Here is a 57,671-nt window from a genome sequence, read left to right as displayed (position 1 = left end):
TACCTAGAGAAATAGAAGAAGCTGCGGTCATGGATGGCTTGAAGGCACCGGGTATCTTTGCTAGAATTATTGTACCTCTAACGGTTCCGGCTATGGTTACTGTATTCATTGTTAATTTCCTGGGAAATTGGAACGAGTTCTTGCTAGCTAACTACTTCCTGTCAAATGACGAGCTGCGAACGCTTCCAGTAGGTATGGTCCAATTCCGTGATCAATACCAGATGAACTATGCACAAATGTCAGCCGGTATCGTCTTCAGCGTCCTGCCGGTAATTATCATTTATGCTATTCTGCAGGAGAAGATTATTGAAGGTGTAACAGCGGGCGGCGTAAAAGGATAACTTTATTCTCAGTCAGGAGCACTAGCCGATGAATTTGCGCTATAAATTATTTACGGCATTTTTGGGCCTGATTATCATTCCTTTATTTATTCTAGGCATGCTTATGTTTTTTGTGACTTATAATTCAATTGAGAAAAAGTACAGCCAGCAGTCGGAATACTCACTTAAAGCGATTAGTTACAGTATTTCTAATGTACTAAAAGATATGGATAACGTTACAGACAACGGAATTGCTACCTCGGTATTTCATATGGCCCTTAGTGCAGATGATCCTACCAATCAGGATTTGACTGATGCTGAGCAACTGAATCTGAATGCGAGCCAGCGCAATTTCCGTAGTCTGTTGTTTAATCATCCATCGATCAGTTATGCGTTTTTGTACAATTTTAACGGTAGAGGTAACTCTGAAATCGTGTCGCTTTTTAACAAGGAAAATTTCCGAACGCTACCCTATGATACATTCAAAAAAAGTGATCTGTACCAGGAAGTTATGGACTTGAATGGTGTGCCGAAATGGCTGGCTCCTCACGAGTATCCCGAGCTTACGGGTACTGAACCTGTGTTTACACAAATTCGCTTAGTGAAGGAATTGAGCTTCTTTCAGAACATAGGTATCCTAGTTGTGCAGATCAAGAATTGGGAGTTCGAATCCATATTTCGCAATCTAAAAATTGGGGATAGCAATCAGGATGTTTCCTTTATGCTTGTAAATGATGATGGAATGATTCTTTTTGACCCAGATCAAAAGCTGGATGGACAGGACTTCCAGTCTTTCGCGGATAAAGAGATTACCTTTAAAAAAGGGTTTCAGAGTTTCAAAACAGAGTACAACGGGGAGAAAAGCATTCTTTCCATGTATCACTTGAAGGACTATCCATGGAGTCTGGTATCTGTGACTTCTTGGAATACGTTGTCTCACGAAGTTACAGTATTTGCTCGCTGGTTCGTCGCTGTGATTTTCCTTTGCTTATTGGCAGCTGTGATCTTCAATTTATTTTTTATGAACCGGATTACCGGCGGCATCGCCGTCATTGTTCGTTTTATGCGCCGGGTTGAAGACGGAGATCTGACCACTAGGGTAGAAGTTAAAGGAAATGATGAGTTAACGCTGCTTGCTAAGGGATTTAATGATCTTATGGATAAAATTAATGGGTTATTTAACAGAATTCATGTGGAGCAGCGTCGCAAGAATCAAGCTGAGATGCGTGTTCTGCAGGCACAGATTAAACCACATTTTTTATTCAATACATTAGAATCAATCAATGTTCTCGCTATACAGAATGAAGGTAAAAAAGTTAGTGAGATGGTCTACAGGCTGGCCAGTATTTTGCGAATTAGCATTCAGGATCGGGAAGAGATTACACTGGATGAAGAAGTTAAACATTTACGCAATTATTTGGATATACAAAAATTCCGCTTTGAAGATTTGTTCGAATACGAGATCGATATTCCGAATGAATTGATGAGTTGCGGTATCCTTAAACTCACTTTACAACCGCTTGTAGAGAACAGTATTCAACATGGATTTGAGGGCATTGATTACAAAGGTCATGTTTCTGTGAAAGTTTGGGAGAAGCAGGGGGATTTGATTTTACGTATTGAAGATAATGGTATTGGTATTACACCGTCTCAGTTAGCTATTTTTCAATATATTGTGAATGATCCTGTGGAGCAAGAAGTTAAGGTTGAACGGGATAACCGGATGAATCTTGAACGCAGAGGTCTTGGTATTCGCAGTGTAGCAGATCGCATCCGCATTGAATACGGTGACAGGTACGGAATATTTATCTGTTCTAGTCCAGGTCATGGTACTATTATCCAATGTGTCATACCTAAATACGAGCAGGGGGAAGATCATTATGCTAAAAGTATTATTGGTTGATGACGAAGCCCCAATTCTGAATAATCTGAACAGGGTATTGCCTTGGCAGGAGATGGGGATGGAGGTTGTCGGTATGGCGCGAAGTGGAATGGATGCTTTGCGTATTGCCGAGGAGAAACAGCCTGATCTTGTGTTATGTGACATCCGTATGCCAGTGATGGACGGGTTAACTTTTATCGGTAAGTTGCGGGAGATGGGATTGGATAGCGAGGTGCTGCTTCTTACCGGATATCAGGAGTTTGATTATGCACGGGAAGCGATTCGGCTAGGTGTTAAAGAGTATATTTGTAAGCCGATACATTATGAAGAGCTTGGCAATAAGGTACGGGAGATTGGGGCTAAGATCCGTAGTAAGCAGTTTAAGAATAAACTGTATAATAGCATTCCAATTTTTCAGGAAATCCCTGAAGGTGAAGATGATTCTGGCAAAAAAACACCGGATCAGCTGATGAACCAAGCAGCTAAGTACATCACAGAACATCTCCATTCTGATATTGGGATTGAGGAAGTGGCGAATAAGATCGGGATTAGTGGCAGTTATTTCTGTCTCTTATTTAAGAATCGTTTTGCTATGACTTTCGTGGAATACGTGACCCTACAACGAATTGAAGCTGCGAAGTTTATGCTAACTAACAGCGATAAGAGTATTACGATGATTGGCTCGGGAGTTGGCTATCAGGAGCGGCGTTATTTTACCAAGGTATTTCAGAAGCAGACGGGGATGTCGCCTAAGGAGTATCGCGACCGATGCCGGACCGAAGTGCAGTGAGGTTAGCGTCGCTCTGAGGAATGTTTGTTGCTGAGTGGTGAGGTTAGCGTCGCTCCAAGGAATGTTTGTTGCTGAGTGGCGAGGTTAGTGTCGCTACAAGGAATGTTTGGACTTCCGGTCGCTGTTATCCTCAGATTTCTTGATTAGAAACCGCTATTAGCGGTTGAAATCCGAGGATAAAGGCGAACGCTACGCTCCTACAGTTCCAAACTTCCTCTCCGTTCCTTCTCCCTCACCCCTCTTCGTAGTAGTATAGGGGCCGTCCCACACCTACGGATGTGGGCCTTTCTGAGAACACAAGGGCTGATTGCCTAGTTAATTTAAGACAGGAAGTATCGACCATAAAGTACGAAGATTATCAACCAGCCTTAGCTGTGATGAAGAGAAAAGATTATCGACCAGCCCTTGGCTGTGATGAAGTACAAAGATTATCAACCAGCCCTTGGCTGTGATAAAGTACGAAGATTATCAACCAGCCTTTGGCTGTGATAAAGAGCAAAGATTATCGATCAGTTCTTGGCTGTGATAAATGCGATTAAGGTACATAAGCTATGATTAATTAAATTTTTTGCCTCTATTTAGAGGCTGAAGAGATGGTTTTCCTTGATTTTCGAGGATAATCGTCTCTTTTTTTATAGAAATATAATATGTTCCCTATACTCCCATAAATTATCATATGTTTTAATTAGAGTGTAAGGAGGATACGCAAAACGTTAGGCAAGCAAGAGTATTTGGGACTTAAGAATGGGATGATGGAGAATGGGGGAACCAAAAATGAGTGTGACGAATCCTTCCGTCAGCTTGTCAGAAGTAAAGAAACCAGGCAGGGGAAGAACGCCGAATTTTCTTAGAGTAATGAAGAAATACTGGGTGTTCTATTTGATGATGGTACCTGCGATAGTGATTTTAATCATCAATAACTACATACCGATGTTAGGAACGGTAATTGCATTTAAGGATATCAATTACCAAAAAGGGATTCTGGGTAGTGATTGGGTCGGGTTAGCAAACTTCAAATATTTAATCTCGACGGAGACGGCCTGGATCATTACGAGGAATACGTTATTGTATAATACAGCGTTTATTATACTGACGCTATTTTTTTCGCTAGCTTTCGCAATTATGTTTAACGAAATGCGCAGCAGATGGCTATCGAAATTCCATCAAAGCGCTATGTTTCTCCCTTATTTTCTCTCTTGGGTCGTCGTAAGTTACTTAGTATACGGCTTTCTGAGTGCAGAGCATGGGTTCATGAACAAGACATTACTCCCGTTCTTTGGGGTAGATCCTATCGAATGGTATTCACAGTCTAAATATTGGCCTGGGATTCTTGTAATTGTGAAGATATGGAAAGAGATTGGGTATACAACGGTTATTTATATGGCCGCTATCATTGGAATAGATAATGAATATTATGAGGCGGCACTTATTGATGGTGCTTCTAAATGGAAGCAGATTCGAAAAATCACGCTGCCCCTGATCAGTCCAGTTATTATAGTAATGACGCTGCTGCAGATAGGTAGGATTTTTAACGCAGACTTCGGATTATTCTTTCAGGTTACGAGAAATGCAGGAGCGTTATACTCGACGACGCAGGTTATCGACACTTATGTATATCAGACCTTCCTTGCAATCGGTGATATAGGAATGTCTTCAGCCGCGGGTCTCGTTCAATCTGTTGTAGGATTTCTATTGATTTTCTTGGCGAATCTAGCAGTGCGACGAATCAGTAAAGATGATGCTTTATTTTAAAGGGAGGTGGGAGTGTTGAGCCAGACAGAAACAGCAATAGGGTCGTCACGGCGTACAGGAAAGCGCACAAAACGGCAAAGACAACCCAATGAAATATCTAATATATCTAATTTGCTAATTAATATATTCTTTTGGATATACACAGCGATTTGTGTGGTGCCGCTGATCCTCGTAGTTATTGTATCGTTTTCGGACGAGAATTCCGTTATTCAGAACGGGTACAGCTTTTTTCCTAACAAGTGGGATATTTCTTCTTATGAATTTCTGTTAAAAGATTATTGGCAAATTATCGATGCAGCTTCCGTTTCGTTATTTGTGACTGTGGTGGGCACGATTCTGAGTCTTATCATTATGGCTATGTACGCTTACCCTATCTCACGTGGAGATTTTCCACATCGTAATTTCTTCTCATTTTTTATGTTTTTTACAATGTTGTTTAATGGTGGCCTTGTGCCTTGGTATCTGGTCTACACGCGAATGATGCATATGAAGGATACGTTATGGATTCTAATTATGCCGCTGCTGGTTTCTGCTTTCTTTGTTATCATCTTACGGACCTTTTTTGCCAATACCATACCACCAGCTTTAATCGAATCTGCTAAGATCGATGGGGCACCAGAATTCCGGATCTTCGTTCAAATTATTTTGCCTTTGTCTATGCCAGTGTTAGCTACAGTAGGTTTGTTTCAGACCCTGGCCTATTGGAATGATTGGTACCTTAGTTTGATCTTTATCTCACCCGAAGGTCATGTCAATTTACAATACCTAATGTATAAGACGATGCTGAATGTTCAGTTCCTGACTGCAAGTCCTCAGGCGATGGCTGCCTTAGCTGCACAAGGTGTAGAGATCAATATTCCGACAGAAACGGTAAGAATGGCGATGGCTGTTATTGGTATTGGACCTATCGTGTTTGTATATTCCTTCTTCCAGAAGTATTTTATTAAAGGGCTTACCGTGGGTGCTGTCAAAGGTTAAGGACGATTGTCATGGCTTAATTCGGCCGCTTTATGCTAAGGTGTGAACGGCCGATTCAGCATATATAAATATTTTGAGGGAGGTTATGGTGTATATGAAAGCTGTTAGAAAAAGCGCACTAATGACACTATTGCTAACGATGGTACTGAGTCTTAGTTTAGCAGGCTGCGGTGGGAATAACGGGAATAATGAAGCAGCTTCACCTGCTCCAAGTGAAAATGCAACCGCTACCAATGCTGCTGCTACGGATGAGCCGGCTGCAGATCCTACTGCCGAACCGGCAAAAGAATTGGAGCCTTATACCGTCAAGTTAATCTATGTCGGTGCAGTGCAAAAGGATGAAAAAGCAGTAGAAGATGAAATCAATAAGTTATTGGAACCTAAAATCAACGCCAAATTGGATATCGCACCGATCGATTGGGGTCCATGGGACAATGATGTCAATCTGAAAATTGCGAGTCAGGAAAAATTCGATATCATCTTTACAGCTCAATGGAAGAACTACGTAACGAATGCAGCTAAAGGCGCTTATCTCCCGATTAATGACGATAGCGGTAAATATGGTAATCTCCTAAATGAATACGGCCAAGGGATTCTAAAAAATCTGGATCCACAATTCTTAAAAGGTTCAGCGATCAATGGTGTGAATTATGCTGTTCCTACAAACAAGGAGCTGGCTGCACAAGGTGGGGTTGTCTATCGCTCCGATATTGCGGATGAACTGGGCATCGATATGTCGAATGTGAAATCCATTCAAGATCTGGATGCAGTTCTCAAAGTAGTGAAGGAGAAAAGACCTGACCTGACTCCATTGTATTTCAAACAAGGTGAGACCTTTAACTCACAGTACATGGCACAATACGATACCCTTGGTGATGCTGCCATTCCTGGTGTTCTGCTTAAAGATTCCTCAGATACTAAGATTCAATCGATGATTGAGATGGATCGTTATAAAGAAATCATTAAACTTACTCGTGAGTATATGAAAAAGGGTTACATTAACAAAGACGCCGCAGTTGCTACGAATTCGACTCAGGATGCAATGAAGGCTGGCAATGTCTTTATGACAGTGCAATCGCTTAAACCAGGTAAAGATAGTGAGCTGGCGAATGCTACCGGCTTGGTTGGCAAGCTGAAACAAATTGCATTCAATGATCCAACGATTTCTACAAGTGATGCTGCTGGATCTATGCTTGCGATCTCTGCTTCCTCTGGTGATCCGGCCCGGGCTATGATGGTGCTAGATATTCTGCACACAGATAAAGATATCAACAATCTGCTTGTTTTCGGTATAAAAGGTGTGCACTATGAAGTCGTAAGTGGTGATACGATCAAAGCTACAGATAAAACAGCTGATTATAATACGGCTGCAGCTTGGATGCTTGGAAGTCAATTCCTGAACCCCGTGTGGGAAAGTGAAGCTCCAGACAAATGGGAACAATTCAAAGCCTTTAACTCTAAAGGTAAAGCTTCTGTAGCGCTTGGTTTCAACTTCGACGCCTCCGCGATGAAGACTGAAATGGCTGCTTGTAAAGCTGTAATGGATGAATACGACATCAGTTTGGATACGGGTTCTGTTGATCCTGATACCGTACTGACTAAGTATGCTGATAAGCTGAAAAAGGCAGGGCTCGATAAGATTATTGCAGAGAAACAAAAACAGCTGGATGCTTTCCTGGCTGCGCAAAAATAAAGCGAAAATGATTTAAAAAAAGGCTCTCCCCAGCAGGCTAATTTAGCCGGGGAGAGCCTTTTTTATGATATTACTTAGCGGAAGGAGCTGTCTATTTGCTTTGCGGCTTGAACAGCAAGGGTCCAAGCCAGTTCAGGAGCTAGCTCGCCTTTTTCAGCTTTGGTCAAGTATTCGAGCATGCTTGTCTCCACGTCAGCGTGATGAGGGCCGTAATAGGTCGGAATTACTGCTTTTGCTGCTGACGAAAGGGTCAGACCAAGCTCTGAATTAGGAAAATAAGGATCATGCAGATCGTGGATCTCTGGGTCATCATAGATTTCGGGGGTGGAAGGGAAAGCCCCTTGTACCTTGAAAGAAACCAATTGCTGCGTTGGTTCGGTTAGCCATTTAATAAGAGCAAAGGATTCATCAGGATGATTACCTGTCTTTGGTAAGGTCAGAACGGAGCCTCCGCGATTAGCGCTGTTTTCTGGGATTTGTGTTACATTCCATAAACCGCTGGCAGTTGGAGCACTGCTCTTGATATGACCAATCATCCAAGCCGGACAGAGCATGACTGCAAAATCTCCGTTGAGCAGGCCTGCACCCCAGCGTTGCGTATCCACTGCAATACTGGCGGACAGATTTAGCTTAAGGGCTTGAATTGAGAAGTCCCAGGCTCGTTTGACCGCTGGATTATTGTCGAGGATCAATTCTTGCGTTGTGGGACTGTAATATTGAAGCTTGGACTGACGTAGAAGGGTGAGATAGAGGTTCTCCAAGTCATTTACAAAAGCTTTTCCTGTTCTCTCCTGTACTTTGGTGCCCGCTTCAAGGAATTGCTCCCAAGTTTGGATTTCTTTAGCCACTTCCTCTGGTTTAGTAGGGAGACCTGATAATGCGAATATATCCGTTCGATATAACATGGCATAGGGTCCAATTTCCGTTGGTAATCCGAAAATAAAATCATTACCCAGCACCTCCTGCCACTTCCAATTCAGAAATTGGTCCTTCAGATTGTCAGCTTCAAAAGTTTTTAGGTTATAAAAATAATCAGGGAACTGTTTGAAGCGATCCAAATAGCTAATATCAATGGCAGCCACGTCCGGGGAACTATAACCTGCTGCGAATGAAGTCTGTAGCTTGGCTGGAAGCTGCGTGGAGGTGGAGGTTTGAATATGAATCTCTAGCTCGGGATGTTGAGATTGATATTGGTCAATGAGCGACTCAAGACCTGATCCGGCAGTGAGCCAGATGTTCAGCTGTATCGGGTCTTGTAAAGCGGTATCTTCCTTGGAAGGGGAGAGCTGACAACCACTTGTATTAAGTAATAAGCCAAATGTTAATAGGACAGTAATCAACTTACCATTTACATTCAAGAGAAACACACCTCTACTTTATTTGTTGTGCTTCTGAAATTCCTGAGGAGTCATCCCCATGTATTTCTTAAAAATAAGGCTGAAATACGCAGGATCCTTAAAGCCTACTAATTCGCTAACCTCATACACCTTGAGAGTAACATTCTCTAATAATTCAGTAGCTTTTTGAATACGAAGTTTGGTAAGGAAGCTAGAGAAAGGTTCCCCTACATCATCTTTAAACAATCGGCCGAGATAGGTAGGATTCATATACAGTTCATCTGCGATCATTTTGAGGGAGAGATTCTCTTGGAGCCGGGAATTCATAACCTCAATCATCATAGAGATTACCCTGCGCGTTGCCTTTACTTGTAATTGTTCAGCGAGCTGTGGAGAAGCCGAATGTATGGTGAGGTCTCTGAAAAAGATAACGGATGGCGTACTCTCTTTTTTGACCTGCTGACAAGCTTCCAGACTCTCGTGATAGGCGGTCGCGAGTGCCCCCAATTGATAGTGAGGATTGGAGACCCCTGCACAGAATGGCGATTTCAGAATACCCGATAGCTTATGCAACAGCTCTTGTGTCAATACCTCATCCACGCCGTTAGGCTGCTCAAGAGGATAGAATAATAGCATGATGGCTTCCTGCTCCTCTTGAATACCAACAACATTGGCGTACAGCGCAAAACATTCTTCTAATATATTAACGACCGCTGCATACATGGCTTGTTCCGACCAGTTCTGCGGCATGCCTACTCCAAGATGGTTTACGGTTATGACTACAAAGGAATGAAAAGGAGGAATAAGTTGTTCTTCAAAATAGGGTAACGGGATGCCGTAAAGAAGATCAGATAAGCGTTTCTCCCGAAGGTTTTTTTCTCTCAGCTGCGTTAATTGCCTCTGCTGTTTCTTCAATTGAAGACGTTCATATACGCCTGTTGCGACTTCAAGAATATGTTCTACTGAATTTGGTTTAACCAAATATTCCTTTACACCATAACGGATGGCTTGACTAGCATAGGTGAAATCCTGATAACCTGTGAGCAGCACGGTTTCAGTGTCTGGATAACATTCATGGATATGCTTTGCAAGTTCCAGTCCATCCATGCCGGGCATTCGTATATCGGATATCACCAGATCAACCATATGCTCTTTTAACAGTTGCACAGCTTCTAAACCGTTCTCTGCCGAGCCAATAATGCTAAAGTTATGATTCGCACTTCCCAGCATTTCTGACAGAGAACGGCGAACAAAACTTTCGTCGTCCACGATTAACACATTCATCGTTGTGCCTCCTTAACTTTGATCATACTGTAATGGAACAGTGACTTTCACAAATAAGCCACCAAGCTCGCTTGTTGATAGCTGTAGACCAAATTCCTGTCCGTAGATCAGCTCTATGCGATGATTTAGATTGGATAGTCCAATTCCGGTATGAAGCAGCTTCTCCGGATTAACCTCACCGCCGACTAATGCGTCTGCCATACTTTCCTCGCTCATGCCGTCCCCGTTGTCTTCTACAGTTAACACCAGAGATGTTCCTTCACTATAGGCACGTATGCGAATTAGCCATACTTCCCGAAGTGTGGGTTCAAGTCCATGAGTAATGGCATTTTCGACAAGTGGCTGAAGGGTTAATTTCATAAGCTGGCCATTCATAACTTCAGGATTTACAAAAAGATCAATCTGCAATTTGTCCTCGTAGCGCAGCTTTTGGAGAAAAATGAATCGTTCTAATTGCTTTAAGTCCTCCTCAACTGTAACGAATTCGGATCCGCGGTCAATACTATAGCGGAGCAGGTCACTTAGAGCGAGTACCATTTGGGACTCTTCCTGCATGCGTTTGTTGGCGAGCGACCAATAGATTGTATTCAAAGTGTTATAAAGGAAATGCGGGCGGAATTGCGCTTTGAGTGCTACGATCTGAGCTTGCTTTTCACTGATCTGCTTGCTGGATAGGTCAGCGATAGTATGATCCAAGTTTTGGAGCATCGAATTATAGCTTGAATAAAGGATAGCCATTTCTTTGTTCATGGTTGTTTTTACAAAAGGTAAAGTAGTTCCCCGTTCGACATTGCTCAGCTTGGTTGCCAGATTACGAAGGGGCTTGGATAGGGTCCAAGAGAAAAAGAAAGTGAATAGTAGGGCAGCACCCATCCCCAGCAGGCCAATTAAAATAATATTCCGGCGAATCGTATTTAAATCTTTGACAGCGTCTTTAGAATCAATGTAAGCAAAAACGCTCCACTCGCTATAGTCGGAATAGGCATAGGATACGAATAGATTGCGTGAGTTTATTTTTTGTGGAATGATTCTGGCTTTATGATTGCTGAATTGTTTTAGAAGCCCGTCGTTCATATAGAGTCCAATTTCTTTTGGATCTGTGGAATAGACAATGGTATTAAATGAATCAACAACTTGGATTTTCTCATTTTTGCCGAGGTGAAATTGGCTGACAGCGTTATGGATAACCTCGACAGGGAGGACAAGAAATAGGGTTCCTAACCGGTTTAGATCATTCCAATCATTAATTTGTCTGGCTCCCATCACCACAGGGATATTACCGTTCTGCCATACATCTACACCGAACCAGACCATTCGGCCTTTATTCTGTGCTATAGCCGGAAACCAATAAGCATCACGGATTTCCTTTTCGCTGTCCCAGATGACCTTTAAGGAACTGCTGTTGGTATACACCTGATCATCGGACAGCCCGAGCAGCTTGAACTGGATGTCAGAGTTTATGGAACGTGTCTGTTGATCTATGTAACGAGTAATTTCCATGGCGTCTGTACGAGGTGAACGTGACAACGCTAAGTCTCCCAAGGTTTCTTGAATCAAGGGACTGAACATGATCGTAGAAGAAAGCTTATCGTTATCCTGAAGAATTGCGTCCATTTTACCTTGAAGTTGCTTGACGGATTCCAGGATATATTGGTTGGAGCGGTTTAAAACAGCTTGAGAGGAAGAGCGGTAGGACAAAAAAATGGTGAATCCTACGATGGTGAAGATGATTAGAGAGAAGCCCATGATTAATTGAACGAGGATGGAGATTTTTTTGGACATGTTATCCCTCGCATGTAAAAGATATTCTTCCATACATTGTAACAAAAGCAAATGAAAGCGAATATAGTCAGACGAAAAATAAACATATTTATAGAAAAAATCTCATTTTTTTCAGGGGAAACAGGGTGGTTGTCCAACTTTATTTAATACAGCGTTAATCTTTCTTTACTTAATAATGAAACTTTTTATGGTGGCATGCGTCTAATACTATGTTTGTTATGACGATCGTGGCAAAAGCTTTTTGCCGCCCTATCGTGGGTGGTAGCATTTTGCGGGGAATATAAGAGGAGTATGAAAAAGACAGAGTCCTACTTATATTTACAAATAGGAGCAGAGGAGTTATATCATGGATTTGAAAAAGTTAACGTTAGTTGCTGTTTTGGCTGTATCTCAGGCCGCCTCGGCAGTGCCGGCTTTTGCTGAAGCTGTCAATAATACCCCAAGTAATACTACTGTAATAGGGACAGTTGTTTCAGCTGCGCCGGAGGTAATGCCAGAATCTACCGATCCATTGCCGCCATTGCCGACGGAGACGCCAGGAGGAGTAGTGTCACCAACACCAACTCCTATTCCTGCAGAGACAGTTGATCCTACGACTACTGTTGAACCTACAGCAACAATTGAACCTACTGCAACACCGCTTCCAACTGCAACACCTGGAGTTACTACAGAACCTACTACAACAACAGATGGTGCTCGTGCTGCGGCTAGCAATCAGCTTATCCTTATGATGAACAGCAACAAAATGTATCAGAACGGCCAGGAATATTTAGCTAATCAGCCTATGGCAGTGAAAAACGGCGTGTCCTACGTTTCGATCCGGGCTATGGTAGAACGTGTAGGCGTGAAATACGTTTATGATTATAAAACGAAAGAAACCATTGTTACCAAGGGAAGCGACGTTATGCGCTTTAAGACCGACAGCAAGGTCTATACAGTTAATGGTGAAAAGAAGACAATGAAAGGTCCAGCTTACCAATACAAGGGTACTTTCATGGTTCCATTGACATCCATAACTGGGGCACTGGGCATTCCTTACACCGTTGATAATGTACAAAAGCGGGTAATCCTTACATTAAACAACAAACCTAAAGCTTCTTTCACAGTGCCAACTGAAATTTACGCCGGCGAACCAGTGACCTTCGTTACCTCCAGCTCGTCACCAAATGGTGTAGCTATTGTGGATGAAAGCTGGGGAGGTAATAAGCAGGATATCTATGATCAACCAGGATATTATGTAGTAACCTATTCCGTAATGGATGCGAATCAACAGTGGAGTGATCCTTACTCCATGACCATCACAGTGCTTAAACCTAATACACCTCCAGTTGCTAATTTCACTACAGACAAGGATTCATATAAGATGGGTGAAATGATTACTTATACCGATCTAAGTAACGATCCTGATGGTGATGAAATTACCGTAACTTGGACGAACAAAGCAGAAGCTTTCTTTACTCCGGGTCCAGCGACAATTGCTGTCCAAGTAAAAGATTCACATGGCGCGATCAGTACCTTTGAGAAAACCGTTAATATTTCGGATGAAATCTTGTACAGTAAAGAAGATTTCAACAGATTATTTGCATCTCCGGGCAGTGTGTTTAGCATCGATGGATCGATGGTTCCTACTTGGCAGCAAGTAGCTTATAATCTTTCTTCCGAGCCTTATAAACTAATTCGCAGCAACAGCCCAGAAACGGTGTATACAGAAGGTGTTACTTACCGTGAGACTTCATTAGGTAAAACCCGCTTCTTGATTCACCATAAGAATAACCTGAATATTAAAGCTAAAGTGTATGTGATTGCTACGAATAACAATCTTTACCCAACTACGCTTACAACAGAATATGTTGGCTTTGCAGGCCCAAGCACATATCCTGAAGGTACAGGTAAAATGTCTGTAGAACGTTATTGGAAATCTATGCTTACAAATGAGCATTATAAAACGATTGTTCTGCAACCCGGGGAAAGCGTCTCAATTCTGACGGATCTAAACCAAATTGCGATGAAACCAAGTGAAATTGTTTCACTGCAAGCGGACTTATTTAGTGATTATCCAATCGATTATAATGTCATGTTAATTGATGCGAATAAAGATCCACTGACTACACTTCCAACACTTCCAGTTCTGGATCGAGACGGAGTGCATAATCGGGGAACTTACGAAGATTCTACTCGTATTATCACGGTTACCGATGAGGTAGGAAAAACCCCTGCAAAACTTCTGCTAGGCGATAATTCCAGTGATAAGAACCTGGCTGGCGTAGACCCAATGGCAGGTACGGAAGCATCCAATGCCGGTAATTTCGGGGTATTATACAAGATCAGATTCGAAAATGTTGCACCAAACTCCTTGATTACGTTTAATCCACGTGGCGGTAACTATATGGGGCCGGTTATGGTTAATAATCAAATCGTGCATATGCCAAGCGTGGGAAGTCTTGCTAATGCTGATATGAACAGTGTGGTTTATCGTAGTGGTGAGTATGGCGGCAGTGTGGAGATTTTGTTCACAGCAGCTTCAGGCAGTAACTTGCCGGTCAATTTCCTCATCACTCCACTTCCAGCAAAGAAATAACAAATAGGAATATCCCTATAAGCTCTATTGGGGAATTATCTACAATAAAGGCCCGGCTGAATATTCCGTAAAGGAATACGCAGCCGGGCTTTTGTTTAAATATAATAATTCATTGGTTATGTAGGGGTGCTTCATTGTGCTTCATTGACGGGGCATTTATTTTGGGGCATTATTAAGAGAGTGAAATATAAATGAACTGATCTTATGGGAGATGAGCGTATGCTGTCGACAGAACAAATATTAGAAGTCATGTCGGGGCAAGGACTGCGAATCACCGACCAACGCAAAACGCTTGCCCAGTTATTCGGCGAGAATAAGGGATATTTGTCAGCGAAGGATGTATATGAGCATATGGGCCGCAAGTATAGCGGGCTTAGCTTTGATACGGTGTACCGCAATCTTCGTGTAATGGAAGAGCTTGGTGTGCTGGAACAGATTGTCTTTGAAGACGGAGTGAAGTTCAAGGGAAGCTGCAATCATCAGGATCATCACCATCATATGATCTGCCTTCAATGCCAAAAGACCTACCCGATTAATTTCTGCCCGATGAATTTAACGGATACACCCGATCAATTCCGGGTAGTCAAGCATAAATTTGAGGTGTTCGGTTATTGCAAAGAATGTGAAGAGAACCGGGAAGAAGAACTAGTTGCAGCATCAGATAAACAAAAGGGACTTTAGAAATGGTGACCCTACGCAGAACGATTCAGGCGCCTATACGGGTGTACCGCAGGTACATTTCCCCTATTAAACCAGCAACCTGTCGCTTCTATCCAACCTGCTCTGCCTATGCCTTGGAAGCCATTGAAGTCCATGGTCCACTGAAAGGCTCATGGCTTGCAGCTAAGCGGATTGCCAGATGTCATCCCTTTCATCCTGGAGGACTTGATCCTGTGCCGCCTCTTCAAGATGAATCTGCTGAGAAGGATTCTGCCCCTGCGACTTGACATGGGGCCTTACCTTTGGGTATATTCACAAGTAATAGTATGAATTCCGAAGAACGGATAAGTAAATCGTTACGTCCATTACAGAGAGCCGGAATGTGCTGAAAGCCGGTATGGAGCGTTAGATTGAATATGGTCCGGGAGGAACTGTGTTCGAGCGGGGACTGCAATTGAGGTTCACGTAAGATAACAGCGTGATCCAGCGTTAATGGACAGTTCCCGCGAGGGAACTGGCGAAGCCTGTGCTCTGTGAAGAGACAGGAAATTTGGGTGGTATCGCGTGAGTTATACTCTCGCCCCATTATGGGGACGGGAGTTTTTTGTTTTTTAATAAGAAAGGATGATTACCGAATGAGTGAGAAAAAAACGTTTTACCTAACGACACCAATTTATTATCCGAGTGACAAGCTACATATCGGACATGCTTATTCAACCGTGGCAGGAGACGCAATGGCCCGTTACAAACGTCTGCGCGGCTACGAAGTGCGTTATCTAACCGGTACAGACGAACATGGACAAAAGATTGAGCGGAAGGCAGAGGAAGCAGGAAAGACCCCTCAGCAGTTCGTAGACGACATTGTTGTTGGTATTAAGGAGCTATGGCGCAAGCTGGACATTTCGAACGATGACTTCATCCGTACTACGGAAGAGCGTCATAAAAAAGTGGTACAGGATATTTTTGATCGGTTGCTGCAGCAAGGAGATATCTATAAAGGTGAATATGAGGGCTGGTATAGTATCCCAGATGAAACCTTTTACACAGAAACGCAATTAGTTGATATTGTGCGTGATGATAACGGTGTGATTACTGGTGCAAAAAGCCCAGATAGCGGCCACCCGGTTGAGCTGGTGAAGGAAGCAAGTTATTTCTTCCGGATGAGTAAATATGCGGATCGGTTACTGCAATTTTACGAGGAGAATCCAGAGTTTATTTTGCCGGAATCCCGTAAGAACGAAATGATTAACAATTTCATCAAGCCCGGACTGGAAGACCTGGCAGTTTCCCGCACAACCTTTGATTGGGGTGTGAAAGTTAAGGGCGACGAGAAGCATGTCGTGTACGTGTGGATTGATGCTTTGACTAACTATATTACTGCTCTAGGTTATGGTTCCGAGGATCGCACCTTGTATGACAAGTTCTGGCCCGCGGATGTACACATCGTTGGTAAAGAAATTGTTCGTTTCCATACAATTTACTGGCCGATCATTCTGATGGCGCTTGGTGAACCCCTTCCGAAAAAGGTATTTGCCCATGGCTGGTTGCTCATGAAAGATGGAAAAATGTCGAAATCTAAAGGTAACGTAGTTGATCCTGTGACACTGATTGATCGTTATGGCTTGGATGCATTACGATATTACCTGCTGCGCGAAGTACCGTTTGGTTCTGATGGCACGTTCACACCGGAAAGTTTTGTAGACCGGGTTAACTATGACCTTGCCAACGACCTTGGTAACCTGTTGAACCGTACAGGGGCTATGGTTGAAAAGTATTTTGCAGGCGAGATTCCGGCATATGACGGGAATGTAACAGCATTTGATGGTGAGCTTCAAGCTGCGGCTGAGAATACTTATGCCAAAGTAGAAGAAGCTATGGAAAAAATGGAGTTTTCCGTGGCGCTAACAGCTATCGGAACATTCATTAGCCGCACCAACAAATATATCGATGAGACCCAACCTTGGGTACTTGCCAAAGATGAAAATAGAACTGCCGAGTTGGCTTCTGTGATGAGACATCTGGTGGAAGGTCTGCGTACTGCTTCAATCCTGTTGCAGCCGTTCTTGACACAAACACCAGCGAAGATCTGGGAACAGCTGGGTATTGAGCCTGGTGAGTTAACGACTTGGGATAGCGGTAAGACTTTTGGCATGATTCCGGCGGGAACAAAGCTGGTGAAAGGCAATCCAATCTTCCCGCGTCTGGATGTGGAGCAAGAGGTAGCTTATATTGCCGAGGCAATGGGCGCTGGCAAAGCGGCTGCTGAAGTGGCGGAAGCGGCTGCTCCTGCGGCTGCGGACTCCGAGCCAGTGGAAGAGCATAAAGGGGAAATCGGCATTGACGATTTCGCTAAAGCAGAGCTGCGTGTTGCTCAAGTTATTGCTGCAGAGCCAGTGAAAAAAGCTGACAAGCTGCTGAAGCTGCAACTGGATCTGGGTTATGAACAACGTCAAGTGGTTTCTGGTATCGCGAAATTCTATACACCAGAAGAGCTGGTGGGACGTAAAGTGATTTGTATCGTAAACCTTAAACCGGTGAAGCTGCGTGGGGAGTTGTCCCAAGGGATGATTTTGGCGGCTTCTAAAGGTGACCAGCTAACGATCGCTACCGTGCCGGACAGCATGCCAAACGGAGCAGTAGTGAAATAAGACAATACTGTTGTAGAAATTTTTTAATGAGGTTGTTTGATCAAGGGAATGCTCCTTCAGCCGGGTTGGCTGAAGGAACATTCCTTTTTTATTAAAGGCGATATTGCCGTTTCTTTTTGGATACTTTGTTGACTTATCGTAACGATTACTATTATACTACTAATAGTAAAATTTACGATTTGAGGGGTAGATCAATATAATGGCAGCAATGAAATCGCGTATAAGTTTGCTCGTCCTTGCACTGGTACTGGTATTTACACTAAGTGCATGCGGACCTAAGAGCAGTGGAAGTATAGTTGAAGGGAAAGTAAATGTAGTTACAACCTTTTATCCTATTTACGAGTTTGCTAAGGAGATTGGCGGGGAAGATATCAATGCTATTAACCTGCTTCCAGTGGGTGTGGAGCCACATGATTGGACACCGCGCAGTCAAGACATTATCAACACTTCTAAGGCACAGCTATTTCTATATAACGGTGCAGGCTTAGAAGGCTGGGTTCCTAACTTTTTAAAAGGTCTTGATAGCAGCAGTAAAGTTAAGGCGGTTGAAGTAAGCCAAGGTATTGATTATATCATGACCGATGAAGATGACGGGCATGATCATGGGGCAAGTGAGGAAGAGTCTCATCAAAATGAGGATACGGATCATAACAGTAATGCCTCAGGAGACAGCCTGCATACGGACCCGCATACTTGGGTAAGTCCAAAATCAGCCATTACTATGGCTCAGAATATTAAAGAAAGCCTTCAGTCCGTGGATCCTGAGCATAAAGAAGGTTATGAAGAGCGTTACAATAAGCTTGCTGAACGTCTGCAGGCATTAGATAGTAAATTCAAAGAGGAGCTTGCTAAGCTGCCCAACCATAAGATCGTAGTATCACATCAGGCTTTCTCTTACCTTGCCCGTGATTATGGATTGGATCAGCATGCGATTATGGGACTTTCGCCGGACGCCGAGCCGCGCGGACAGGATTTAGTGAAGCTTGCGAAAATGGTAAAAGATGAAGGGATCAAGTATATCTTTTTTGAAGAGCTTGTCTCCGATAAACTGGCTAAGACACTTGCAGCCGAAGCGGGCGTTTCCACTATGGTGCTTAATCCGGTAGAGGGACTTACTGCGGAGCAAGAGAAGAACGGAGATAATTACTTCACTCTGATGGAGAAAAATTTGCAAAATCTGATTATGGCCTTACAATAATAAGGAAAGTATAAGGGAAAGGCGGTACTTAAGCATGCAATCGGTATCCTTGGACTGCCATCAGCATATCATCGATATACAGGATCTTTCTTTTTCATATGGGGAACAGAAGGTGATATCGAATCTTAACTATAGTGTAAGAGAACGAGATTTCCTTGGTATCATTGGTTCTAATGGTGCTGGTAAAACAACATTGATGAAAATGATCGTCGGCTTGCTTCCGGCGAGCAGTGGTGAAATTAAATTATTCGGAACGCCTGTCCGCAAGTTTAAAGACTGGGAACGGATCGGATATGTTCCGCAAAAAAATGCCTTCAACCCATTGTTTCCAGCAACGGTGCGTGAAGTAGTTCTGTCAGGTCTATATAATAACAAGAATCTGATCCGCAGAGTATCTAAGGCTCAGCATCGTCAATGTGAGGATGCACTTGAAGTCATGCGGATACAAGATATTGCGGAGAAAAGAGTAGGCCAGCTGTCAGGCGGTCAGCAGCAGCGTGTTTTTCTGGCTCGGGCGCTGATTAACCATCCTGACCTGCTGATTTTGGACGAACCTACGGTGGGTATTGATGCCGAATCACAAGCGGGATTCTTTGAATTAATTACGCATATGCATGCTCATCATCATATGACCTTCCTGATGGTGTCGCATGATATCGACATGATTAAAAATTATTTAGGTCATGAGCCCGTGCAGACAAATGGTAAAATCAACTTTTACTCCCGCCACTCACATGATCTCCAGAATTGCACAGAAGAGAACCTGCAGCACACGCTCTCTTAAGTCATAATTGAACTCTGAACAGGGGTGCCTCTGTTCTCAGGGCATACATAACTTGCGTGTGGAAGTTAGTCAGTAGACATGGTTTTATTAAGAGGTATTTTAACCTTGTTCCTATTTCTTATTTTCTCTTACCTAAGCACCACCAAAGTACAAGCGTGTCCCTTTAGGGACGAAAGCGATCTTTCCCCGACCTATCTATGTTCAGTAACACTAACTCCTACGCTAGTTGCACTTAACGGGTGTCCAGAGGGCAGAGCCCTTGGGGCCCTCCCTTGGAAGGGAGGGTTTGGGAGGGATCGAAAAAGGTTTGAAAAAGGTTTTAAAATGGTTTTAAAATGGTTTGAGTTTGTATGAAGGAGAGTTTAAGTTGGAAATACTATTTAGCGATTTTTTTCAGCGGGCGCTTGCGGGCGGACTGCTGATTGGTATAACGGCGCCGCTTATAGGCGTTTTTCTTGTGCTTAGACGATTATCCATGATTGGTGATACGCTGGCTCATGTTACTATAGCGGGGGTAGCACTCGGTTTTCTAACAGGATTTTATCCGCTGGGCGCAGGCCTTATCTTTGCAGTGGTAGCGTCCTTCGCGATTGAAAAGCTTCGCAAGGCTTATAAGAGTTATGCGGAGCTGTCGATTGCCATTATAATGTCGGGCGGAGTGGCGTTGGCTTCACTTTTTTTCACCTTAGGAAAAGGTTATAATGCTGACGTAATGAGTTATTTGTTCGGCAGCATTTATACGCTCGATAATACTGATTTGATCGTGGTAGGCATAGTGACTATAGCTGTTGTAGTAGTAGTATCGATGTTCTTTAAAGAGTTCTTTTTGCTTAGCTTTGAAGAGGATGCAGCAAGTGTAAGTGGGCTGCCGGTGAAGCTGCTTAACATGCTGATCACCATCCTGACAGCACTTGTGATTAGCACAGCGATCAAGATTGTGGGCTCGCTATTAGTATCTGCTTTGTTGACTATTCCGGTCGCAATCAGCTTATTGCTATCTCGTAGCTTTAAATCCTCGGTCATCCTGGCGGTTATCATTTCGGAGATTGCCGTTGTAGGAGGACTAGTAGTAGCTGGAGTGTGGAATTTGGCTCCCGGTGCAACTATTGTGCTTTTGCTCATATCATTATTGGTATTAACCTTGATCGGTAAAAAGGGATTGCCAGCATAAACAGCGAATTAAGTAATCGGTATCGCATTAGGCAAGCGTAAACGCCTTCGGTGTCCTTGTAAGGACGATAAGCGTTTAGGTGTGAAATATAAGAAAAGTAATAATGAGAAATTAATCCTTTCTTATATTAAAAAAAGGAGCCATAAGCAGCTCCATGAAGTGACTCGAATGCCGGAAGGAGAGCCGCTATTTTGTCTAATATCAATGCAGGAATTGCTTTAGCTGCAGGGGTGGCATCGTTTATATCGCCATGCTGCTTACCGCTGTACCCCTCTTATTTATCGTATATTACCGGGTTATCCGTTCAACAATTAAAATCAGGCAGCAACTCTAAAGAGGTTCGTATACGCACCCTGACTCATACATTGGCATTTATATTAGGTTTTTCTGCTGTTTTTTACACACTTGGTTTTGGGGCTGGGTTATTCGGGCAATTCTTTAATGGACAGCGTGATCTGATCCGGCAATTGTCGGCGATTCTAATTATTGTAATGGGTTTATTTTTGCTTGGGATTTTTCAGCCCCAGTTTCTACTTCGCGAACGGAAGCTTGATTTAAAATGGAAACCGGCGGGTTATGTGGGCTCCTTTATTTTCGGGATTGGTTTTTCTGCTGGTTGGTCACCTTGTATCGGACCGATTTTGACGGCAATTATTGCACTGTCGGCAAGCGATCCAGGCACTTGGTTTACATTGATTACCGCATATAGCATCGGATTTGCTTTGCCATTTTTTCTTTTAGCCTTTTTCCTTGGCGGAGTGAAGCGTATCCTCAAGTATTCGAATCTGCTGATGAAGATTGGCGGCGTCCTAATGGTATTTATGGGTGTTTTGCTGTTCACGGATCAAATGTTCCGGATAACAGTGTGGCTACAAGGAATAACGCCGGATTGGCTAATTTTTTAAAATACAAGAATTTTTAGAGCTTAGGTGAAGTAATCAATACCTGCTTCAGGAAAATGCTCGAAAATCCGCTCTGTGATAAATTCTCGCAGGGCGGTTTGCTGTTCATCCGGATAGACATATTTGTTCTGTCCCCAGCGGCCCCATTTCTTTTTACGTTTCTCCATGTCCATTTCTAGTTTAGATTTCGGGTAACGTTTCTCAATTACAGTCTTGGCTGTTTTGGTGAATCGATGCTGAATCATTTCAAAGGTTAGACCTTTTCCTATTTCCGGCGGGAGGGTCTTGGCTAATTTGGCCAGCAGCTCCGCGTAGCCTTCCTGCCAGCCGTCATACCAAATAATTGGGGCAATGATGAAGCCCAGTGGATAGCCGGCACGTGCGACCTTTCCAGCCGCTTCAATTCGCTCTTCAAACCGCGAGGTAGCAGGCTCGAAATTTTTGATCACATAGTCAGCATTTACGCTAAAACGAATTCTGGTATGTCCGTTATGCTGCAAATCGAGTAGAGGTTCAACATGTTGGTATTTGGTCACAAAGCGCAGGCGGCCAAGGGGCTCCGCTGCCATGAATGTGATGAGTTCTGACAGAGATCCGGTAATATGCTCCAGTCCTAATGGATCTGAGGTACAGGCTGCTTCAAAAGTCGTGATTTCAGGGCTACGCTCCTCGATATATTTTTTGGCGGCGTCAATGATGTCTTCGGTGTTTACATATACACGAATGTAAGGCTTTGCACCTAAAGTAGTCTGCAAATAACAATAATGGCAGTGGCCCATGCAGCCAGTTGCGATCGGAATTGCATAATCTGCGGAGGGTTTGGATTGGTCAAACTTTAAGGTTTTGCGCAGGCCGACTACAAGTGTTCTTTTGGCAATTTTATATTGCTCGACCTCTGTGTCACCCGGGAAATTCATTATGCGGTTATGCGATGTAGTCATGCGATAGGGAATATTGTTAGCCTTCACCCATTCCATGATCCGTTCACCTTTCGGGTAATTTAAAGCATCCGGCTCGAAGAAAACAAGCTCGGGGACAAAAAGGGCTGTAGCTTTTCTGGTTCTCTTTACGGGAGGGGTCTCAGGTGTCACTATAGTCATGAATTCACGCTCCTTCTGAAAGATGAGTAAGTTTATTATGCCTAACTGAGTCTCATTAGAAGCATGGCAATCATGGGTAACTCCTCAGCATGTTCTCTTGAAGGACTTGCCAAGGGGCGTTAGAAACATGTATCATTGTTAGAGCAAGGTTTGGCTCGGCGCCAGGTTCATTATAGAAAAGAGGTAAATTTTAATGCCAACACCCAGCATGGAGGATTATTTGGAGCGCATATATAAGCTCATTGATGAGAAAGGTTATGCGCGGGTCTCGGATATTGCCGAGGGACTGGAAGTACATCCCTCCTCTGTGACCAAGATGATCCAAAAACTGGATAAGGACGAATATCTCATCTATGAGAAATATCGTGGGCTTGTCCTAACCAACAAAGGGAAAAAAGTAGGGAAACGTCTTGTTGATCGTCATCAACTATTGGAAGAATTCCTCGGTTTGATCGGAGTACAGCAGGAATTTATCTATAATGATGTTGAAGGGATCGAGCACCACCTAAGTTGGGATTCGATTACACGTATCGAAACGTTGGTGGAATATTTCCGCCGCGATGAAGAACGTCTGCAGACTTTATATGCTATTCACAATGAACTGGCAAGCGATTCTTGAAATGTTTTTTCCCGAAACGGATACCGTCCTTAAAGTTATGCCCAGCAAGGCTTTGGTGAGCATAAACTACTTGATGGTATAGCCGTTTCTATTTTGTTTAGTGCAACCTTTCCCAGTTTTTAGCGTCAAAACGGATAAGTCCTTTTTCTGGCTGAGACTGATACCGCTCTTTTGAAGGGTGGAATCGGTACATCAACTTGGAGGATTGATCCGTTTTTTCTTTTTTTATTGGATACATATTATTTTAGATTTGGGGAGGAATTATGAATTATCGTAAATGGATGTTGGGATTGCTAGTATTAGTATTGTTTCTGCCTTTATGGTCTCCTGGGGCACGTGCGGCAGCTGTGCAGATTACCATTGAACTGGATGGCGAGGCGCTGGCAAGCGATGTGCCGCCGTATATCACAGCTTCGAATGTAACGATGGTGCCAATTAGCGTCATTAGTAAAGGGTTGAGTGCTGGAGTAGTTTGGAATCAAAGCAGTAAGACAGTTACAATCACGCAAGGAGATACAGAGATCAAGCTGACCAGTGGCCAGAAAAGTGCATTAGTTAATAATGCTTCTGTAGCCCTCGACACCTCAGTACAGATTAAGCAGGGACGGGTTATGGTGCCGCTTCGTTTTGTAAGTGAGCAATTGGGGTTACAGGTTATCTGGGATCAGGCTACCAAACATATTTCTTTGTACTCTAATACAGAGCCGCCGCAGGCTGCTGATCCGGAAACGCCAGCAGTACCTACAGCGACTCCAGTCGTTACGCCAACGCCGACCCCAGCCCCTACAGCGACTCCAAAACCGACCTCGCCAACAGTTCCAAGTATCCCTGGTGCGTCGGCTAACAAGGAGATGAAGGGAGCCTGGATCTCTACAGTATTTAATCTGGACTGGCCTTCAGTAGCTTCTGCAGGTAACGAAGCGAAACAAAAACAAGAATTTGATAATCTGCTGGACAAGCTAAAAGCTGTTGGTTTTAATGCTGTTTATGTACAGGTTAGAACCTCAGCAGACAGCCTATACCCTTCTGTTCTAGTTCCTTGGTCTAAGGTGCTGACCGGCACACAAGGAAAAAATCCGGGTTATGACCCGTTGAGCTATATGGTCAGCGCTGCACATTCACGCGGTATGCAGTTCCATGCATGGTTCAACCCATTCCGCGCGACAACGGATGCTTCTACATCCGCATTAGCAAGTAATCATGTGGCTAAGTCAAATCCGGAATGGATTGTAGACGCAGGAGGTAAAAAATACATCAATCCAGGGATCCCAGCAGCCCGCCAGCATATTATCGATACAGTGTTGGAGGTCGTCAAAGGCTATGATGTAGATGGTGTCCATTTGGATGATTATTTCTATCCTTCAGGTGTATCTTTTGCCGATGATACTGCTTATAAGACTTATAACACGAAGAACCTGTCCTCTAAGGCGGATTGGCGCCGCGATAATATCAATGAATTCGTCCGTCAATTGGGAGAACAGATTCATAAGGTGAAACCGAAGGTTTCTTATGGAATTAGTCCGTTTGGTGTATGGCGTAATATCAAAAAAGACAGCACAGGTTCGGATACCACAGCTGGAGTTACCGCTTATGACGATATGTACGCCGATGTTCGGACATGGATCAAGCAAGGCTGGATTGACTATGTCGCACCGCAAATTTATTGGAGTCTGTCCTTTAGCACTGCCCGCTACGATAAGCTAGTAGATTGGTGGGTTAAAGAGGTAGAGAATACGAATGTTAAGCTCTATATTGGGCAAGCCGCTTATAAGGTTGGAGCAAGTGACCAGAAAGCAGAATGGCAAAGTGGCGACCAAATCATCAACCAGCTTAAATATAATGAGAAATATAAAGAGGTTGCAGGCAGTATTATGTTCAGAGCAAATGACATTGTAGTCCGCAATCCGTTTGGATTATCAAATTTGCTGACCTTTTATTTTCAGTCCAAATAAGATAACTGTTCTAGATAAGGAGTCATGAATGCTCCCCCGTGCTCATAGATAAGCAATAGAATCTATGGGAAACGGGGGATTTTCGTGTATGGAGATTAACGCTGTGTTTGAAGGAGGGGGAGTAAAAGGGATTTCTCTCGCTGGAGCAGTTGAAGCCACAGAAAGGGCGGGGCGAACCTTTAAAAAGGTCGCTGGAACCTCCTCAGGCGCGATTGTAGCGACTTTACTGGCTGCGGGTTATGAAGGTGAGGAAATGAGTCGGATTATCCAAGGAACTTCTTTTTCATCGTTTATGAAGCGAGCTCCCATTTATAATACGGCTTGGGTAGGTCCTGCACTGCGAGTGTTATTGAAGAAGGGATTGTATTCGGGTGAAGCCTTGGAATCGTGGATGAGATCGCTTTTGCTTAAAAAGGGAATTATCACTTTTCGTGATCTGCCTCCAGGCAAACTATCTATAATTGCTTCTGACATTACCAATGGCCGGATATTGGTCTTACCAGATGGGTTGGAACAGTATGGAATCTCTCCTGAACATTTTGAGGTGGCTAAGGCTGTCCGTATGAGCTGCAGTATTCCTTATTTTTTTGATCCAGTGATGCTCAGGTTAAATGGACAGTCCGCTAGAGGGAAGTCTTTTATTGAGCAATTTGTATACGTTGTGGACGGAGGATTATTAAGCAATTTTCCTTTATGGCTATTTGACGGGATGAATGAGAATAGTAAAGTGCCGGGGAAAAGAATCCCTACCGTAGGGTATCAAACAGTAGGTAAAACCGACCCGCAGCCCCACAGGATTAGGGGACCATTCAGTATGCTGCAAGCTATGGTCAGTACCATGCTGTCTGCTCATGATGAGAAATATATTGAAAATGATAAATATGTCCGCACAGTAACCATCCCAACGCTTGGTATCGGCACGACCCAATTTAATATTACGAAGATGCAAAGCGACGAATTGTATGCCGCCGGACTGAAAGCAGGGGAAGACTTCTTTAAGGAATGGCGCCCCCGATAACAAGCAAGCTTCATAATATCAGAAAAAAAGCATCCCGCACGTTATTTTGAAACGTGGGGATGCTTTTTGGTGTTTGTCATAATTTAGTTAATGGTACTTCGGAAGCTGATCATCGTTTTTCCCTTTATTTCCTTCGATGACTTGGAAGGGATAACTTTTGCGTTTGCCTGGTGCTGCTTGTGTTTTGCGAATCCCAGCTACCTTGGTCATGGTTTTCTGCGAAGGTTTGACTTTGATTCTAGATCCATTACTGCTGCGAGCGTATTTCCCTGGTCCCATTTTGTAAGCATAATAGATAATCGCTAACAATACTAAGGGGAGAATCAGCTTCGACAGCGTGTAGAAAGGCTCAGTCAAGACTCCAATCACAAAACCGAATATTGCAAGAATTACTGAAATCCAAAAAATTAAAGCATGCCTGATCATAGGACACTCATCCTTTCGCAGGATCCAATATGCCGCCTGACACACTTGCCTCCGTATATCCTCTGGCTTCAATCTCTGCATCAAGCTCACGCATACGATTGAAAGAGGCGATGGATACTTCTACCTGATCATCCTTTGGTTCTTTGGTAGTGAGCAGCTGCAGCCATAGTCCAGGGTATCCCAAGTATTTGAGACCTGGAATTTCTCTTACTGCGTTGGTACCCTTCAGAACCTCAAACGAAACACCGATTACGACAGGCAACAGAATAATCCGTTGGATCACACGTTCCCAAAGATTATCCCATGGTACTACGGAGTAAATAATAACGCCGAGGATAATCGTCAGCATCATAAAACTGCTTCCGCAGCGGTAATGCAGACGGCTGTATTTCTGAACGTTCTGGACAGTCAGCTCTTCGCCTGCTTCAAAGGCGCTGATGACTTTGTGTTCCGCACCGTGATACTGGAATAGCCGCTTGATCACAGGTGTTTGCGAAATCGCCCATAAATAGACCAGCAAGAGAACCATTTTAATGCCGCCTTCTATGAGGTTGTGCAGTACATAGTTATCAAATGCATTCTTGAATAAAAAATCTTCGACAAATACTGGGACAAGCGTAAAAATGAGCTTTCCGAATAAGAAGGAGAGAATACCCATTACAGCAACGCCAAAAATCATTCCGAGGCTCCAGCCTTCGTCCTTTTTCTTCGGCTTAGCTTTCTCTTTCGCCAGTTCTTCGGGTTCCAATTCATCTTCGGCATAGGATTCAGCCGAATAGTTCAAGTGCTTAGAGCCTTTGGCGCTGGCATCTATAATACTGACAAGGCCGCGAAGCAGCGGAATCTTGCGCAGTTTAGTGACCCAGCTCTTATCGCTTCTTGGCACCTCCAAAAATGTAATCTCCTGATTCTTTCGTCGCACGGCTGTTACATTAATATGCTTGCCGCCGAACATGACGCCTTCAATGACGGCTTGGCCGCCATAGCTGGGAGTTTCCTGGGACAACCAATTCACCTTCCCGTAATTAATATGATTTATATAATACATTGTAACTAATTTTTGAAGACATTACTAGTTGGATCGCCTTTTGCTGCACATACTACCTTATAGGGACAAGGAGAGACAAATCGGTATTAAAATACGGAAAGCGAGGCAATTCTATGAGCAAATCACATCAACAACAATCAGATCATACTAATATTTGGTTTTTTGCGCTCGAATTAGGTTTTTTCGCAGGTTTGATTTGGGGAGGGCTGCACTGGTTAATCTACTGGTTCAGCTTTACCAAGGTTAGTCCTGGTTATTTAGCAGAGCCGTTTTTTAAACATACTTTTCTGACAACAATGTATGGACATCTCGTGGGTTATTTGTTTTTCATCTTATTTTCAGTGATAGCCTCACTGCTATATGTGCTTATTCTGCGCAAGCTGAAGGGACCTTGGCCAGGATTGGTTTATGGTGTTTTGTGGTGGGTAGTTATATTTATTCCCGGCTCGCAAATGTTTCTTATGCAGCCGCCTTTTAAGCTGCCGTGGAACACTGTGATTAGTGAGTTCTGCCTTTTTTTACTTTGGGGGATGTTCATTGGATACACAGCGGCGATTGAGTATACCGACGAACGAAAGCGTGAGCAAGCGACTGCACTTGCCTAACGGCTCGAAAAAACTTCTCAAGGGGATATCCCTATGTTAAAATACAATGTGGCTATTTCGAGAGGAGAATGAAAATGGGTAACGAGCGCGTCTCCAAGCTGCGTAAGGTTTTGCAGGATAAAGGATTGGAAGCAATGTTGATAACCAGCGGTTATAACCGCCGCTATTTAAGTGGATTTACCGGATCGTCCGGTTATGTATTGGTGACAAGCGATGATTGTTATCTGCTAACTGACTTCAGGTACATGACACAGGCTGCGGATCAAGCGGTAGGAGTTAAGGTTGTAGAGCATGGTCCTAAATTTATTGATACAGTACGCGAGTTGCTGCCAACAGGCAGTGAGGTACGTGTTGGTTTCGAACAGGATGATGTCTCATTCAGCGCTTATACCTCATATGCGGAAGCCCTTAAGCCGGCAGTGTTAGTTCCAGTTTCCAAAGCCGTGGAAGACCTCCGTATGTTCAAGGATGCTGAAGAGCTTGCTGTTATGCAACGTGCAGCTGATCTGGCTGATGCTACATTCAATCATATTCTGAATGTGATCAAACCAGGCATGACTGAAAGAGACGTCGATTTGGAAATGGAATTCTATATGCGTACCCACGGGGCAACTGCGTCATCGTTTGATACGATTGTTGCTTCAGGTGAACGTTCGTCCATGCCGCATGGCGTAGCAAGCAGCCGTGTAATTCAAGGTAATGAATTTATTACGCTTGATTTCGGCGCATTACTCGATGGATACTGCTCAGATGTGACTCGTACCATTGCACTCGGAGCTCCAGATCCGAAGCTAAAAGAAATCTATGATATTGTGCTGGAAGCTCAGCTACATACGTTGGCACATATCAAACCGGGTATGACTGGACGGGAATGTGATGCACTGGCACGTGATATCATCGCTAGCTACGGATATGGTGATCAATTTGGACATAGTACGGGTCATGGACTTGGAATGGAAGTTCATGAATGGCCGCGTTTGTCCAAGCTGAGTGACGATATCATGCAGCCGGGAATGGTCGTTACTGTAGAACCAGGTATCTATTTGCCGGGGATTGGCGGAGTACGTATTGAAGACGATATTGTGATCACCGAGAGCGGAATATCGCTGCTGACCCATTCGTCCAAAGAATATACAGTACTGTAAGTAAGAAAAAGTAGTGGTTTAATTATCGAATTCAGGAGGGATTTTTAGTGATTTCAGTAAACGATTTTAAGACAGGCTTGACCGTAGAGGTGGACGGTGATATTTTTACCGTTCTTGATTTCCAGCACGTTAAACCAGGTAAAGGTGCAGCGTTCGTTCGCTCTAAGCTGAAAAACCTGCGCAATGGTAACACTGTCGAGCGTACTTTCCGTGCAGGTGAAACTATTGGCCGTGCTATTATTGAGAACCGTGGCGTGCAATATTTGTATGCAAGCGGATCTGAGCATGCTTTCATGGACAACGAAACCTATGACCAATTCGAATTGTCCAGCAAGCAGCTTGAATGGGAATTGAACTTCCTTAAAGAGAACATGACTGTAAACATCATCAGTTACCAAGGTGAAATCCTTGGGATCAACCTGCCTACCAGCGTAGAGCTGAAGGTTGTTGAAACTGAGCCAGGTGTGAAGGGAAATACAGCTCAAGGCGCTACTAAATCGGCCAAGCTTGAAACAGGTCATTCTGTACAAGTTCCTTTGTTCATCAATGAAGGAGATGTGCTGCTTATTGATACTCGCGAAGGTAAATATATCTCCCGCGCGTAGGAAGCATCATACTTGCTGAACTTATAACCAATCAGCCTCCCCCGTTATTACGGTGGGGGGTTTTTGGTATATAAACGAGGATGCATGAGGAACAGTATGGGTGTGGGATATTATACTTACGAATTAAAGGATTAGAAGGAGGCGCATATGAGAAAATTAATTATATCTCAGTTCATATCCCTTGATGGTGTTATGGAAAATCCACAATGGACCTTCTCATTCGGAAGTGAAGAACAGGAGCATTTCAAATTTGCTGAACTGAAAGCTGCTGACGCTCTAATGTTAGGACGGACAACCTACGAAGGTTTTGCAGAGGCTTGGCCAAATATGGTTGAGCAGACGGGTGAGTACGGTGAAATGATGAATGGATACGCTAAGTACGTAGTCTCCACAACTCTCGAAGAAACAACATGGAGCAATTCAAGCTTGATCAAGGGCGATCTTGTTCAGGAGGTGTCCAAGCTGAAGGAGCAGCCGGGGAGAGATATTCTCGTTTTTGGCAGTCGTACGCTTGCGCAGAGCCTCATGCAGCTTGGCCTTGTCGATGAATATCAGCTTCTGGTCTTCCCGATTCTGCTGGGTAGTGGTCAGCGCCTGTTCGATAACGTTGGTGAAGAGAAGACGTTGGAGCTAGTGGACTCCAAAAGATTCAGCTCTGGAGTGATGGCCCTGACTTATCGACCTGCTTCTCAATAAAAAACTGGAAGACGGGTGAAATGAGGTCAGCTAGTGTCTTGAAGCTGACCTTATCTTTTTGTTAGCTTCTGGAAAATCAATAATTTTTTAATGAAATCATTAACGCATTACGCTATTTTCGTATTATACTGGTTTAAAGCGGGAAACCGATTAGAAGCAACTACATAGACCGATATGGGGAGTGAGTGGGACTTTGTCACTTTATGTTATGAAATTCGGAGGCAGCTCCGTCGGCGACACAGAACGCATGCAACGTGTTGCCAAGCGCATCGCAGACAAGCAGGATGAGGGACATCGCTGCGTTGTAGTTGTATCTGCTATGGGGGATACAACAGATGATTTGATCGATACGGCGAAGCAATTAAACGGGCAGCCGCCTGCACGTGAAATGGATATGCTGATGACAACAGGAGAGCAGATTTCCGTTGCTCTTTTGTCCATAGCTCTTCATGGGATCGGGCGGAATGCAGTATCTTATACAGGATGGCAGGCCGGGTTCCGTACAGACGAAATTCACGGTAGAGCTCGTATCAATGATATTGATCCACACCGTGTAGTAGCGTCTTTGGAACGCGAACAGATCGTTATCGTTGCCGGTTTCCAAGGGATGACTTTGGATGGTGAGATCACTACCCTGGGCCGCGGAGGATCGGACACGACAGCTGTAGCCCTTGCGGCTGCTATTCAAGCAGATGTATGTGAGATTTATACCGACGTTGATGGTATTTATTCTACAGATCCACGCATTGTGAAAACAGCCCGCAAGCTGAACGAAATCTCTTACGATGAGATGCTAGAGCTTGCCAATCTGGGAGCGGCCGTACTACATCCGCGTGCAGTGGAGTATGCTAAGCGTCATCAAGTTAAGCTGGTCGTTAGATCGAGCTTTAATCATAATGAAGGTACTGTTGTGAAGGAGGAAGCAAGCATGGAGCAAGGTGTCGTAGTTAGTGGGATTGCTTATGATAAGAATGTAGCGCGTGTCAGTATTCTAGGAGTACCTGATGTACCGGGTGTACTCGCTCAAGTCTTCGGCAAGCTGGCTGAAGAAGGCGTAAACGTAGATATCATTGTACAAAGTGGTGTGCAGAATGAGCAGGCTGACTTCTCATTTACAGTTTCACTTGATGAACTGGATCGTGCGAAGGAAGTAATTAAAGAAATCCATAAAACTTTACCTTACCGTGAAGTGACGTCCGAGGATAACCTCGTGAAGGTTTCTATTGTTGGCGCGGGTATGGTTAGCCATCCTGGTGTTGCAGCTCAAATGTTTGATGTACTCTCCCAAGAGGGCGTAAGCATTAAGATGGTCAGCACGTCAGAGATTAAGGTTTCTTGTGTAATCGAATCCGGCAATTTGCCATCGATCATTCAGGCGCTTCACACCGCTTATAATCTGGATACAACTGAGCAGGCCTTTGTTGGTGGTCCTAAGGATCGTCGTTAAGAGCCGTTTAATCAATAAAAAGGGAGATCCTACAGCTACTTAGCTACGGGGTCTCCTTTTTGGGCATCTGCTATAAATGAAAAGGAACGCTGCAGGTTTGAATGCAGCGTTCCTTTTTACATCTATATGGGTATTTATCCTAAACGTCTAAATCGGCCTAGAATTTCAACAGTCTCAAGTACATTGACGAAAGAGCTTGGATCCGTCTCAAGGATAGTCTTACGCAGCTCTGACAGCTCATAGCGGGTCGTTACGGTCATCAGCATTGTATTGCCCTCGTGACTGTAACCGCCCTCTGCGTTGACTACTGTGATGCCATGAGGCAGCTCTCTAAGACGATTCAGCATTTTATCCCGTTCCTTGGTAACAATGAAGCAGGTTAGCTTGACATGACGAATATGAATCATATCAACCACTCTGCTTTTCACAAAAATACAGAGCATAGCGTATAAGGCTGAGTCCCAGCTTTTAAAGAAGCCTAAACTCAGAATAACGATCCCATCCATTACGAAGAGTACATTCCCAATAGGAATATCCCGCTTACGTGTAATAATCGAGCCTAATATATCAAATCCTCCAGATGAGCCCCCGGCACGGAGAGAAAATCCAACCCCGCCAGCAATAATTACGCCGCCAAAAATACTAGCCAAAATCGGGTCTTTGGTCACTTTCACCGCAGGAATAATTGTCATGAACCAGGTGGTAGCTAAAACGGAAAGCATGCTTAGTAAGATGTACTTTTTCCCCACTGCAATAAATCCCCAGATCAGAACAGGAAGGTTTATCGCAAAATAAATGATTGAGATGTACTTCGGATTAGTTACATACCCGATGACTGAAGCCACCCCCGCTACCCCGCCGCTTAGCAGTTGATGAGGAATTAGAAATAATCTCATCCCTGCGGCGACTAAAAAAGCTGAAAAAATAATGATTGCCGCTTCTCTTACTGGTCTGACTACGGACCGCATGCTGAGCGGTAGCCCGTAATTTCGAACGTGCATGACACAAATCCCCTCTTTTTCTTATGTCTTTTTAGTTTGCCTTTTTTTGAAAATATAAACTCACTATATTTCCAATTAAAAAGGATACCACAGATGAAGGCGTTCGTAAAAATTATTTTATCGTACTGATTATATTTATTTATGAACCCACTCACTATGAATTCTTTCACAGTCTGATCTGTAAATCTGTCATTTCTCATTGTCTAAAGTGAAAAAGCCACGCATATCCATGAATAATAGAAAGCTAAACAAGCCTCAGATGTCTTTTGGTATGAATGAATTAGTAAAAGGAGTTGAGTTGATTGGACAAGTATGTGAGTTGGATGGCGACTCTGCGGTTGTTCTCGGGCAGTGCAGAGATTATAGCTGCCCTGATAATGCTCAGATTAAATCAGGTCGATAAGGCACTCGCTGTCAATTCTGGACTGGCTTTGGTAGGCCCGACCATATTGATATTGACGACAGCAATTGGCCTGACTGGGATGGCGCAGCAGCTGTCATGGAGCAAATTAGGCTGGGTGGGCTGCGGTGTAGCCTTTCTCTTAATCGGGATTTTGAAAAAATGATAGATGATAGGCATATTGGGCGCGTACAAGCATAAATATGGAATAAAGCAATTAAGTAGAGGACAGCTTGGGGGTACTTTGTATGGCAGATGACTGGCTGCAATTGTTTCCTGAAAAAGTAAGAGCACTGTTAAAGTGCCTTCCCCTTCCGCTGCTAGGAATGGTGGAGGAGATTCGTGTCCGTGAAGGTCGTCCGCTGGAAATTAACTACTCTGGTAAATATCACTTTCTAAGAGTGAATGGCAGTTTGACGCAGAGGCCTGAAGAAGCTTACAAGCCGGATCGGGAAGACACTCATCGACTGCTAGATCTGATCAGCAACCATTCGCTATATACGATGGAAGAAGAGCTGAGAAAAGGATTTATTACGATTCCCGGCGGTCATCGGATAGGACTTGCTGGTCGGACAGTACTGAGTGGCGGAGGTGTAGAGCATCTTCGTGATATCACTGGCTTTAATGTCCGTATTGCTCGTGAAGTACCTGGAATCGCAGATGGAGTGCTGCCTTATTTACTGGACAAGGGGCGGCAGCGAATGATGCACACCTTGATTCTCTCCCCTCCACAACATGGCAAGACTACCCTACTCCGCGATCTCGCAAGACAAATCTCCTTAGGGGAATTGGGCAAGCGCGAAGGGAGTAGACCGGGGCTGAAGGTGGGAATTGTTGACGAACGGTCTGAAATTGCTGGCAGCCGGCGTGGTGTTCCCGCCTTTGACGTGGGTCCGCGGACAGACGTTCTTGATGGGTGTCCCAAGGCAGAAGGCATGATGATGATGATCCGGTCGCTATCGCCAGATGTATTAATCGCGGATGAGATTGGGCGTCCGGAAGATGCCGAAGCAGTTACCGAGGCACTGCATGCCGGAATATCTGTCATTGCTTCCGCTCACGGAAAAGATGTAACAGAGTTGGCTCGTAGGCCGGGTCTTGGAGGACTGCTGGAACAAAAGATGTTCGAGAGATATGTCATACTCCATCGTTCAGAAGCAGGTCTCACGTTTCGCATTCTGGATGGTCAGAAAAGAGGAATGCTGCTTATCTCTCCCGGGGATCGACTAGGTGGTGATTTGCATGCTTAAGCTGTTCGGTGCTGTGCTCATTGTGGTGGCTGGTACGCTTGCAGGTCTCCAGTTTGCTCGTCAATATGCAGACAGGCCCAGACATATCAGAGGTTTAATAGCAGCACTACAGCGGTTGGAAACAGAGATCATGTACGGCTTCACCCCACTGCCGGAAGCCATGCGGCGGATTGGGAATCAGTCTAAGGACCCGCTGAAATCGTTGTTTGTCAAAACAGCGGAGGAGATGAGCCCTCCCTATGACAGAAGCGCCCAGGATGCCATCCAGCGGGCGATGGAAGCATATTGGAAGTCTACCGCAATGAAGGGGACAGAAAAAGAGATTCTTCGCCAGCTCAGCTGTACTCTCGGCACAAGCGATAGGTCGAATCAGAGCACTCATATCGCGTTAGCATTGCAGCAATTGAAGCAGGAGGAGTCGGTGGCCAGAGAGGATCAAGGCAAATATGAAAAGTTAAGTAAAAGCCTGGGTCTGCTGCTTGGAGTACTGATCGTCATTTTGATCTTTTAGCGAGGTGCCAGGAATGAATATTGAAGTCAATGCGATTTTTCAAATTGCCGGCATTGGCATAATTATCGCCATGATACACACGGTGCTCAAACAGATGGGAAAAGAGGATTTTGCACATTGGGTCACCGTGATCGGGTTCGTAGTCGTGCTGTTCATGGTGATTCGTATGCTGGACGGGTTGCTGCAGGAAATAAAAACGATCTTTCTTTTTCAATAGGCGTGCTATGGAGATTATTCAAGTTGTTGGGATTGGGCTGATATCGACCATATTGATTCTCGTACTGAAGGAACAAAAACCGATGTTCGCCTTCCTTCTTGCTACTACAACAGGCATTCTAATTTTCATGTTTCTGATCGGCAAGATCGGAATGATCCTCTCTACACTGGAGCGGGTGGCTGAGTCATCGGGGATGGAAATGATTTATTTGAAGACTGTTTTCAAAATCATCGGCATTTCCTATATCGCGGAGTTTGGTGCACAGATTGTACGAGATGCCGGTCAGGAATCAATTGCTTCCAAAATAGAACTCGCCGGCAAAGTGCTAATTATGGTACTAGCCGTACCCATTATCAGCATCATTATCGAAACCGTCATGAAACTACTGCCTGCTTAAAGCAATCGTGAAGAGAGCTGAGCAACGAATCGGGAGGAGAAATTATGCAAGAGCGCAGTGTTTTCCGACCTCCAAAACTAAAAATAATACTGCTGCTGCTTCCATTCTTTTTCATACTATGGTTTGCAGGTACAGCTCAGAGTGTGCAAGCTTCCTCAACACCAGAATCCGGCAGTTCTTCCCCGGTAGATCAGTGGGTTAAGAGCCAGGTGAATAATTTACCCAAAGATAAAGTCGAGTCGTATTGGGATCAGCTGATGAAGGATTATGGTGGTTTTTTCCCGGACGGGGCCACACCTACGCTAATGGACATGCTGCTTCCAGGAGATAAGGGGCTCAGCTTAAAGGGTGTGTTATCTGGGCTTCTAGGCTTTATGTGGCATGAGGTTCTGTACAATGGAAAGCTGCTCGTGACGATTGTGATGATCAGTGTGCTCAGCATGATTCTGGAGACGCTGCAAACCGCTTTTGAGCGAAAAACGGTCAGTAAGGTCGCTTATACGCTCTGTTATATGGTGGTGCTGGTAATTGCCGTGAACAGCTTCAATATCGCTATTGGTTATGCAAAGGATGCTATCGACCGGATGATCGATTTCATGATGGCGATGATTCCACTGCTGTTCGCGCTGCTGGCTTCGATGGGGAATATCGTTACGGTCTCTGTCACCCATCCGTTAATTGTTTTTATGATTCATACGGTTGGCACCATGATCCACACCCTTGTTTTTCCGCTTCTGTTCTTCTCGGCTGTGCTGCATCTGGTCAGCGCATTGTCGGAGAAATATAAACTAACCCAGCTGGCTAACCTGCTGCGAAACATCGGTGCTGGACTGTTAGGTGTACTGCTAACTGTGTTTCTAGGTGTAATTTCCGTTCGAGGGATAACAAGCTCAGTAACGGATGGGGTCACCATTCGGGCCGCTAAATATATTACAGGGAATTTTGTTCCGGTCATCGGCAAAATGTTCGCGGATGCCACAGACACAGTAATCTCAGCTTCACTGCTGGTGAAGAATGCGATCGGGTTATCGGGTGTCATTATCATATTGTTCCTGTGTGCTTTTCCGGCAATCAAAATCCTGGTGCTTGCCCTTATCTACAACATAGCCGCCGCTGTGATGCAGCCGCTGGGAGAGACACCAATTGTAGTCTGTCTCCAGACGATTGGAAAAAGCATGGTGTACGTATTCGCTGCTTTGGCTGCTGTTTCCTTAATGTTTTTTATGGCGGTTACGATCATGCTGACTGCGGGCAACTTGACCGTAATGATGAGGTGAAGCAACAAAACCTTTAGGAGGGAAACCATGAGCTGGTTGGGCGATTGGCTGCGGGAGATCATCCTGGTTGTGCTGTTGGCGTCATTTGTTGAATTGCTGCTCCCAAGCAAATCCATGGAGCGTTATGCAAGATTGGTGCTAAGTCTCCTAATCCTGCTCACGATGCTCAGCCCTATCGTCTCTCTCCTGAAAGGTGATGCAATCTCCCAACTGAGTGTCGCTATGGGACAGCAAGAGAAAGAAGGCGGTTTGTTCACTGGCGGAGGGAAGGGAGACCCATCCTTGGAACAGATTCTGGCAGATGGACAAAAGCTTGCACAAGGCCGTCAGGAACAGAGTCTGCAGCTCGCTGCCGAAGAGGTGGCGGGTCAGATGAAAGAGCAGATTATCAGCGAGACCGGCAAACGCGGGGTTAATGTCACCGTAACGCTGGGCATGGGGAAGTCTGGCGGCACCGGTAAGGAAGATGTTCCTGTCATTTCTAATGTAAAGGTCTCTATGCCTCAGACATCGGATAACTCCCCGGGTACTTCCGGAGCTTCCAGCACAGCGACTACAGCACCCATTACAATCACTCCTGTAGCACCTGTAGAAGTTAAAATTGGCGCTAATCCGGCAGATAACGTAGAGAGTGAAGCAACATCATCAGATGAACCTAATAAAGCAGTGAACGGAACTGTGGCGGAAGACAGCGCGTCCTCGAGTGAAATGGAGTCCATTGTAAAGCTGCTGGAACTGAAGTGGGATTTGGATCCCAAAGTCATTCAGGTGGATGGCAGCGTGGCTAGTAACGTCAAATCATGAGCTTGCGGTTTCTAAATAACTATAATTTTTAGGAGGAATGGGAGTGGGCAATTGGCTGAAAAAGCTTGAGCAGTGGGCTGGGGGTGGGGCCGGCAGTCCGAAGAGAAGTCATACCTTTCGCTGGCTGATCATTCTGGGTCTGCTGGGCGCAGCGATCATGCTATTCAATTCCTTCGTCAATGTGAAGAGGATTGATAACGAGAATACAGGGCGCGAGCCGCCGCTGAATCAGTCCTCACAAACGGCGTTGGTGCAGAGTGATCCAACCACAACAACCAATTCGTTCGACAGCATCGAACTAGCGATGGAGAACCGGATGAAGGAGATTTTGGAGAAAATCGTTGGCGTCGGTACGGTCGATATCATGGTTACAGTGGAGTCTACAGAAGAAATTGTCGTGGTGCGTAATATGAATGACTCCCAGCAGCTTAGTGAAGAGACGGATGCCAGTGGGGGGAAACGTCATACGACACAATATACGAGGGATGGCGAAATCGTAACCTACTCGCAATCAGGGGACGAAACACCCATTGTGACGAAGCGGATTAAACCTCAGGTACGCGGCGTACTGGTAGTTGCCAAAGGGGCAGAGAACAAGGTTGTTCGTGGACTCGTCGAGCAGGCTATAGAAAAAGGCTTGAACGTCCCGATCCAGCGCATTTCAGTAGTACCACGCAAACAAGAGTAGCAGGAGAAAGTCAATAAGTGAGTGCTTCCGAAGCAGCCACTAGATTAAATTTTAGGAGGAATATGGAATGAACGGCAAAAGACAAACGATATGGTTGGTTTCTATGCTCAGCTTGATGGTGGTCCTCTCTGCATACTATTTATTCACTGAAGACTCAGGTGCTTCGATTCCAAAAGACACGGCTGGCACAATGCAGGTTGATTCCCTGAAAGACACAGCAGGTGCAGCGTTGCCCACGGTTGGTGACAAAGGTGTTGTTGTGAACGAAGTTGTTAGTCAAGGCGATGTTGTTGCTGATGAAGGCGTTGTAGATAGCACTACTGGCGCCGCTACTACGGACGACAGCGCTACTGCCGCCAAAACGGATGACAGTGCTGCTACCGCTAAAACGGATGATAGCACTACTACTGCTAAAACGGACGACAGTACAACTACAGCTGCTAAGGACGATAGCAGTAAAGCTGCCGCAAATAGCAGTGACTCAGAGAAGGCAACAACCGACACTGCTGCTAAAGATGCCGCGAAAACAGATACATCTGCTAAAGATACAGCCGCAAATACAACCACCAAGACTCCAGCCAAAAATGACAAAGAAATTCTCGATGAAGTAGCTTCTCAAAGTGTATCGGCGAGCAGCATGTTCACTAACTACCTTTATGAACGTGAGCAAAAGAATCTTAAGAACCAACAAGACTTGCTTGCTTTGATTAATGACATGGATAAAACACCTGCTGATAACGCAGTCGCTCAAGAACAACTTCTCAATCTTGAAGAAAAAGAATCCAAAATTACCGGTATCGAAGAACAGCTTCAACAAAAATATGGAGAAGCGATTGTAAAGGAAGAAGCTGGAGACAGCTACAAAGTAGTCGTTCTCAGCGACAAACTGGATGTAAAGCAAGCGGTTAGTATCGTGGATCTCGTAATGAAGGAACTGAGCGTGTCTCAAGATAAAATTAGTGTACAATACGTTTCCGAGCAATAATAAGCTGTAAAATTAAAAGAAAAATGACGAAAGAGCTCGGGTTGACCCGGGCTCTTTCCATTTTTACCGATTGTGATATAATACATAAAGTTATCTTGTCCGCTTAAGAAGTGGCTTCGAGAGAAAGCTGAAGGAGTGAACTGATATATGTTCAAGTTGAGCGAAATTAAGGAATTGATTAAATTGCTGGACCAGACCTCCTCTGTACATGAGTTGGAGATCGAAAGCGAAGGAATGAAGCTTGCAATTCGCAAACCGGATCGCCCTGAAGCTGATGGAACAGCAGTACAGGCGACTCCTTATGCTGCCTATCCCTTTACGCCTGCCCCGCAGCCGCAGAGCGTACCGCAAGTATCCTATCCGGTAGTTGGTGAAGTTCCTCCAGCGCAGCAGCCACAAGCAGCTGATGAAGGCAAACTACATAAAATTGTGTCTCCAATGGTGGGGACCTTTTATAGTGCCGCTTCTCCGGAAACGCCTTCGTTTGTTAATGTTGGAGACCGTGTAAGTGAAAAATCAACGGTTTGCATTATCGAGGCGATGAAACTGATGAATGAGCTGGAAGCGGAGATCAAAGGTGAAATCGTGTCTGTACTTGCTGAGAACGGTCAGCTTGTAGAATATGGTCAACCACTATTCTTGGTTAAACCGGAATAAATACCGCAGACAACTTAAGGAGCGGAAGCTTCGCAAAACTTTGGGAGGAAACGCATGAACATTCAAAAAGTGTTGATTGCCAACCGCGGCGAAATCGCGGTCCGCATTATTAGGGCCTGCCGTGAACTGGGCATTTCCACCGTCGCGGTCTATTCGGAACCCGACCGGGATTCACTGCATGTCCGGTTGGCTGATGAAGCTTACTGCATCGGTCCGATGCCGGCCAAGGACAGCTATCTGAACTTTACAAATATTATGAGTGTAGCCACCTTAACGGAATGTGATGCCATCCATCCTGGCTATGGATTTTTAGCTGAAAATGCGGATTTTGCAGAGATTTGTGAATCTTGCAATATTATCTTCATAGGACCTTCTCCAGATGCCATAAACCGTATGGGTGACAAGGCTGTGGCGAAGGAAACCATGAAACTGGCTGGAGTTCCGATTATCCCGGGCTCAGATGGTCTTGTAGGCGATGTAGAGGAAGCTGTCATGCTGGGCCGCGATATTGGTTACCCAATCATCGTTAAGGCTACTGCGGGTGGCGGGGGTAAGGGAATACGGATTGCTGAGGACGAGGAATCTTTGGTGAAGCAGATCACTGCTGCACAACAGGAAGCACAAAAGGCGTTTGGTAACGCTGGTGTATATCTGGAGAAATTCCTAACAGGCATGAAGCATGTGGAGATTCAGATTATTGCAGATAAACATGGCAATGTAGTGCACTTAGGTGAACGGGACTGCTCCGTACAGCGTCGTCGCCAAAAGCTGATTGAAGAGGCACCTTGTTCAGTGCTCACACCTGAAATTCGTGAAGCAATGGGTAATGCAGCAGTTCGAGCAGCACTTGCCGTTAATTATTCGGGAGCCGGAACACTTGAATTCCTGCTTGGACCGGATGGACAGTTCTACTTCATGGAGATGAATACCCGTATTCAGGTTGAACATCCAGTAACAGAAATGGTTACAGGTGTGGATTTGATTAAGGAAATGATCTCTGTAGCAGAAGGCAATCCGCTGTCATTCACTCAGGAAGATATCGTGATTAATGGCTGGTCAATTGAATGCCGTATAAATGCTGAAGATCCAGAGCGTAATTTCATGCCTTCACCAGGAAAAATCGGCTTTTATTTGCCACCCGGAGGCCTTGGCGTTCGTGTAGATAGTGCGGCGTACCCAGGATATACGATTTCCCCTTTCTATGATTCTATGATTGCAAAACTGATTGTCTGGGCTCCTACACGTCAGGAAGCGGTTGCGAAGATGAAGCGCGCCTTGGCTGAATTCGCCGTGGAAGGCATTCATACCACCATCCCTTTCCATCAGAAACTGTTGGAGCATCCTGTATTTTTGGATGGTAACTTTGACATTAAGTTTCTTGAAGAGTATGAAATTTAGGACGACTTCGGTTTGTTTGTCATAAAGTTCGTCAAATGATATAGTATGTTTAATAAGAGACGTGCTTTACGCTTGAAATCATGAACAATCTTTCTTGAAAGGTGTGAAGTCTAAAATGAGTACATTGCCGACAGAATACGAACGGACTGAAATCGGTGAAATCCAGATTGCTCCTGAAGTAATCGAGGTTATTGCAGGTCTGGCGACCGTTGAGGTTAAAGGTGTAGCAGGTATGAGCGGCGGTTTCGCCGGTGGTATTGTTGAACTTCTTGGACGTAAGAATCTGTCCAAAGGAGTTAAAGTAGAGGTTGGACAACGTGAAGCTGCGGTGGATGTTTCTGTAATTATTGAATATGGCAATCGCCTTCCTGAAGTGGCTGCTGAAATTCAACGCAATGTTAAGCGCTCCATCGAGACTATGACTGGTCTGACTGTTGTGGAAGTGAATGTGCATATTCATGATGTGCAATTCAAGAACAACAACACTGTAGACAAGAACGAAGAAGCTGAAACGATTCTTCGTGTGAAATAGCAGTCATCGTTCTTCCATAAACCCCCGACAGCAAAGTCGAGGGTTTACTCTAATTTAAGGAGGTTATGAGACTCGTGGCAAAAATTTTGGACAGACTTTTGCTGTTTGTCTACAGCTTAAGTATCGGAATACTATCTGTTATTGCCATCCTCCTCTTAAGCGGTGCGATTCCTAGAACTTTGGAGATTGAGAATGGACCAGCAGCTTATATTACAGCAATAATAGTAGCAGTTGTCTTGTTCCTTCTGAGCATCCGATTTTTCTACATCTCTCTGCGCCGTGATCGCGCTTCATTGCCTTCGGTCGATCAGCGTACAGAGTATGGGGATATCCAGATTTCAATGGAAACCATTGAGAATCTGAGTCTTAAGGCTGCTGGTAAAGTGAAGGGAATCAGAGATCTCAAGTCACGTATTCGTGTCTCTCAGGCTGGCCTTGAAATTACAATTCGTGCAGTAGTGGACGGTGAGCATTCATTACCGCTGCTTACGACAGAAGTACAACGTCAGGTGCATGATTTCGTGCAGGAGACAACCGGCATTCCGGTTGCTGATGTGTCTGTATATATTGCTAACCTCACGCAGTCTCCAAGCTTCAAAAGTCGAGTGGAATAGAGGTGAGTTTCCCTTATGTCTTGGAAAGAAGTATGGGAAAGTCACGGGGGTAGAATCGCCGGAGTGACTTTCGGCATTGGTCTGGGTTTGATTTATTTAATTTGCGGTTTTTGGGATATGCTGTTCTTTGCACTGGTAGTGTTCATCGGATATACGCTCGGCAAAAGAAAGGATACCGCGCAAGCGCCCCTGTTTCAATGGCAGGAGTTGGTTTCGCGATTATCCGGACGCTGGCGTCCCTTTAAGTGAACCGCGATAGTCTTTTTCCCGGAGCAGGAAACCGTAAGTTTGTGTTGTCCGTTGCCCCCGGAAGAAAGGCATTGCGGTTTTTTTGCGACAAGGGATAGGTATATTTGCGAGCTTCCTCTGAAGGTATCTTCGCTTTGTGCAATAATCCTCACAGGATTAGGGAAAGAATGAGTAAGTGTGAAGCGATATTTAGGTCGTAGACGTTGTTGCAGTACAAGTGAATATTTTAATGCGATATAAGATTTTAGGAGGAACACATGAAAAGACGTATAGCTAGAGAGATTATTGTCCAAAGCCTGTATCAGATGGAAATGAACGATGTGGAAAGCGCGGAAGCCGTAGAAATGCTGCTCGAGGAAGCTTCAGAAGAGAATGAAACCGAACGTGTAATCACGGACGAGATTCAGCTTAAACACTATGTGGTAGAGCATGTGAATGGGGTATGGGAGCACAAGGTAGCGATCGACGATATACTTGAACATTACCTGAAGGGCTGGCAAATGAGCCGTCTGTCACGTGTGGATCGGCAGATTCTACGTTTAGCAGCGTATGAAATGGTGTTCGCCAATGATGTGCCTGCGAAGGTTGCGGTGAATGAAGCGATCGATTTGGCCAAGCATTTTGGAACGGATGATTCCGGGAAGTTTGTTAACGGAGTACTCGGCAAGATGATCCAAGAGATAGATACTATTAAAGCTGACCATTCTTAATTTATAAACCATAGTAAAGTATATAAAAGGGGAGAGACTAACATGACAGCAGCAATCATCAGTGGTAAACAAGTATCCGAGGAAATTCGTATTAGCATTGCCCAAGAGGTTGCTGAACTGGCGAAACGCGGCGTAAAGCCCGGTTTGGCTGTTATTCTAGTAGGTGAAGACCCGGGATCTCAGGTTTATGTTCGCAATAAGGAGAAATCTTGTATCAGCTTAGGATTCCATTCGGAAGTGCATAAATTGGATGAATCCACTTCTCAAGAAGAACTTCTGGCACTGGTAGCAGAGCTAAACGGACGCGATGATATCGACGGAATTCTGGTTCAACTCCCATTGCCTAAGCATATCGAGGAGAAGGCTGTTATTGATGCAATCTCCGTGGAAAAGGATGTAGACGGCTTTCACCCTGTCAATGTAGGCAACCTGGTCATCGGTGCCGACAGTCTTCTTCCATGTACTCCTGCAGGAGTAATCGAACTGATCAAACGTACAGGAACAGGTATGGCAGGTAAACATGCCGTTGTAATTGGTCGTAGCAATATTGTAGGAAAGCCAGTTTCCCTCTTGTTGCAACGCGAAAATGCTACCGTAACTATGTGCCATTCCCGTACAGCTAATATGCAAGAGATTAGCCGTCAAGCGGATATTTTGGTTGTAGCGATCGGACGGGCTAATTTCATTGATGCTTCCTATGTGAAGCCGGGTGCTGTTGTCATCGATGTGGGCATGAACCGTCTGGATAACGGTAAACTCGCAGGTGACGTTGATTATGAAAGTGCAAAAGAAGTTGCCGGATACATCACGCCTGTTCCAGGCGGGGTTGGTCCGATGACTATTACAATGCTGATGAGCAACACGCTGATTGCGGCTAAACGCCGTCACGGCCTGGAATAGGGGTAAGATTCATGGCGGCAGAGCGGCAGGTTTATTCGATAAAAGAACTCAACCGTTATATCCGCATGAAGCTAGACTCGGATAATTTACTTTCGGATGTGTGGATTCGCGGAGAGATTTCCAACTTTACACATCATGGCAGCGGGCATATGTATTTCACACTTAAGGACGAGAGCAGCCGCATTAAAGCGATTATGTTCGCTTCTCATAACCAGCGGCTGCCTTTTATTCCGAAAGAAGGCGCTCGGGTAATTGCCAGAGGTAATGTGACCGTTTATGAACGGGATGGGCAATATCAGTTCTACGCCACACATATGCAGCCTGATGGGATTGGCAGTTTATATCTGGCTTATGAGCAGCTGAAGAGCAAGCTTGAAAAAGAAGGCCTTTTTGCAGAAGCTCGCAAGCGTTCGTTGCCGCGGTTCCCGAAGTGTATTGGTGTGATTACTTCCCCAACAGGAGCAGCTGTACGAGATATTGTGATTACGCTTCAGCGGCGGTTTCCGCAGGTAGCTATTGTAATCTATCCCGTACTGGTGCAAGGCAAAGGCGCTGCGCCTTCGATAGTGAAGGCGATTGGTGCGCTGAACGCCATGGGTGAAGCCGACGTGCTTATCGTCGGCCGCGGCGGCGGTTCGCTGGAGGAGCTGTGGGCGTTCAACGAGGAGGAAGTCGCGCGAGCGATATCGGCATCAAGGATTCCGGTCATCTCGGCCGTCGGCCACGAGACCGATTTCACGATTGCCGATTTCGCCGCCGACCTCCGCGCGGCTACGCCCACAGCGGCCGCTGAGCTGGCCGTGCCTCATGCCGGCGAGCTAGCTGCGCAGCTTCGCCAGCTGCAGCAGCGGCTGCGCCAGGCGCTGCAACAACGCGCCCAGCGTGGACGCGAGCGCCACTCGGTGCTGCAGCGCTCGCTGGCGCTGGCAGGCCCGCGCCGGACGCTGATTCAGCACACGCAGCGGCTGGACATGCTGCGTGAGCGGCTCCAGCGCTCAGCGGATGCACGGCTCAGCCGTTCCCGCGAGCGTAAGGCGGTGCTGCATCACAGTCTGCAGCGGTTCCATCCGCGCGACAGTGTTGCCGCAGCACGTCAGCGCACGGACAGCATGCGCCGTGAGTTAATGGGCGCTATGCAGGCTCGTTTGCAGGAGAAGCGATCTCGCTATGTGGCAGAGATTCGTCACCTGGATGCGCTGAGCCCGCTAAAAGTAATGTCGCGCGGCTACAGCTTAGTGTATGACGAGGCGGAAGAACATTTAATCAAATCGCTGACCGAAGTGCAGCTTGGCGATCTTGTGGTGATAAAGATGAATGACGGACAGCTGAACTGCCAAGTATGGGGGATGAAGGAGGATGGCAAAGACGATGACGAAGGAAGCGGAACTTGATTTTGAAGGCGCTATGGACCGACTGGAGGAAATCGTTCGTGAGCTTGAACACGGCGACGTTCCTCTGGAGAAGGCCATCGATTTATTTCAGCAGGGCATGAAGCTGTCGCAGCTTTGTGGCAGCAAGCTGGAACAAGTAGAGCGTAAGATCGAAATGATTACCCAAGAGGACGGAGAACTGCGCAAAAAGCCGTTTGGTGCACGTCTGGAAGGGGACGCCGATGAATCGCTTTGAGAATGATCTGGAGGGAAGCTCCGCAAGTGAAAGCATGCGGCAGCCGCTGGAGGATTACATCGCATCGATAAGTGATTTGCTCTCACATGAGCTTGAGACTATTCTTCCCGCAGCGTGGACGGTACCAGAAAATTTACAGCAAGCGATGAAGTATTCGCTAATGGCAGGGGGCAAACGCCTCCGGCCGTTGCTTGTGATCGCTGCTTGTGAATCACTGGGAGGCAGCCGTGAAGCAGCCTTGCCTGTTGCTGCTGCGATTGAGATGGTACATACCTACTCGTTGATTCATGATGATCTGCCTGCCATGGATAATGATGATTATCGGCGCGGCAAGCTGACGAATCATAAAGTCTTTGGTGAAGCATCGGCTATTCTTGCGGGTGATGCGCTTTTGACCCATGCTTTTTACAGTGTGGTACAAGCCTCACGTAAATTTGGCATTCCTGCTGAAAATGTTTTATCCATAGTAGAGGATCTGGCGGAAATGGCAGGTCCACGCGGCATGGTCGGTGGTCAGATTGCAGATATGGAAGGCGAGCAAGGACTAACAGATCTAGCGCAGCTGAAATATATTCATCTGCATAAAACCGGAGATTTAATTATTTTTTCGCTGTTAGCCGGCGGACGTATTGCAGGGGCAACAGAGAAGCAGCTTGAAGCTCTGCGTGATTTTGGCACTAGCATCGGACTCGCTTTTCAAATCCAGGATGATATTCTTGATTTGGTTGGTGATGAAGGAAAGCTTGGCAAAAAAACAGGCAGCGATATCAAGCAGCAGAAGGTAACCTACCCTTATTTTATTGGGTTGGAGGAATCTCGTGCTGAGGTGAAGCAGCTTACAGAAGCAGCCCGAAATGCTGTGCTGAATGGCGGTTTTTACGACAACCAGCGCCTGCTGGAAATTGCAGATTATTTAATGGCACGTGATCACTAAGTATGAACTTTCGAAGCGGCTGTATTTCGACAGCCGTTTCGTTTGTGTTATAATGGTTTTTATATATTTTACAACATCTAGGAAAGCGGGGAACTATTCGTGCTGCTTCCACAAATAAATGATCCACAACAACTGAAATCACTGTCAGTCGAAGAATTAACTACTCTTGCAGAGGAAATTCGACGATTTCTGATTGAGAAGCTTACAGCAACCGGCGGGCACCTCGGTTCTAATCTGGGGGTGGTGGAGCTCACGCTGGCCTTACATTATTGCTACAACAGTCCTCGTGACAAAATGATCTACGACGTTGGCCACCAAGCCTATGTCCACAAAATACTGACCGGCCGTCAAGATCGCTTTGATACCCTACGCAAATATCAGGGATTGTGCGGCTTTGTTAAGCGCTCTGAAAGCGAACATGATGTGTGGGAGGCTGGACATAGCAGCACCTCTTTGTCGGCAGCTATGGGGATGGCTATGGCTCGTGATCTAAAAGGCGAAGACAACAAGGTGATTGCCGTGATTGGTGACGGTGCGCTTACCGGCGGGATGGCTTTTGAAGCGCTTAACCACATTGGTCATGAGAAGCGCAAGCTGATGGTCATTTTGAACGATAATGAAATGTCGATTGCTCCGAATGTAGGGGCGATGCACAATTATTTAAGCAAAATTCGTTCGGACCGTCATTATTTGCGTGCCAAAGACGAGGTTGAAGGGCTGCTTAAGAAGATTCCGGCCATCGGTGGACGATTAGCGAAAACCGCTGAACAATTAAAAAACAGTCTTAAATATATGATGGTTCCTGGAGTATTGTTTGAAGAGCTTGGCTTTACGTATCTTGGGCCAGTGGATGGACATGATCTGGAGAAAATGATCGACACCTTCCATCAAGCAGATAACGTGGCGGGTCCTGTGCTTGTGCATGTGCTGACGACCAAAGGCAAGGGCTATAAACCGGCTGAGACTGATTTTTATAAATCGCATGCTATTTCCCCTTACAAAATTGAGTCAGGTCAGGCACTTAAAGCTGTAGGTCCTCCAATGTACACCGAAGTATTTGGCAGTACGCTGATTGAGCTGGGACGTGAAGATTCGCGTCTGATTGCAGTTACCCCTGCGATGCCAGGCGGTTCAGGTTTGTTTCCTTTTGCAAAGGAATTCCCGGATCGCATGATTGACGTGGGGATTGCAGAGCAGCATGCAGCAACCTTGTGTGCAGCTTTGGCTATGGAAGGGATGAAGCCGGTATACGCCGTGTATTCTACCTTCATGCAGCGTGCCTATGATCAGATCGTCCATGATATTTGCCGCCATAATGCCAATGTTATGTTCGCCATTGACCGTGCTGGATTTGTGGGTGCGGATGGTGAGACTCATCAGGGTGTGTACGATGTTGCTTTTATGCGCCATATCCCTAATATGGTTATGATGATGCCAAAAGACGAAAATGAGCTGCGTCATATGATGAAGACGGCACTTGAATATAATGACGGTCCAATTGCTTACCGCTATCCGCGTATTAATGGAACAGGTGTGGCAATGGACGCTGAACTGCATACCCTTCCTATAGGATCATGGGAACGACTGCGTACAGGAGAAGGATATGCTGTAGTGGCATGTGGTCCTATGGTTCAAGTGGCTGAAGAAGCCGCTGATTTGCTGAAGCGGGAAGGGATTCAGGTGGGCGTTGTGAATGCGCGTTTCCTGAAGCCGCTTGATAATTCCATGCTTCTGGATTTGGCTCATGCTGGAACCAATATGGTTGTTATTGAAGAGGCTTGCCAAGCGGGAAGTCTCGGCAGTGCGGTATTGGAGTTCTACGCGGAGCATGAAATTTATGACGCTCGTGTACATCTGATGGGTGTGCCCGACATCTTCGTGGAGCATGGCTCCATTAAAGAACAACGTCAGCAAACAGGTCTTACCGTAGAAGCGTTATGTGCACGTATCAAGTCCATGATGGCTCTAAGTGCTTATAATTACAAAACGACTTCGTCTTCCTAAGTGGAAGCCGGAAATTAGTAACCCTTGAACGATCGGGAGATGACCATGGAACACCGTAAAGAACGGATTGATGTACTGCTTGTGGAGCAAGGTTTTTATGAAAGCCGGGAGAAAGCTAAAGCTGCTATTATGGCAGGGTTGGTGCTCGCGGATGAGGAACGTATTGAAAAAGCTGGCATGAAGGTCTCGCGGGAGTCTACCCTTAAGGTTAAAGGCTCTGTGCATCCGTATGTCAGTCGTGGAGGCCTAAAGCTGGAGAAGGCTCTTCGCCAATTTAATATTGATCTTACCGGTCGGAACATGCTGGACATTGGTGCTTCCACTGGCGGCTTCACAGATTGTGCGCTTCAGAATGGTGTAAGCCATGTGTACGCCATTGATGTTGGCTATAACCAGCTGGATTGGTCACTGCGGAATGATGAGCGAGTGAGCGTTATGGAGCGTACGAACTTCCGGTATATGACACCTACAGATTTGCAGGGTCCTGTTCCGGACTTTGCCAGTATTGATGTATCTTTTATATCCTTAAAAATAATTCTCCCACCCCTCAAAGCCTTGCTGCAACGTCCAGCAGATATCGCTGCACTCATCAAGCCGCAATTTGAGGCTGGACGTGAGAAGGTTGGAAAATCAGGTGTGATTCGTGATTCCGCTGTCCATAAAGAGGTTTTGATTAATGTACTGACTATGGCTGCAGAGTTAGGATTCGGTCTCCATGGATTGACTTTTTCGCCAATTACAGGCGGGGAAGGCAATATTGAGTTTCTTGCTCATTGGAGACTGACGCCAGAAGTGGCAGAAGGCGAAGAATCATCCGTACAGCCGGCAGCTGCTGTTGCAGCAGTCATTCCAGTGGAGGACTTTCCATCCCTTGCTGATGAAGTGATTAAGCAGGCTACGGGTACTTTTAATGTGAGTTCTACTCATGGAAACTCCGCGCGCCGTTAGAGCTTTATGAACACCCCGTCAACCTCAAATGGTCAGCGGGGTGTTTTTTTTGAGCGGGAAGTCTGAAGAGTTCAACCTTGAAAATTCCTCTTCATCTGTTAAGATTGAGGGAGCAGATTTGCTCAAAGGGATTGAATTTATTAAAATAAAGACCCGGTATAAAATCCGGGTCTTTATATTTTGAATCTTTTTTTGGATTTACTGTGCTCGTTGTAATTGTAAATTGCTGAATTAGCGAATAATATCAATTATGCGGAAAGCTTATAAAAAGATAGCTTAGAAGCAGGATTTACCAGGGCTTCACGCGAATAAATCACCGAGGTGATTGATAGTGGCGGGTAGCTCTGACAAGGTCGTTATGGCGTTTATTGGGGTAGCATTATCGATTTTTATAATATATCGGATATATGTATGGCTGCAGAGTTCTCCGCGTTCTTTTATGAAGGATCAAATTCCGTTCAATAAAGTGATTATTCCACATCCCTCTATTGATATACTTGAGGATGAAGGATATGAGGTCGTTGGAGGGAAATTAAAAATCCCCTTGTCTTTCAACGTAAATGGGGCGCAGATGTATAGCCGGTTATTTATAGATTATGTGGCGACAAAAGAGGAAGGATCTTTATATTTAGTTATCCTTTCCAGACCACGCAAGCCTTTGGATTTCACTGGCAGTGGCTTACGTGATACCTTGCTTCCCTACCTGCTGATCTATCCGGAATGCAGCGGCGTTCTATATGTTAATGTAGCAACAGCATCGATCCATGTCATTAAGCTTGGCAAAGACGACGGAGAATCAAACTGAGTCCATATTTTTTATATACCAGGAGGCAACAATGAAGGGACAACGACATATTAAGATTCGTGAAATTATTACACAAAAGGATATCGAGACACAGGACGAGCTTGTGGAAGCCTTGCGGGAATCAGGTTTTCAAGTTACTCAAGCCACAGTATCTCGAGATATAAAAGAGCTGTTGCTCATCAAGGTACCCATGGATGATGGAAGATATAAATATTCACTTCCAACGGATCAACGGTACAATCCCATTCAGAAGCTTAAGCGCGTTCTTGTGGATAATTTTGTGCAGATCGATTCCTCGGCTAATCTTGTGGTGATGAAATGTTTACCAGGTACGGCTAACTCTGTCGCTGCTTTAATTGATAATATTGACTGGCCGCAAATTATGGGAACCCTTTCTGGTGATGATACAATCCTTATCATTTGCCGTTTACCTGAGGACAGCAAGACCGTAATTTCACAAATCATGGGTTATATTTCTTAATTATAATTAATCAGATGCCTGTCATCTTCTCGGAGGTGCTCTATTAGTGTTAGAAACCTTGTCTATACGCAATCTTGCCGTCGTTGAGGCGGTAGATGTGCATTTTTATCCTGGCTTCCACGTGCTTACGGGGGAGACCGGGGCAGGTAAATCCATTATTATTGATGCGCTTGGATTGATTGTTGGAGGCCGCGGTTCTGCGGATTCCATTCGTTATGGTTGTGAAAAAGCGGAGATGGAGGCGCTCTTCAGTCTTCCCGGCGGTCATCCCGTTTGGGAGACTTTGGAGCGTCTTGGCATTGAGGCCCAGCGCGAGGAGCATCTTATTATACGACGCGAGCTTACCTCTCAAGGTAAAAGTACATCACGTGTAAATGGGCAGATGGTCAATCTTACCATGCTTCGCGAGATCGGCGAGCAGCTGGTTAATATACACGGCCAGCATGAGCACCAGAACTTGCTGAAGGCGGAACGGCATCTGGGACTGCTGGATACATACGGAGAACCGATTATTGGTCCGCTAAAGGCAGTTTTTCAGGAAAGGTATTCTGCCTTCGCGAAGGTGGAGAAAGAGCTGCGAGAGCTGCAGGAATCCAGCCAGAAGGCATACCAAATGCTTGACTTATATCGTTTTCAGCTTGAAGAAATTTCATCCGCCGGATTAAAACCGGGAGAAGATGAATTACTTACCGAAGAACGGGTCAAACTATCCCACAGTGAGAAAATGATGGATTCCGTATCGGGTGCATATGAGCTGCTTTACGACAGACAAGGCTTGGAATCGATCGGTAATGTTATTTCCAGACTTGAGGATGCAGTTCGTTACGATGAGAAGGGTCTGCGAACAGTGCTCGAACAGCTGCAGTCCTCATATTACCAGCTAGAGGATGCTGCTTTTCAGCTTCGTGATTACCGGGAAAATATCGAGTTCAATCCGATGCGACTTGAAGAAATCGAGAATCGTTTGGATTTGATCACTGGACTCCGACGTAAATATGGAGAAAGTGTAGAACAGATTTTGGCTTATTATGAACAAATTCACCGGGAAACTGATTTGCTTGAGAATAAAGATGAATATCTGGAGAAACTGACGGCGAAGCGCGATTCGTTGCTGTCTGTATTAATGGAAGCAGCTACGGAATTAAGTGAAGCACGAAAGCTTTGTGCTGCTGATCTGGCCACCCAAGTGGAGGGTGAGCTCAAAGACCTTCAAATGGAAAGAACCTCGTTGCAGGTCAAATTGGACAGGCTGGAGGACCCGCGTGGAGTCGAATACAATGGTCGGCGTATTCGCCTCACAAGACAAGGGATAGACAGCGCAGAATTTATGATATCCCCTAACCCGGGCGAACCCCTGAGACCGCTTGGCAAAATCGCCTCTGGTGGTGAGCTGTCGCGTATTATGCTGGCAATGAAAAGTATTTTTGCGCGCCATGATGCAATTCCAGTTCTGATTTTTGACGAAGTGGATACTGGTGTCAGCGGCAGAGCTGCTCAGTCCATCGCAGATAAGCTGTTTAAGCTGTCCTCTACCTGTCAGGTGTTCTCCATTACTCACTTGCCGCAGGTGGCTTGTATGGCTGACCATCAGTACTTAATCCGCAAAAAGGTTGAGGATGGAAGAACCATGACTGAAGTGGAATCCCTAACGAACGATGGACGTGTAATGGAGCTGGCCCGGATGCTGGGTGGCGTAGAAATTACCGAAAAAACATTGCATCACTCGCAGGAAATGCTTAATCTGGCCGAGGCAAGTAAGGCTGCAACAAGCTAAGCGGAGCAATGATTGACAGTAATAAAAGCCTGGGGGCAAGGTTATCTTATAGGTACGCAATTGGCGACCACCTTTTTCGTCAAGCGAAAGAAGCAAAAGGGAGCGTGACAGCCATTGAAGCCTAACCTCAGGAAGTTAATGCCAGGCCTTTTATTTGCCTTCTTTCTTAGTTTATCGGGCATAACGGGAACAAATCTAAGTTCTGCTGCACCACTGCAAGGTGAACCAGCCAAGGTGACTGCACAAGGAATTCATTCCGAGCTTAAGGTGATCCCGGGAGGTCAAACGATCGGTGTGAAAGTGAAATCAGCAGGTGTTTTGGTTGTTGGTCATCATCTGATTGAAGTATCCGAGAAAACTAAGCTTTCCCCAGGAGAGGTCAGCGGTTTAGTGCCGGGTGATCTGATGATCTCCATGAATGGTGAGAAATTGGACGAGTTGTCCAAGGTGGCCAAGCTGGTGGATCGTGCTGGTAAAGCGAATAACCCCTTGACCATTGTCTTCAAACGCGGAGGTAAAGAGCATACAGCTAAGTTAAAGCCCGCGTATGACATTCATGACAAAGTGTGGCGGTTAGGCCTGTACATTCGTGATTCAGCAGCGGGTGTCGGCACATTAACTTTTTATGCTCCCGAGCAAGGTGTATATGGAGCTTTGGGACATGTGATTACAGACATGAATACCGGTACTCCAATTGTTGTAGGCAGTGGTCATATCGTTCAGTCCAGTGTCACCTCCATATCCAAAAGCCAGGATGGCGATCCGGGCGAGAAACGAGCGCATTTTTTGAAAGAAAGCCAAGTGCTTGGAAATGTGGAGAGCAATACTGACTTCGGCATCTTCGGTAAAATGAGCTCCAATCCCGAGCACAGTCTTTACAAAGAACCTATCCCCGTGGCGATGAGCGATCAAGTCAAGGAAGGTCCTGCTGAGATCCTAACTGTAGTTGACGGACAGCAGGTGGAGCGGTTTAAGGTTGAGATCATTCATGTAGCACATCAGCAAACGCCAGCTACTAAAGGAATGGTGCTGCGGATCACCGATCCACGTCTTATCGATAAGACAGGCGGTATCGTTCAAGGCATGAGCGGAAGTCCTATCGTACAGGATGGCCGTCTCATCGGAGCCGTAACTCATGTATTTGTAAATGATCCTAAGTCCGGTTATGGATGCTTCATCGAATGGATGCTTCAAGATTCAGGTGTGACCAAACAGGAGAATAGGTATTCATTAAATCTTAAGGCGGTTTAGCCTTAAGATTTTTTGTCGAACGATTACGAAGAACCTCGAACATTGAGATAAAATATTTAATTATAATCCAACACAGAAAAAAAATAAAGAAAAATAATTTTCGACAGAAGGGAATTCGATCTCCATGTCGAAAACGTAAGAGACAAGAAAAAAATGTTATTTTCGAATAGCAGATATAATTAAGGAGGAAGCAGCCAGTGCAGAATATTGAAGTGTTGTTGGCCGATGATAACAGGGAATTTACGAATTTGCTTTCCGAGTACATTTCTGAGCAAGAAGATATGACCGTAACGGGTATCGCCTATAATGGTGAAGAAGTGCTTCAAATGCTTAGCGAAGCGCGTAAAATTCCCGATGTTCTTATTCTTGATATCATCATGCCGCATTTAGACGGCCTAGGTGTATTGGAACGTCTACGTGATATGGATCTGAATCCTCAACCGAAGATCATCATGCTGACTGCTTTTGGTCAGGAGAACATCACTCAAAGAGCTGTACAGCTTGGTGCATCCTATTATATTTTGAAACCGTTCGATATGGAGGTCCTGGCAAATCGTGTACGTCAGCTTGTCGGCTCTCAAGGCAGCATGAGCTCCTCCTCCAACATGTACAATTATTCGTCGACGTCCAGATCGAATGTAGTGCCGCTCTCTAAGGGCAAGAACCTCGACGCTAACATTACCTCGATCATCCATGAAATCGGTGTCCCAGCGCATATCAAGGGCTATCAGTACCTGCGTGAAGCGATCACCATGGTATATAACAATATCGAGATCCTTGGTGCGATTACGAAGACACTCTACCCAGCAATCGCTGAGAAGTTCAAAACCACGCCTTCACGCGTAGAACGCGCGATCCGCCACGCGATTGAAGTCGCTTGGACCCGTGGCAACATTGACTCCATCAGCCATTTATTCGGCTACACCATTAATATCTCCAAATCTAAGCCTACTAACTCGGAATTTATTGCCATGGTAGCGGACAAGCTGCGGATTGAGCATAAGGTTAGTTGAAAGGGTTAGGGGCAGTATGTGTTACAGTCAGTATAAAATCGATAAACTTGTTTTGAATCGATAAACTTTTTTAAATCTCGCCCGATAAACCTAAATGGTTTATTGGGTTTTGTTTTTATTTAAAGATTAGCCATCTTATAAATGGTGAAACTCAAGCAGGGGCTTAGAACAATCGGGCGGGCTGGTTAGATAAACCAATTCTTCTATCAGAATATAGAGAACTACATTTGTGAGTTAAGTCGGAGGAATCTTCATGAATTATTACGAAACAGGTGTTGAAAGAATTAAGAACATTGATGCGAATTTATACATTGGAATTTCAAAAAAAAGATACGAAGAATTAAGGTCTAGAGGTGAATATGAAGCAGATGCTAATTTGATTGCAGAGTATTACCGTAGAGTCGGCGTGTTTTTGCAGTTTATCACTAAGGAAGCAGCAAGTATATACATAGGTATGGATATGTTATTAGGTTTTAAGATGGAGGAAAATGAGTGGGACATTTTCTTAGAAACGTGTCCGAATTTTAATGAAATTGATATTATGCTTATGAAATTAATAAGTATACATTATTTACGCTGGTGCTCTTTGCTTGATGCGCGCGACAATATCGCATTACAGTTTCCAGATATATATGAACCGATGATCAAATTATTTGAGAGAGGTGGGGGACGGATTAATACCCATCACCACGAACTGGTTAGTGGATTTGGAGCTTTTTCACGCTCTATTTATGCAAATAGAGGAGATATGACCCCTTTTGATATAAGCGATGTTGCTCTAGAAAATATAATTAAGGAAGTAGAACTAGCAGAAGGTTACTTAGCGGACTATAAGAACGGAAATTTATCAGAAAATAATTGTATCCGCTGTGGTAACAAATTATTGATCCTACCAAACTTATCGGATTATGGTTATCAATGGTATAAAATTAAATGCGAGACCAAAGACTGTTTTGATAAAAATTTCTCATGATACTTCATTATAGTTATATCAACCAAAGAGATGAAGAGAAGTTTGGCAAAAAATGTGTTGGGAAAGATTTTTAATGATAAGTGAACCACTGTCCCGGCATGAGCTATCAATAAAATCAATGCAGTAAAAAGACACTGAGATCTATTCATCAGTGTCTTTAATGTGGATACTTTTCCACCAACATTTTATTTCATCGTTCTTGTAATCATTTCATTCAGAAGGTTGGAATTTAAAGTAACTTAATCAGCTCTTCTAGCTCGTCAACCATACCTTTTGCAAGTTCAAAATTATTGTCTTTTAAAGCTAATTCTATTTTCATTTCAACTGCTTTTTTATTTTGTTCATTTTCTAAATAATCTTTATCAAAATGACTGGCATAAATCATCTTTCTGAATTTTCGCATACTCATTTTTCTAATCGTCTTCTCGTCAATGATTAGTACATAATCCATCCCATTTACTACAGAATAGAAATCATGAGAAATCATGAGAATCGCACCTTTATAGTCTTCAATGGCTTTCTCCAGTGCGATTTGTGTATAGGTGTCTAAATGGCTTGTCGGTTCATCAAGAAGCAATAAGTTTGCTTTGCTAGCAGAAACTTTCGCCAATTGCAGTATATTTTTTTCGCCACCAGATAAAGATTCTATCTTTTGAGTAAGAATTTCTCCTTCAAAGCCATAGTTTGAAAGATGTGCTCTAATCTCGTCATAAGTTGCAAACCCGGCATCGATGAAGTCTTCTAGTATGGTATTAGAATCCTTTAGCACTTCGTCTTGAAGCTGAGAAAGATAAGCCACTTTAATGTCAGCATTTATTTCAATTGAATCATGATTATTTTTAAAGATATCTC

Annotated in this window: 57 protein-coding genes (2 of these 57 only partly in view); 49 read left to right on the top strand and 8 right to left on the bottom strand. The window is 44.8% G+C overall.

The genetic code is table 11. From position 1 onward, the window contains the following. The 6 genes from NYE35_RS22540 to NYE35_RS22515 form a co-directional block, all read left to right on the top strand. Window positions 1–341: the final stretch of a carbohydrate ABC transporter permease gene (locus tag NYE35_RS22540; protein ID WP_036682912.1), read on the top strand. It extends 490 nt beyond the left edge of the window; only the last 341 of its 831 coding nucleotides appear in the window; the start codon falls outside the window, past its left edge; its stop codon occupies window positions 339–341. Window positions 342–369: 28 nt separating this feature from the next. Next, window positions 370–2,223, top strand: coding sequence for a cache domain-containing sensor histidine kinase (locus NYE35_RS22535; RefSeq protein ID WP_036682911.1), 1,854 nt, complete (start codon window positions 370–372; stop codon window positions 2,221–2,223). Then, the gene (locus NYE35_RS22530) at window positions 2,201–2,992 is read left to right on the top strand and encodes a response regulator transcription factor (RefSeq protein WP_036682908.1); all 792 of its coding nucleotides are present in this window, start codon (window positions 2,201–2,203) and stop codon (window positions 2,990–2,992) included. The genes NYE35_RS22535 and NYE35_RS22530 overlap by 23 nt, the downstream gene beginning before the upstream one ends. A 774-nt stretch (window positions 2,993–3,766) precedes the next feature. Next, entirely contained in the window at window positions 3,767–4,744 is a 978-nt protein-coding gene (locus tag NYE35_RS22525) for an ABC transporter permease (RefSeq protein ID WP_341122070.1), read from the top strand. A 15-nt stretch (window positions 4,745–4,759) separates the two neighbouring features. Continuing rightward, window positions 4,760–5,722: a carbohydrate ABC transporter permease gene (locus NYE35_RS22520; RefSeq protein WP_235219483.1), complete on the top strand. Its 963-nt coding sequence runs from the start codon at window positions 4,760–4,762 to the stop codon at window positions 5,720–5,722. 94 nt (window positions 5,723–5,816) lie between these two features. Further along, window positions 5,817–7,415: an ABC transporter substrate-binding protein gene (locus tag NYE35_RS22515; protein ID WP_038572551.1), complete on the top strand. Its 1,599-nt coding sequence runs from the start codon at window positions 5,817–5,819 to the stop codon at window positions 7,413–7,415. Between the two features lie 74 nt (window positions 7,416–7,489). On the opposite strand, the gene NYE35_RS22510 is transcribed toward NYE35_RS22515, so the two are convergent. The 3 genes from NYE35_RS22510 to NYE35_RS22500 are packed head-to-tail and all read right to left on the bottom strand — an operon-like array spanning window position 7,490 to window position 11,818. After that, window positions 7,490–8,773 carry an ABC transporter substrate-binding protein gene (locus NYE35_RS22510; protein WP_076274225.1) on the bottom strand — a complete coding sequence of 428 codons (1,284 nt, stop codon included), beginning with the start codon at window positions 8,771–8,773 and terminating at the stop codon, window positions 7,490–7,492. A gap of 18 nt (window positions 8,774–8,791) precedes the next feature. Beyond that, window positions 8,792–10,036, bottom strand: a complete 1,245-nt coding sequence (locus NYE35_RS22505) for a response regulator (RefSeq protein WP_036682902.1) — start codon at window positions 10,034–10,036, stop codon at window positions 8,792–8,794. A gap of 12 nt (window positions 10,037–10,048) precedes the next feature. Further along, complete coding sequence (locus NYE35_RS22500) at window positions 10,049–11,818, bottom strand: sensor histidine kinase (protein ID WP_036682901.1); 1,770 nt, start codon at window positions 11,816–11,818, stop codon at window positions 10,049–10,051. Window positions 11,819–12,164: 346 nt separating this feature from the next. On the opposite strand from NYE35_RS22500, the gene NYE35_RS22495 reads away from it, so the two are divergent. The 8 genes from NYE35_RS22495 (at window position 12,165) to NYE35_RS22460 (ending at window position 21,762) form a co-directional block, all read left to right on the top strand. Further along, window positions 12,165–14,396 (top strand): stalk domain-containing protein, encoded by a 2,232-nt coding sequence (locus tag NYE35_RS22495; RefSeq protein WP_076098634.1) that lies wholly within the window; start codon window positions 12,165–12,167, stop codon window positions 14,394–14,396. A 219-nt stretch (window positions 14,397–14,615) separates the two neighbouring features. Further along, window positions 14,616–15,077 carry a Fur family transcriptional regulator gene (locus NYE35_RS22490; protein WP_036682896.1) on the top strand — a complete coding sequence of 154 codons (462 nt, stop codon included), beginning with the start codon at window positions 14,616–14,618 and terminating at the stop codon, window positions 15,075–15,077. A 2-nt stretch (window positions 15,078–15,079) separates the two neighbouring features. Beyond that, on the top strand, window positions 15,080–15,343 hold the full coding sequence (gene yidD / locus NYE35_RS22485; RefSeq protein WP_036682893.1) for a membrane protein insertion efficiency factor YidD: 264 nt from the start codon (window positions 15,080–15,082) through the stop codon (window positions 15,341–15,343). A 348-nt stretch (window positions 15,344–15,691) separates the two neighbouring features. Then, window positions 15,692–17,704 carry a methionine--tRNA ligase gene (metG, locus tag NYE35_RS22480; RefSeq protein WP_341122069.1) on the top strand — a complete coding sequence of 671 codons (2,013 nt, stop codon included), beginning with the start codon at window positions 15,692–15,694 and terminating at the stop codon, window positions 17,702–17,704. 199 nt (window positions 17,705–17,903) lie between these two features. Further along, window positions 17,904–18,902, top strand: coding sequence for a metal ABC transporter solute-binding protein, Zn/Mn family (locus tag NYE35_RS22475; protein WP_076274222.1), 999 nt, complete (start codon window positions 17,904–17,906; stop codon window positions 18,900–18,902). 34 nt (window positions 18,903–18,936) lie between these two features. Beyond that, a complete protein-coding gene (locus NYE35_RS22470) occupies window positions 18,937–19,686 on the top strand; it encodes a metal ABC transporter ATP-binding protein (protein WP_036682888.1) in 750 nt (249 codons plus the stop codon). A 367-nt stretch (window positions 19,687–20,053) separates the two neighbouring features. Next, window positions 20,054–20,857, top strand: a complete 804-nt coding sequence (locus tag NYE35_RS22465) for a metal ABC transporter permease (protein WP_036682884.1) — start codon at window positions 20,054–20,056, stop codon at window positions 20,855–20,857. A gap of 191 nt (window positions 20,858–21,048) precedes the next feature. Beyond that, window positions 21,049–21,762, top strand: a complete 714-nt coding sequence (locus NYE35_RS22460) for a cytochrome c biogenesis CcdA family protein (protein ID WP_036682883.1) — start codon at window positions 21,049–21,051, stop codon at window positions 21,760–21,762. A 20-nt stretch (window positions 21,763–21,782) separates the two neighbouring features. On the opposite strand, the gene splB is transcribed toward NYE35_RS22460, so the two are convergent. After that, entirely contained in the window at window positions 21,783–22,859 is a 1,077-nt protein-coding gene (gene splB / locus NYE35_RS22455; RefSeq protein ID WP_036682882.1) for a spore photoproduct lyase, read from the bottom strand. Between the two features lie 193 nt (window positions 22,860–23,052). Here splB and mntR point away from each other — a divergent pair, with 193 nt between their 5' ends. The 3 genes from mntR (at window position 23,053) to NYE35_RS22440 (ending at window position 26,448) form a co-directional block, all read left to right on the top strand. Beyond that, window positions 23,053–23,478, top strand: coding sequence for a transcriptional regulator MntR (gene mntR, locus NYE35_RS22450; protein WP_036682880.1), 426 nt, complete (start codon window positions 23,053–23,055; stop codon window positions 23,476–23,478). Between the two features lie 263 nt (window positions 23,479–23,741). Then, window positions 23,742–25,430, top strand: coding sequence for a family 10 glycosylhydrolase (locus NYE35_RS22445; RefSeq protein WP_341122068.1), 1,689 nt, complete (start codon window positions 23,742–23,744; stop codon window positions 25,428–25,430). Window positions 25,431–25,518: 88 nt separating this feature from the next. After that, a complete protein-coding gene (locus NYE35_RS22440; RefSeq protein WP_036682875.1) occupies window positions 25,519–26,448 on the top strand; it encodes a patatin-like phospholipase family protein in 930 nt (309 codons plus the stop codon). Window positions 26,449–26,535: 87 nt separating this feature from the next. Here NYE35_RS22440 and NYE35_RS22435 read toward each other — a convergent pair whose 3' ends face one another. Beyond that, window positions 26,536–26,874: a hypothetical protein gene (locus NYE35_RS22435; protein WP_036682871.1), complete on the bottom strand. Its 339-nt coding sequence runs from the start codon at window positions 26,872–26,874 to the stop codon at window positions 26,536–26,538. Between the two features lie 7 nt (window positions 26,875–26,881). Beyond that, a complete protein-coding gene (locus tag NYE35_RS22430) occupies window positions 26,882–27,829 on the bottom strand; it encodes a DUF1385 domain-containing protein (RefSeq protein ID WP_094901946.1) in 948 nt (315 codons plus the stop codon). Window positions 27,830–28,035: 206 nt separating this feature from the next. On the opposite strand from NYE35_RS22430, the gene NYE35_RS22425 reads away from it, so the two are divergent. The 5 genes from NYE35_RS22425 (at window position 28,036) to NYE35_RS22405 (ending at window position 32,420) form a co-directional block, all read left to right on the top strand. Then, a complete protein-coding gene (locus NYE35_RS22425; RefSeq protein ID WP_036682865.1) occupies window positions 28,036–28,527 on the top strand; it encodes a YqhR family membrane protein in 492 nt (163 codons plus the stop codon). A 74-nt stretch (window positions 28,528–28,601) separates the two neighbouring features. Next, window positions 28,602–29,672, top strand: a complete 1,071-nt coding sequence (locus NYE35_RS22420; RefSeq protein WP_036682862.1) for a M24 family metallopeptidase — start codon at window positions 28,602–28,604, stop codon at window positions 29,670–29,672. A gap of 47 nt (window positions 29,673–29,719) precedes the next feature. Beyond that, the gene (gene efp / locus NYE35_RS22415; RefSeq protein WP_038572538.1) at window positions 29,720–30,277 is read left to right on the top strand and encodes an elongation factor P; all 558 of its coding nucleotides are present in this window, start codon (window positions 29,720–29,722) and stop codon (window positions 30,275–30,277) included. Window positions 30,278–30,424: 147 nt separating this feature from the next. Then, entirely contained in the window at window positions 30,425–30,973 is a 549-nt protein-coding gene (locus tag NYE35_RS22410) for a dihydrofolate reductase family protein (protein ID WP_036682857.1), read from the top strand. A 193-nt stretch (window positions 30,974–31,166) separates the two neighbouring features. Then, window positions 31,167–32,420, top strand: a complete 1,254-nt coding sequence (locus NYE35_RS22405) for an aspartate kinase (protein WP_341122067.1) — start codon at window positions 31,167–31,169, stop codon at window positions 32,418–32,420. Between the two features lie 134 nt (window positions 32,421–32,554). Here NYE35_RS22405 and NYE35_RS22400 read toward each other — a convergent pair whose 3' ends face one another. Further along, window positions 32,555–33,421 carry a YitT family protein gene (locus NYE35_RS22400; RefSeq protein ID WP_081382367.1) on the bottom strand — a complete coding sequence of 289 codons (867 nt, stop codon included), beginning with the start codon at window positions 33,419–33,421 and terminating at the stop codon, window positions 32,555–32,557. A 302-nt stretch (window positions 33,422–33,723) separates the two neighbouring features. On the opposite strand from NYE35_RS22400, the gene NYE35_RS22395 reads away from it, so the two are divergent. From NYE35_RS22395 to NYE35_RS22265, 27 genes are all read left to right on the top strand, one after another. Further along, complete coding sequence (locus tag NYE35_RS22395) at window positions 33,724–33,987, top strand: YqhV family protein (protein WP_371915730.1); 264 nt, start codon at window positions 33,724–33,726, stop codon at window positions 33,985–33,987. A gap of 82 nt (window positions 33,988–34,069) precedes the next feature. Further along, window positions 34,070–35,071 carry a stage III sporulation protein AA gene (gene spoIIIAA / locus NYE35_RS22390; RefSeq protein WP_036682854.1) on the top strand — a complete coding sequence of 334 codons (1,002 nt, stop codon included), beginning with the start codon at window positions 34,070–34,072 and terminating at the stop codon, window positions 35,069–35,071. Beyond that, window positions 35,064–35,582: a stage III sporulation protein SpoIIIAB gene (gene spoIIIAB / locus NYE35_RS22385; RefSeq protein WP_036682851.1), complete on the top strand. Its 519-nt coding sequence runs from the start codon at window positions 35,064–35,066 to the stop codon at window positions 35,580–35,582. The genes spoIIIAA and spoIIIAB overlap by 8 nt, the downstream gene beginning before the upstream one ends. Before the next feature lie 13 nt (window positions 35,583–35,595). Further along, the gene (spoIIIAC, locus tag NYE35_RS22380; RefSeq protein WP_036682849.1) at window positions 35,596–35,799 is read left to right on the top strand and encodes a stage III sporulation protein AC; all 204 of its coding nucleotides are present in this window, start codon (window positions 35,596–35,598) and stop codon (window positions 35,797–35,799) included. A gap of 7 nt (window positions 35,800–35,806) precedes the next feature. Beyond that, complete coding sequence (gene spoIIIAD / locus NYE35_RS22375; RefSeq protein ID WP_036682847.1) at window positions 35,807–36,196, top strand: stage III sporulation protein AD; 390 nt, start codon at window positions 35,807–35,809, stop codon at window positions 36,194–36,196. Window positions 36,197–36,240: 44 nt separating this feature from the next. Continuing rightward, complete coding sequence (spoIIIAE, locus tag NYE35_RS22370) at window positions 36,241–37,473, top strand: stage III sporulation protein AE (protein WP_036682845.1); 1,233 nt, start codon at window positions 36,241–36,243, stop codon at window positions 37,471–37,473. Window positions 37,474–37,500: 27 nt separating this feature from the next. Further along, on the top strand, window positions 37,501–38,277 hold the full coding sequence (spoIIIAF, locus tag NYE35_RS22365) for a stage III sporulation protein AF (protein ID WP_341122066.1): 777 nt from the start codon (window positions 37,501–37,503) through the stop codon (window positions 38,275–38,277). Window positions 38,278–38,320: 43 nt separating this feature from the next. Beyond that, window positions 38,321–38,965 (top strand): stage III sporulation protein AG, encoded by a 645-nt coding sequence (gene spoIIIAG, locus NYE35_RS22360; RefSeq protein WP_036682839.1) that lies wholly within the window; start codon window positions 38,321–38,323, stop codon window positions 38,963–38,965. A 67-nt stretch (window positions 38,966–39,032) separates the two neighbouring features. Beyond that, a complete protein-coding gene (locus NYE35_RS22355) occupies window positions 39,033–39,950 on the top strand; it encodes a SpoIIIAH-like family protein (RefSeq protein ID WP_036682837.1) in 918 nt (305 codons plus the stop codon). A gap of 147 nt (window positions 39,951–40,097) precedes the next feature. Continuing rightward, window positions 40,098–40,607: an acetyl-CoA carboxylase biotin carboxyl carrier protein gene (gene accB, locus NYE35_RS22350; RefSeq protein WP_036682835.1), complete on the top strand. Its 510-nt coding sequence runs from the start codon at window positions 40,098–40,100 to the stop codon at window positions 40,605–40,607. 54 nt (window positions 40,608–40,661) lie between these two features. Further along, window positions 40,662–42,005, top strand: coding sequence for an acetyl-CoA carboxylase biotin carboxylase subunit (gene accC / locus NYE35_RS22345; protein WP_076129648.1), 1,344 nt, complete (start codon window positions 40,662–40,664; stop codon window positions 42,003–42,005). Window positions 42,006–42,120: 115 nt separating this feature from the next. Further along, on the top strand, window positions 42,121–42,537 hold the full coding sequence (locus tag NYE35_RS22340) for an Asp23/Gls24 family envelope stress response protein (protein WP_036682829.1): 417 nt from the start codon (window positions 42,121–42,123) through the stop codon (window positions 42,535–42,537). Between the two features lie 74 nt (window positions 42,538–42,611). After that, entirely contained in the window at window positions 42,612–43,151 is a 540-nt protein-coding gene (gene amaP, locus NYE35_RS22335; RefSeq protein WP_036682827.1) for an alkaline shock response membrane anchor protein AmaP, read from the top strand. 15 nt (window positions 43,152–43,166) lie between these two features. Then, complete coding sequence (locus NYE35_RS22330; RefSeq protein ID WP_036682825.1) at window positions 43,167–43,400, top strand: DUF2273 domain-containing protein; 234 nt, start codon at window positions 43,167–43,169, stop codon at window positions 43,398–43,400. A 257-nt stretch (window positions 43,401–43,657) separates the two neighbouring features. Continuing rightward, complete coding sequence (nusB, locus tag NYE35_RS22325; protein WP_036682824.1) at window positions 43,658–44,110, top strand: transcription antitermination factor NusB; 453 nt, start codon at window positions 43,658–43,660, stop codon at window positions 44,108–44,110. A 42-nt stretch (window positions 44,111–44,152) separates the two neighbouring features. Beyond that, window positions 44,153–45,010 (top strand): bifunctional methylenetetrahydrofolate dehydrogenase/methenyltetrahydrofolate cyclohydrolase FolD, encoded by an 858-nt coding sequence (gene folD / locus NYE35_RS22320; protein WP_036682821.1) that lies wholly within the window; start codon window positions 44,153–44,155, stop codon window positions 45,008–45,010. 11 nt (window positions 45,011–45,021) lie between these two features. Beyond that, window positions 45,022–46,401, top strand: a complete 1,380-nt coding sequence (gene xseA, locus NYE35_RS22315; RefSeq protein WP_038572529.1) for an exodeoxyribonuclease VII large subunit — start codon at window positions 45,022–45,024, stop codon at window positions 46,399–46,401. Continuing rightward, window positions 46,379–46,636 carry an exodeoxyribonuclease VII small subunit gene (gene xseB / locus NYE35_RS22310; RefSeq protein WP_036682818.1) on the top strand — a complete coding sequence of 86 codons (258 nt, stop codon included), beginning with the start codon at window positions 46,379–46,381 and terminating at the stop codon, window positions 46,634–46,636. Before xseA ends, xseB begins: the two co-directional genes overlap by 23 nt. Next, entirely contained in the window at window positions 46,623–47,570 is a 948-nt protein-coding gene (locus NYE35_RS22305; protein WP_076281389.1) for a polyprenyl synthetase family protein, read from the top strand. The genes xseB and NYE35_RS22305 overlap by 14 nt, the downstream gene beginning before the upstream one ends. A gap of 99 nt (window positions 47,571–47,669) precedes the next feature. Then, entirely contained in the window at window positions 47,670–49,574 is a 1,905-nt protein-coding gene (gene dxs, locus NYE35_RS22300; RefSeq protein ID WP_036682816.1) for a 1-deoxy-D-xylulose-5-phosphate synthase, read from the top strand. A 45-nt stretch (window positions 49,575–49,619) separates the two neighbouring features. Next, a complete protein-coding gene (locus NYE35_RS22295; protein ID WP_076129653.1) occupies window positions 49,620–50,522 on the top strand; it encodes a TlyA family RNA methyltransferase in 903 nt (300 codons plus the stop codon). 331 nt (window positions 50,523–50,853) lie between these two features. Further along, window positions 50,854–51,327 carry a hypothetical protein gene (locus NYE35_RS22290; RefSeq protein WP_232061423.1) on the top strand — a complete coding sequence of 158 codons (474 nt, stop codon included), beginning with the start codon at window positions 50,854–50,856 and terminating at the stop codon, window positions 51,325–51,327. A 31-nt stretch (window positions 51,328–51,358) separates the two neighbouring features. Continuing rightward, window positions 51,359–51,808 carry a transcriptional regulator AhrC/ArgR gene (gene ahrC / locus NYE35_RS22285; RefSeq protein WP_036682813.1) on the top strand — a complete coding sequence of 150 codons (450 nt, stop codon included), beginning with the start codon at window positions 51,359–51,361 and terminating at the stop codon, window positions 51,806–51,808. A 46-nt stretch (window positions 51,809–51,854) separates the two neighbouring features. Then, a complete protein-coding gene (gene recN / locus NYE35_RS22280) occupies window positions 51,855–53,582 on the top strand; it encodes a DNA repair protein RecN (protein ID WP_076218782.1) in 1,728 nt (575 codons plus the stop codon). 138 nt (window positions 53,583–53,720) lie between these two features. Continuing rightward, window positions 53,721–54,833 carry a SpoIVB peptidase gene (spoIVB, locus tag NYE35_RS22275; RefSeq protein ID WP_081383394.1) on the top strand — a complete coding sequence of 371 codons (1,113 nt, stop codon included), beginning with the start codon at window positions 53,721–53,723 and terminating at the stop codon, window positions 54,831–54,833. A gap of 197 nt (window positions 54,834–55,030) precedes the next feature. Continuing rightward, window positions 55,031–55,846, top strand: coding sequence for a sporulation transcription factor Spo0A (gene spo0A, locus NYE35_RS22270; protein ID WP_036682806.1), 816 nt, complete (start codon window positions 55,031–55,033; stop codon window positions 55,844–55,846). Between the two features lie 253 nt (window positions 55,847–56,099). After that, a complete protein-coding gene (locus NYE35_RS22265) occupies window positions 56,100–56,819 on the top strand; it encodes a hypothetical protein (RefSeq protein WP_341122065.1) in 720 nt (239 codons plus the stop codon). Window positions 56,820–57,048: 229 nt separating this feature from the next. Here NYE35_RS22265 and NYE35_RS22260 read toward each other — a convergent pair whose 3' ends face one another. Next, on the bottom strand, window positions 57,049–57,671 hold the 3' portion of the coding sequence (locus NYE35_RS22260; protein ID WP_076302720.1) for an ABC-F family ATP-binding cassette domain-containing protein. It continues 1,120 nt past the right edge of the window; only the last 623 of its 1,743 coding nucleotides appear in the window; the start codon falls outside the window, past its right edge; the stop codon is at window positions 57,049–57,051.

It is taken from the genome of Paenibacillus sp. FSL L8-0494 (assembly GCF_038003695.1).
Classification (GTDB): Bacteria; Bacillota; Bacilli; order Paenibacillales; family Paenibacillaceae; genus Paenibacillus_AQ; species Paenibacillus_AQ odorifer.
This window is presented reverse-complemented; position numbering and strand designations above follow the sequence as displayed.

Bases quoted from the DNA above. Each gene is read 5' to 3' on its own strand.
- NYE35_RS22330 (WP_036682825.1), top strand. From the start codon at position 43,167: ATGTCTTGGAAAGAAGTATGGGAAAGTCACGGGGGTAGAATCGCCGGA.
- yidD (WP_036682893.1), top strand. From the start codon at position 15,080: ATGGTGACCCTACGCAGAACGATTCAGGCGCCTATACGGGTGTACCGC.
- NYE35_RS22295 (WP_076129653.1), top strand. From the start codon at position 49,620: ATGGAACACCGTAAAGAACGGATTGATGTACTGCTTGTGGAGCAAGGT.
- nusB (WP_036682824.1), top strand. From the start codon at position 43,658: ATGAAAAGACGTATAGCTAGAGAGATTATTGTCCAAAGCCTGTATCAG.
- NYE35_RS22500 (WP_036682901.1), bottom strand. From the start codon at position 11,818: ATGTCCAAAAAAATCTCCATCCTCGTTCAATTAATCATGGGCTTCTCT.
- NYE35_RS22355 (WP_036682837.1), top strand. From the start codon at position 39,033: ATGAACGGCAAAAGACAAACGATATGGTTGGTTTCTATGCTCAGCTTG.
- spoIIIAC (WP_036682849.1), top strand. From the start codon at position 35,596: ATGAATATTGAAGTCAATGCGATTTTTCAAATTGCCGGCATTGGCATA.
- NYE35_RS22515 (WP_038572551.1), top strand. From the start codon at position 5,817: ATGAAAGCTGTTAGAAAAAGCGCACTAATGACACTATTGCTAACGATG.
- xseA (WP_038572529.1), top strand. From the start codon at position 45,022: ATGGCGGCAGAGCGGCAGGTTTATTCGATAAAAGAACTCAACCGTTAT.
- spoIIIAA (WP_036682854.1), top strand. From the start codon at position 34,070: ATGGCAGATGACTGGCTGCAATTGTTTCCTGAAAAAGTAAGAGCACTG.
- NYE35_RS22535 (WP_036682911.1), top strand. From the start codon at position 370: ATGAATTTGCGCTATAAATTATTTACGGCATTTTTGGGCCTGATTATC.
- NYE35_RS22475 (WP_076274222.1), top strand. From the start codon at position 17,904: ATGGCAGCAATGAAATCGCGTATAAGTTTGCTCGTCCTTGCACTGGTA.
- ahrC (WP_036682813.1), top strand. From the start codon at position 51,359: ATGAAGGGACAACGACATATTAAGATTCGTGAAATTATTACACAAAAG.
- NYE35_RS22495 (WP_076098634.1), top strand. From the start codon at position 12,165: ATGGATTTGAAAAAGTTAACGTTAGTTGCTGTTTTGGCTGTATCTCAG.
- splB (WP_036682882.1), bottom strand. From the start codon at position 22,859: ATGACTATAGTGACACCTGAGACCCCTCCCGTAAAGAGAACCAGAAAA.
- accB (WP_036682835.1), top strand. From the start codon at position 40,098: ATGTTCAAGTTGAGCGAAATTAAGGAATTGATTAAATTGCTGGACCAG.
- NYE35_RS22420 (WP_036682862.1), top strand. From the start codon at position 28,602: ATGGGTAACGAGCGCGTCTCCAAGCTGCGTAAGGTTTTGCAGGATAAA.
- NYE35_RS22525 (WP_341122070.1), top strand. From the start codon at position 3,767: ATGAGTGTGACGAATCCTTCCGTCAGCTTGTCAGAAGTAAAGAAACCA.
- NYE35_RS22490 (WP_036682896.1), top strand. From the start codon at position 14,616: ATGCTGTCGACAGAACAAATATTAGAAGTCATGTCGGGGCAAGGACTG.
- NYE35_RS22470 (WP_036682888.1), top strand. From the start codon at position 18,937: ATGCAATCGGTATCCTTGGACTGCCATCAGCATATCATCGATATACAG.
- NYE35_RS22440 (WP_036682875.1), top strand. From the start codon at position 25,519: ATGGAGATTAACGCTGTGTTTGAAGGAGGGGGAGTAAAAGGGATTTCT.
- NYE35_RS22265 (WP_341122065.1), top strand. From the start codon at position 56,100: ATGAATTATTACGAAACAGGTGTTGAAAGAATTAAGAACATTGATGCG.
- NYE35_RS22425 (WP_036682865.1), top strand. From the start codon at position 28,036: ATGAGCAAATCACATCAACAACAATCAGATCATACTAATATTTGGTTT.
- accC (WP_076129648.1), top strand. From the start codon at position 40,662: ATGAACATTCAAAAAGTGTTGATTGCCAACCGCGGCGAAATCGCGGTC.
- spoIIIAD (WP_036682847.1), top strand. From the start codon at position 35,807: ATGGAGATTATTCAAGTTGTTGGGATTGGGCTGATATCGACCATATTG.
- NYE35_RS22305 (WP_076281389.1), top strand. From the start codon at position 46,623: ATGAATCGCTTTGAGAATGATCTGGAGGGAAGCTCCGCAAGTGAAAGC.
- NYE35_RS22340 (WP_036682829.1), top strand. From the start codon at position 42,121: ATGAGTACATTGCCGACAGAATACGAACGGACTGAAATCGGTGAAATC.
- NYE35_RS22430 (WP_094901946.1), bottom strand. From the start codon at position 27,829: ATGTTCGGCGGCAAGCATATTAATGTAACAGCCGTGCGACGAAAGAAT.
- NYE35_RS22445 (WP_341122068.1), top strand. From the start codon at position 23,742: ATGAATTATCGTAAATGGATGTTGGGATTGCTAGTATTAGTATTGTTT.
- NYE35_RS22410 (WP_036682857.1), top strand. From the start codon at position 30,425: ATGAGAAAATTAATTATATCTCAGTTCATATCCCTTGATGGTGTTATG.
- spoIIIAB (WP_036682851.1), top strand. From the start codon at position 35,064: ATGCTTAAGCTGTTCGGTGCTGTGCTCATTGTGGTGGCTGGTACGCTT.
- spoIIIAF (WP_341122066.1), top strand. From the start codon at position 37,501: ATGAGCTGGTTGGGCGATTGGCTGCGGGAGATCATCCTGGTTGTGCTG.
- spoIIIAE (WP_036682845.1), top strand. From the start codon at position 36,241: ATGCAAGAGCGCAGTGTTTTCCGACCTCCAAAACTAAAAATAATACTG.
- NYE35_RS22505 (WP_036682902.1), bottom strand. From the start codon at position 10,036: ATGAATGTGTTAATCGTGGACGACGAAAGTTTTGTTCGCCGTTCTCTG.
- spoIVB (WP_081383394.1), top strand. From the start codon at position 53,721: ATGCCAGGCCTTTTATTTGCCTTCTTTCTTAGTTTATCGGGCATAACG.
- folD (WP_036682821.1), top strand. From the start codon at position 44,153: ATGACAGCAGCAATCATCAGTGGTAAACAAGTATCCGAGGAAATTCGT.
- NYE35_RS22400 (WP_081382367.1), bottom strand. From the start codon at position 33,421: ATGCACGTTCGAAATTACGGGCTACCGCTCAGCATGCGGTCCGTAGTC.
- NYE35_RS22435 (WP_036682871.1), bottom strand. From the start codon at position 26,874: ATGATCAGGCATGCTTTAATTTTTTGGATTTCAGTAATTCTTGCAATA.
- mntR (WP_036682880.1), top strand. From the start codon at position 23,053: ATGCCAACACCCAGCATGGAGGATTATTTGGAGCGCATATATAAGCTC.
- NYE35_RS22530 (WP_036682908.1), top strand. From the start codon at position 2,201: ATGCTAAAAGTATTATTGGTTGATGACGAAGCCCCAATTCTGAATAAT.
- metG (WP_341122069.1), top strand. From the start codon at position 15,692: ATGAGTGAGAAAAAAACGTTTTACCTAACGACACCAATTTATTATCCG.
- xseB (WP_036682818.1), top strand. From the start codon at position 46,379: ATGACGAAGGAAGCGGAACTTGATTTTGAAGGCGCTATGGACCGACTG.